Genomic DNA, 57,671 nt, shown 5'->3' with positions numbered 1-57,671 from the left:
AAGCAATACCTCACAGCCGAAACAAGCAGCATTCAGGCCGACCAAAAGCTTTGCGAACGTTTCTTTGCTGAGTTGGTTCTCAACAACGAACTTTTCGAAAGCGAGCTGGAAGAACAAAGTATTTACTGGAACGACGATTTGGATTTTGTCATCAGTATGGTCATCAAAACCATAAAGAAGGTAAAACAAGATCCCTCTCCGACTCTTCGTCTGCTTTCTCTTTATAAAGATGATGAAGACAAGGATTACACCGTTAAGCTGTTCCGGAAAACGATTCTGAAGCACGAAGAGAATCACAAAATCATCGAGTCGTACACCAAAAACTGGGATGTGGAACGTGTGGCGCTGATGGATATTCTTATCCTGGAACTTGCCATTACTGAGCTGACTGATTTCCCGTCCATCCCGATTAAGGTGACGCTGAACGAATATATTGAGCTGTCGAAATATTACAGTACGAAACGTAGCTCAACCTTTATTAATGGTGTACTCGACCGGATAAGCAAAGATTTCCAGGAAGATGGCCGCATTGTAAAAGCCGGCCGCGGACTGTTGGATGGAAAATAAAAATAGATGAGCCGTTTTACTATCTTCATTTACATTTCCGTATTGCTGTCCCTGGCGGGATGTCACAACCAACCAGGTCAGAAGAATAGTATTCCGAAAGATACAACAACGGTACAACAAAAGGGACCGGCCAAATTTGAGTTTCACGACGAAATCCATAATTTTGGTACCCTGAAGGCAGGAGAGGTCGTCTCTTTTTCCTTCCGTTTTGAAAACGCAGGTGGCAAGCCGCTTACCATCTCAAAAATAGATAACGAATGTGGATGTTTGGAAATTTTATATCCGAAAAAACCGGTTCAACCGGGAGAAAAATCCACAATTGAAGTTATCTTTAACTCCGATGGTGAATGGGGAAACCAATTCAAAACCATTGAGATTGAAACCCACAGCGGGTTGAAAAAGAAAATTGCCGTTACGGCGCATGTATTGAACGAACAATTTGAAAAACTGATAAATACAAAATGATGAACAACTTACTCTTTGTTATTGCACAACAGCAAACCAACCCATTGATGACCTTTCTTCCCCTGGTATTGATTATGGTCGTTTTCTATTTTTTCATGATCAGACCCCAAATGAAACGTCAGAAAGAACTACGAAATTTCCGCTCTTCGTTACAAAAAGGCGATAAAGTAGTGACTACCGGTGGATTGTATGGACGGATTGTTGAAATTAAAGACAACATTATCTTCCTCGAAATTGCCCCTAACGTGAAGGTAAAAGTAGACAAGAGTGTTGTGCTAAAAGACATCAGCGACGCACCGCAGCAAAAATGATAAAAGGCTGGTTCTTCCAGCCTTTTTTAAATTTTAGTTGGCCGTGATTAGAGAAATACGAACAAGGATATATAAAATCAAAAGATTTTTCCGTGACGAACATCCGCTTCGCCGCGACGGCAAACTGTTTATATTTCTCATCTGCTTTGCGATTTCGTCCTTTTTCTGGACCCTGAATAACCTCAGTAAGAATTACACGGCCCGTATCTCCTTTCCGGTAAAATATATCGATCTTCCTACCGACCAGAAGTTATCTCAACCACTTCCGCAGCGACTGGAATGTACGGTGAATGCTTACGGCTTCACCTTGTTGCGTCACAAACTCAGGTTATCTTTCTCTCCCATTTTAATCAACGTGAGTGAACTGAAGACCAAGCACAAAGTTTCAGAAAATAATCACTTTGGTTTTTCAGCTTCAACCGAAGCCAACCGGAGCATGATTGTTAATCAGATTAGTAACGAAATCCAGGTACTGAACATTTACCCGGACAGCCTCTATTTTAATTTCGACCCGATTGTTGAACGAAAGTTTCTGGTCAAACCGGAAGTAAATGTCACCCTGTTGAACCAGTACATGTTGAAACAATCTCCTTATACCACACCCGACTCGGTAGTGGTTAGAGGCCCCGAGGATGTTTTGGATACATTAAAATTTGTATCGACCCGGAGACAAGAATACAAGAATCTTTCACACAGCATTCAGCGAAATGTTTCAATCGCCGCAAATAATGAATTACAGTTTATACCCCGCCGCGTAGTACTGAATATTCCCGTAGAACAAATAACTGAAGGAACCCGCGAAATTCCGCTCGTCATCAAGCATGTTCCCGACAGCGTTGACCTGAAGGCTTTTCCCTCGTCCATTAAGGTTTCGTACAAGGTGGGATTGAGCCAATACGATCAAATCAGTGCTGATAGTTTCCAGCCTTCCATCGATTATGACAGCATCAGCACTTCGCGTCAAAAACTTCCGGTAACGATGGAAAAACATCCACAGAATATTATTTCGTACGATTACTATCCTAAGGAAGTCGAATTTATCCTGGAAAAGAAAAACAGCAACCAATGAAACAAATTGGAGTAACCGGCGGGATAGGCAGCGGGAAGTCTACTATTTGCGAGATTTTCCGTTTGTTAGGTGCGCCTGTTTATGAAGCCGATGCCGAAGCCAAAAAGCTGCAGGACGAAAATCAGGATATTAAAAAAGGCCTCATTAACCTGTTTGGCTCTTTTATCTATTTCGAAAACGGGAAACTGGATCGGAAGAAGTTAGCCGACTTTATCTTTTCCAATAAGTCGTTATTAAAGGAAGTCAACGAGCTGGTTCATCCGGTTGTACACGCACATTATGAGCATTGGCTGACGGTTAATGGTCGTGCCCCGTACATTATTTACGAAGCCGCAATCTTGTTTGAAAGTGGCTTTTACAAAAACATGGATGAAATTATCCTCGTAACGGCACCAGAAGAAACACGCATCGCACGGGTAGTTAGTCGTGACAAACTAACTTACGAGCAGGTAAAAAAAAGAATTCAGAATCAGTGGCCGGAAGAGGAAAAGAGAAAACTGGCTGACTACATTATTGAGAACAACAACTCGAACCTGGTAATACCGCAGGTTGTTGAATTGGATAAACGTTTTAAGAACAATGGGAAAATTCGCTAAATGGATTGGCGGCGGCCTGGGATGGACGGTCCTTGGCCCTATCGGAGGGTTAATCGGTTTTATTATCGGCTCGGTTATCGACAGTGCCGATGTAAATATCAATCAATACCAACATCCGTACGACCAGACACAACAACGCAAACCAACAACGCAGGGAGACTACGTGGTTAGCCTGCTGGTGCTGGTCGCAGCCGTTCTAAAAGCCGACGGCAAAGTGCTCCGTTCGGAACTGGATTACGTAAAAAGCTTCTTCAAGCAAAACTTTGGCGTTGAAACCGCTACCGAAGCGGTGAAATCGCTCAAAGGATTACTGGAACAAAACATACCGGTTGCAGAAGTCTGCCACCAAATCAAACGCCACATGGACTACTCTTCGCGGCTACAGCTGATACACTTTTTGTTTGGCATTGCAGCTGCAGACCGCGAGATTGATCCACGGGAAAAAGTACTAGTGAAAAACATTGCCTACTTCCTGGGGGTATCCGATGCTGATTACAATTCAATCGAATCTATGTTCATTCCCAGTACGGACTGGGCATACCAGGTTTTGGAGATACCTTCAACAGCCACCGAGGATGAAATCAAGAAAGCCTACCGCAAAATGGCCGTAAAGTATCACCCCGATAAAGTTAGCTACCTCGGAGAAGATGTTCAGAAAGCCGCTAAAGAAAAATTTCAAAAGGTTAACGAAGCCTACGAGGCTATCCGGCAGGAAAGAAAAATGGTTTAGGATTAGGGATTAGTTAGGCTACCGGTTCAGTACCTTATGAAAATATTACCAGAACGAGAACAGCCGCTGAGTATTTCAGCGGCTGTTCTTCTATTCTCTTAACCGCTTTGTTAGCTTGATGCCAAATCTTCGAACTCAACGTCAGAGTACTCTTTTAGTACATCCTTTTCCTCAGTTTCACGAGGTTCATAAGGCTGACGTTCCTGAATGTAATCGATAATCTCTGTAAGTCCATCCGAAAATTTGCCGAAATCCTCTTTGTACAGGAAGATTTTGTGTTTTTCGAAATGGTACTTGCCATCCTGATCAAACTTTTTCTTACTTTCCGTGATGGTTAGATAATACTCGTCCTTACGAGTCATTTTTACATCAAAAAAGTACGTTCTTTTTCCAGCTCTTACAGCTTTCGAATAAATCTCTTCACGAAACTTCTTATCACCTTTGTCGTGATTATCAGTTCCATCCTTTTTATCAATACCTTCCATATTCGAAAATTTTAATTTTCTGTGTATTGTTCGAATCTTTTCAAAATTATAAAAAAGAATTAAAAAAGCTTAAAAGAGAACATATTATGTACACCAAATAATAGGTTGTAAAACAGAAAATGCAATATTTATAACGAATATGGATAGTGAAGGCTAATTATCCTTCGCCTGTTGGTAATATTTTAAAGCCTCCGGTAAGTCCTGTTTTATTTGAGCAATCCGATGCGAATCAACCGGGTGTGTACTAAGGAATTCGGGCATCCCGCTTCCTCCGTTCGCCTCCATCCGCTTCCAAAAGTCAACTGCTCCTCGGGGATCATATCCGGCCATCGCCATAAACATCAACCCCATTTTATCCGCTTCCAGCTCGTGACTCCTCGAATACGGAAGGATAGCTCCCACCTGGGCGCCGACTCCATAAGCAGTCATATATATTTTTTTAGTCTCTTCAGGCTTCTGATCGATAGCTGCCGCCAATCCCATTCCGCCGAGCTGAACCAACATCTCCTGGCTCATACGCTCGTTGCCGTGGCGTGCTATAGCATGGGCGATTTCGTGTCCCATTACAACGGCCAAACCATTTTCATTTTTGGTAATCGGTAATATTCCGGTATAAACTACCACTTTTCCACCGGGCATACACCATGCGTTGGCTACCGAATCTTTCACCAGGTTAAACTCCCAGTTAAAGTCTTTCACCCGATCTCCTAAACCATTATCTTTCAGATATTGATCAACCGCCGCGGCAATCCGCTTTCCGACCCTCTTGACCATTGCAGTTTCCTGCTGATTGTTGGACAATTGATTACTTTTCAGGAAGTCATCGTATTGTGTCAGACTCATCGACAACATTTCAGACTCAGGAACCAGGTTCAGCTGCTGTCTTCCGGTTAACGGAACCGTTGCACAGGCAGTAAACAGAAAAAGGGAGAAAATCCAGGATAACCTAACCTGAAATCGGCTAACTTTCATTGGTGTCATTTTCATACTACGGTTATATTAAGCAGTGAATATTTTCAGTTTAGAAAACGTTTTCAACTCTGTTTCGGTTCATCTATAACGGATTAAACTACCGTGAAGAGCTAAAAAAAGAGCTGCCAGACAGACAGCTCTTAAAGTCAATATTTTTATTTCAAAGTACGCTACGAATAAATCTCACCTTTCGCAGCCAACAAGGTATTTTTCAATAACGATACACGGGTCATCGGGCCAACACCTCCGGGAACAGGCGTGATGTAAGAACATTTTTCAGCTACTTCATCAAATGCTACATCGCCTTTCAGCTTAAAGCCCGATTTCGTCTTATCCGATTTTACACGCGTGGTTCCTACGTCGATAACAACCGCTCCTTCTTTCACCATGTCACCTTTAATGAACTCAGGCGAACCCAATGCTGCAATCAGAATATCAGCGCTGGCACACAACTCTTTCAGGTTCTTGGTACGGCTGTGAGCAACCGTCACCGTGGCATTTATCGCTTTCTGAGACATCAGGACACTCAACGGGCGACCGACAATGTTGCTTCGTCCAACCACGACACAATTCTTACCTGACGTTTCAATATTATAACGCTTCAACAAATCCACGATACCATCGGGCGTAGCCGAAACAAAGCAAGGCAGCCCAATAACCATGCGCCCGACATTAATCGGATGAAATCCGTCCACATCTTTCTTCGGGTCAATCGCTTCAATAATTTTCTGTTCGGAAATGTGTTTGGGCAAAGGCAACTGAACGATAAATCCGTCCACATCCTCATCATTATTCAACTCGTCCACTTTCGCCAACAATTCTTCTTCGGTCACGTCGTCTTCGAAACGAACCAGGCTCGATTTGAAACCGACCTCGGCGCAATCCTTCATCTTGAAAGCTACGTACGACTCGCTTCCGCCATCGTGACCAACCAGTACCGCTGCCAGATGAGGAGTTTTTTTGCCATTGCTTTTCAGCACTTTTACTTCTTCAGCAATCTCGGCTTTTAATTCGGCCGATGTCTTTTTTCCGTCCAGTAAAATCATTGAAGATATTATTTTGATGATTGAACTTATCTTCTTTTTCCACGTTGCGCTTTAGCAGCCATGTTACGCACATTTCCGCCCTGCGAAACCATCTTCATCATTTTCCGGGTTTCCCCGAATTGCTTAATCAAACGGTTTACTTCCTGAATGTTCGTTCCTGAACCGGTAGCGATACGCTTACGACGGGAACCATCAATCAAAGCCGGATTGTCACGCTCATCAGGTGTCATGGAATAGATAATGGCTTCGATGTGCTTGAAGGCATCGTCTTCCAAATCAATATTATTCAAAGCTTTGCGCATTCCCGGAATCATCGCAGCCAAATCCTTCAGGTTACCCATCTTTTTGATTTGCTGAATCTGCGTCAGGAAATCGTTGAAGTTGAACTGGTTCTTCGCCAGTTTCTTCTGTAATTTGCGGGCTTCCTCTTCGTCGAATTGCTCCTGAGCACGCTCCACCAACGAAACGATATCACCCATACCGAGAATCCGGTCGGACATACGACTCGGGTGGAAAACGTCAATCGCATCCATTTTTTCGCCGGTACCCACAAATTTGATAGGTTTCTCAACTACCGTACGAATGGAAAGTGCCGCACCACCACGGGTATCACCATCGAGTTTAGTCAGAATAACTCCATCGAAATCGAGTCGTTCGTTAAACTCTTTAGCCGTATTCACAGCGTCCTGACCTGTCATGGAATCAACCACGAAGAGCGTTTCCTCCGGATCGATAGCCTTTTTAATGGCCTCGATTTCCTGCATCATCTGCTCATCGATGGCCAAACGACCGGCGGTATCGATAATGACCACGTCATTGCCTTCTGCTTTTGCTTTCTTAATCGCATTTTTGGCAATCTTGACCGGGTCTTTAACACCTTCTTCTGTATATACCGGAACCTCAATTGATTCGCCGACTACCTTAAGCTGCTCGATTGCAGCCGGACGATAGATGTCGCAGGCAACCAACAACGGGTTCTTTTTCTGCTTCGATTTTAAACGATTGGCCAGTTTTCCGGAAAAGGTAGTTTTACCAGATCCCTGCAAACCTGACATCAGAATCACTGACGGTGATTTCGTTAACGAAATATCAACCGTCTCGCCTCCCATCAGTTCCGCCAACTCGTCGTGAACGATTTTGACCATCATCTGTCCCGGCTTCACCGATTCGAGCACTTTCTGCCCGATGGCTTTGTCCTTCACACGATTGGTAAAATCTTTGGCTATTTTGAAGTTTACGTCGGCGTCAAGCAGTGCACGACGAACATCCTTTAATGTTTCGGCAACATTTATCTCGGTAATCTGCCCCGAACCTTTGAGCAGTTTAAACGATTTCTCTAACCTGTCGGTAAGATTTTCAAACATTTGTATTCCCGTTTTTTTGAGTGCGTACAAAGATAATGAATTGGCAGAATTAGGAAAATATAAAATTGTTCAGCTATGCCCTTTCATATTGCCGACAATTGGTAACTCATCTATACCAATTTGTCATCAATAACGCTGCCGCCAAACCCATCTAACACACTACTCATCAGAATACTAACCAACGCACCTTAGAAATAAGCAAACAATAAGTCAGACAAACGTGTAACGAAACGACTTTTCCGGCGTCCTTTTAAGATGAAAGCTAATCTGCGAATTTCAAACCATGAAAAAACCGTTTTTTCTATTCATATTTTTTCTCATTATAGCGAGTAACGTATTCGGACAGGACGTTCAGAAGAAACGCTACAATGCCACCAGACTTCAGTCACCGCTCACCATCGATGGAAATCTGTCGGAACCAGCCTGGCGATCCGGGCCGTGGGAAGACAGCTTTACGCAAAGGGAGCCATACGAAGGGAAAGCGCCCCGCCAGAATACGACTTTCAAAATTATGTATGACGATAACTTTATTTATGTTGGCATAAAAGCTTTCGACACCGCCCCCGACAGCATCGTCAGAAGAATGAGCCGGCGGGACAATCTCGACGGAGATTATGTGGGCGTTTCATTTGACAGTTATCATGACCTCCGTACCGCTTTCACTTTCCTGGTAACCGCTTCGGGAGTTAAATGCGATGCAGCTGTCAGCAACGACGGCGACAATGAAGATGACACCTGGGACCCGATTTGGTACGTGAAAACAAGCATGACTTCGTGGGGCTGGAGCGCCGAAATGAAAATACCTTTTACTCAGCTGCGTTTTAAAAAGAACTCATCTTCAGTTTGGGGTTTGGAGGCCGCACGTTACATCTATCGTTATGCCGAAACCGATTTTTGGCAACCGATTGCCCGCAATGCGCCCGGATTTGTCTATTTGTACGGAGAACTGGGGGGATTAAGCAACATTAAACCGAAGAAACAGCTCGACCTGACTCCCTACGTGGTGGCCGGAGTAGAATCGTACCCAAAAGAAGAGGGCAATCCATTTTCGACCGGCCACAAAAACCGGTTGAATGCCGGCCTTGACGGAAAGATTGGTGTAACCAATAACCTAACTCTTGACTTCACCATTAATCCCGATTTCGGCCAGGTAGAAGCGGATCCATCAGAAGTCAATTTAACTGCCTTCGAAACTTTCTTCCGCGAAAAGCGCCCTTTCTTCATCGAAGGAAAAAGTATTACCAGTTTCCCGTTAGGATTTGGTGACGGCGATCTTTCCACCGAGAACCTGTTTTACTCGCGCCGAATAGGACGCAGACCTCAATACGAACCGGACTTGCGAGACAACGAATACATCGACAGTCCGAAAAACACCTCAATCATTGGTGCAGCCAAATTAACTGGCAAGACGGAATCGGGTTGGTCGGTCGGAATCATTGAAAGTGTTGCCGCGGAAGAAAAAGCAAAAATTGCATACGAAGGAGAACAGCGGAAACAAACGGTAGAGCCTTTAACCAACTATTTCGTTGGACGTTTGCAGAAAGACTTAAACAAAGGGAATACACTGATTGGCGGAATGGTCACCAACACTTCCCGCCAACTCGATAATGTTTTGAAAGACTACCTCCATCGTTCGGCGACAACCGGAGGACTTGATTTCACCCAATATTTCAACGACAAAAATTACCTGCTCTCTGTACACGGAGCTTTTAGTAAAGTAGAGGGAACTAAAGAGGCACTACTGGAAACCCAAACCTCTTCCAGACATTATTATCAGCGACCCGACGCAACACATATTCATTTAGATAGCACAAGAACAAGCCTTTCGGGATATGGAGGAAATATCCAATTCGGAAAGATTGGCGGAGATCTGAAATTCCTGCTGGCTGCTATGGCTAAATCTCCGGGACTTGAACTGAACGATGTGGGTTACCTACGCTCCACCGACCAGATTTTCCAGGTTTTCTGGATGGGTTACCGTTTTAACGAGCCCAAAGGAATCATGCGGAAAGCCAATTTGAACCTGAACCAATGGAACGTATGGGATTTCAGCGGACAATACCTCAATTCCGGAGGGAATGTAAATAGTTACATTGAGTTTAAAAACTATTGGTCATTCCATTCCGGAATCAATTTCGACAGCGACGAGGTAGACAATTACATTCTGCGGGGAGGTCCGGGTATGATTGTCCCGGGAGGATTGAATATTTGGTACGGAATCGAGACCGACGAACGCAAGAAACTGAAACTATCCTACTTTGGAAGTAACAACTGGAACAAATACAACAGTCGCACCTCATGCTCGTATTCACCTGAAATTGAATACAGACCAAACAATACGCTCAATTTCAGTTTGGAGCCATCGCTGTACAAACAGAAAAGAGAGTTGCAGTATGTGGATGAATATTCAGTAAACGGGAATAATCGCTACCTGATGGCACATCTCGACCAAAAAGTATTGAGTTTTTCGATGCGTGTTAACATTAACCTGACGCCCGATCTAACCATTCAGTACTGGGGACAACCGTTTTTCGCTTCCGGAAAATACAACGCGTTTAAGATGATTACCGATCCCAAAGCCGATCGATTCTCCGACAGGTTCCAGCTCTATTCTCCAAATCAGCTGACTTACAACAATTCAGAGGAGATGTACTACATCGACGAAAATCAGGATGGAACTAATGATTATTCCTTCGAGCAACCGGACTTTAATTTCAACGAGTTTCTATCTAATCTGGTTGTTCGCTGGGAATATACGCCTGGTTCAACGGTTTATCTTGTTTGGTCTCAATCAAGAGATTATTCCGACAGCTTAGGTGATTTTAATTTGGACAGGAGTTTCGATAACTTATTCAACGGCAACCAACCGTACAATATTTTCTTAGTCAAATTCTCGTACCGTATCGGGTTACACTAAAGAAAAATCCCAACCTAAATTTTAGTGCGGGGATTTTTCTTCATGTATATAATTAATAACCTAAAAAAGCTTATCCACGGTCTCGATCACATCTTCAGCTTTAAATGGCTTACTTAAATAACCGTCCATCCCGATACTCAAACACAAATCAATGTCTTCCTGAAGTGCGTTTGCTGTCATAGCAACAATTTTTATCGGTTTTCCATTTTGCTCCGTCTCCTCTTTCCGTATCATCTTCGTTACCTCATAACCATTCAGTTGTGGCATCTGTATATCCATCATAATCAAGTCATACTCGTTATCGCGGTACATTCTCCAGGCTTCTTTTCCGTCTTTGGCCAGATCAATGGAGTCAGACACACACTTTAGTGTCAACATGGCAACCTTCTGGTTGATCACATTATCTTCCGCGACCAAAACTTTCAGATTTCTTTTCTTTCCGTTAATTCCTTGATTCGTCGGACGAGCAGCGTCAACGTATGATTCAGGCAACTGCTTACCAGTTACTTTAGCCATTATATTAAGCAACTGATCGAGTTTTATTGGCTTATTCAAATAATACTCAAAACCAGCACTTTGAACCTGCCCTCTCGGTAAAATATCGGAAACAGATGACAGTAATATTAGTTTAGTTGAAGCAATATCCGGGTCCTTTTTCACACGGCTGGCAAAGTCAAGTCCGTCCATCTCGCTCATCTGGAAATCAACCAAGGCGATATCGTAAGGCTTTCCCTTTGAAGCAGCACTCTTCAATTTCTTCAATGCATCCATACCACTGGAAGCTTCATCCGAAGAACAATCCCAGGTCTCTAAGTATTTTGAGAAGATTAACCGGTTGGTCCGATTATCATCGACAATCAACACCTTTACATTTTCCAACTCAATCACTTCTTTCGGCTGGTCGATGGCTACTTCTGCCGATGCTTTTTTAAACTTCGCGGTAAACCAAAAGACGGAACCCTGATTGACTTCGCTTTCCAAACCGATTTCTCCGCCCATCTGTTCGCTCAATCGTTTCGAAATAGCCAATCCCAGGCCGGTACCTCCGTACTTTCGGGTCGTTGAAGAATCGACTTGTGTAAACGAATCAAACAACTTTTCCTGGGCCTCTTTTGGAATTCCAATTCCGGTATCTTTTACCTTAAACAGTACTTCAACCTCCGAATTAACCTTCTGCAATTCCGCTGAAATAAACACCTCGCCGCTTTTGGTAAATTTGATAGCATTATTTGCCAGATTAATAAGCACCTGCCGTAACCGCACCGGATCACCAAGCACCATGTCAGGAATCGACGCATCGATATAAGTCACCAGGTCGATCCCTTTATTATTCGACTTTATAATCAACACGTCAGCCACATCCTCAACAATCTTGCGAATATTGATGGGCGTCGATTCCAACTCCATTCGCCCGGACTCAATTTTCGAGAAATCGAGAATGTCGTTAATAATAGCCACCAGGTTATTTCCCGATTTGGTAATTACGTCGAGATATTCCGTTTGCTCTTCATTGAGTTTTGTCTTTCTCAGAATATCTGCCATTCCGATTACTCCGTTCATCGGCGTGCGAATCTCATGCGACATGTTGGCCAAAAACAGGCTCTTGGCCCGGTTCGCCTCCTCCGCTTTATTTTTGGCTATTTCCAGATGCTTTTTAGCCTCAACTTCAATCGTGTTGTCTCTCGAAATACCAACCAGACCGATTATGTTCCCCTCAACATCGCGAACCGGCATCTTTGTGGCCGACATCCAACGAATGGTTCCATCTGCCAGTGTCAGTTTTTCCGGCTTATTGATGATTGGCTTTCCGGTTTGTAGCAGCTCTTTTTCATCAAGAATAATCTCTTGTATTTCTTTCTCTCTGAAAAAATCAGATTTGGTTTTCCCGATCGCCTCATCTGCATTTTCTATTCCAAGCAATTGGCCCATTGCCTTATTGATCCGGGTAAACCGCGATTCTGCATCTTTAAAATAGATACCGTCGGGTACACTATCCATCAGAATTCTTAACAACTGACGCTCATGCTCTAACCGATCTTCCATTTGTTTCCTTTCGGAATAATCTCGCGAAACGCCAACCAAACCAATAACTCGTCCATTCTTCTCTCTAATCGGGATTTTGGTTGTTGTCATATACCGAAGTTCACCGTATGCATCCACAAATTCCTGCAGTTTGTCCACAATTGCTTCTCCGGTTCTCATCAAATTCATATCATCCTGAAAAGATTGCTCAGCAAATTCGCGATCATGAAACTCGAAATCAGTTTTTCCTATGGCATCTTCCGGCTTTTCCAATCTCATCAGTCTCGCATGCGCCTCGTTTATACGGGTATACCTGGCTTTTCTGTCCTTGTAATAAATAATGTCGGGACTGTTTTTCAGGAATGTGTCAACCAGCTCCTGTTGCTGACGCAGTTTCTCCTCATACACCTGTTCCCTGGTTACATCCCGGGATATTCCAACGAGGCCAATAATTCTATCCGCCTGATTGCGAATCGGTATTTTAGTGGCCGTAACATACTTCAAGCCTTTTGCTGTAACAATTTTTTCCACCTGATTGACAAGCGGAATGCCTTTAGAGAACAACTCCTGCTCATCGTTTAAGGCCTGCCGGGCATGCCGTTTGTCAAAATAGTCGGCATCCGTTTTGCCAATGGCTTCTTCAGGTGTCTCTATTCCGAACAGGTTGGCTTGTGCTTGATTAATACGGGTGAATTCCGACTTTGTATTTTTAAAGTATATCGTATCAGGAATATTATCCATCAGCATCTGGAGAAAGTCCTTCTCCTTTTTCAATTCCGCCTCTGCCAGTTTCTGATCGGTGATTTTCTCATACATTCCCAGAATGCCGATGATGTCGCCTTTTTCATTGCGCATGGGAATCTTACTTTTCCGCAACCATTCCGTTTTCCCATCCCGGTTAAGGATGGCTTCCACGTAGTTTATCATGGACTGACCGGTTGAAAGTACCTCCCGATCCCTGGCAATATTGTTCACCGCTTCATCCGACGAGAACAAATCAAAATCGGTCAGGCCAATCACCTGCTCAAGGTTATTCAATCCGCGGTCACCAGCGAAAATCTGGTTGCACCCCATATACTTCAAACGGGCATCTTTCCAGAAAATGGCTGTTGGAATATGTTGTATAACCCAATCGAGATGCTCGCTGGTTTGGATTTCCCGCTTGCATTCGCTTACCATTTCCTTGAGCAAAATCCGCATGCTGTTTGGATTAAGCTCGTCAGAGATGATGGATACAAATTCAGGAAGTTCAGAAAGATCGTTGTTCCCGGAATTGTCGATTAGGACAACCTTGAACTTTCCGGAATACAGGATATCACGCATAGCTGACTCTTCCACCATATCCTTAAAATCATCGAGACCTGTGATGAAAAGATTCGGGTTGATACGCTGAATATCCTTAGCAAAAGAGGATTTATCATTCAAAAATACGGCACTGAACCCGGAACATTCCGAAACAGCATCCAGTATCTTCGAGACAATGGTAGTATCTATGTAAAAAACAGCAATCCTCTCCATAACAGCAACATGCTAATTGCGTAAAAAATGTTTGTAGTTAGTTCAATGTCCCCTTTTGTTCATTATTGAAATGAACAATCATTAAATGTTACTACTGTAACGTAAATATGGTTACAAATATTTCACCCCCTACGCAACAAAATGCTTATTTAGTTGTCACTGTTTTTCCATATTTATATTTAGCATAAACTAAATAGAAGGTTGCTAATATGTTAACTATATAATTGAGCCAAAGTGGCCATTGAAACGAACCACGAACCATATCGCCTTGTGCGATATATACAAACGTGAATAGAACACCAAAAGCCCACATCAGAAGAAATGGCCAGTTAAAGCTTGAAACATCGTGTGTGCGCCATGTTTGGATGACTTGCGGAATAACGCCGATACTAAGAATGATGTTTCCGAACCAGCCGAGAAATTCAAATAGATTCATATGTTAAATTTTTTGTTGCCTAAAGGTAAAAATTTTTCCACGCGGCAGTCATACTAACTGCTTGAGCTAAACACGCAGACAAAAAGAAACCCCGAAAATCCGCAGATAATCGGGGTTGCTTGTATGTTATAAGGTTCTTTACATTCTCTCTGGAACTTCGATTCCCAACAAAGAGAAACCGTTCTTAATGGTCTGGCCAACCGTCCGGGCCAGCACCAACCGGAAGGAACGCACCGTCTCGTCGGGTTCATTCATGATACTGTAATCGTGATAAAACTGGTTGAACTCCTTCACCAGATCGTAAATATAGTTGGCGACAATCGCAGGGCTATGGTTATCACCAGCTTCCTTCACAACAAACTGGAAACGGTTAACCGCTTTAACCAGCTCAATTTCCTTGGCATTGCAATCCATAGAAGGTGCCACCGCCGGAATGTCAATTCCTGAGTCAACAGCTTTACGAAGCACACTTTGAATTCGCGCATACGTATATTGAATGAACGGTCCAGTATTTCCGTTGAAATCGATGGATTCCTCCGGATTGAAAAGCATATTCTTGCGCGGATCGACTTTTAGGATGAAATATTTCAAAGCACCCAACGCCACAATTCGGTAAATATTCTTTTTCTCCTCCTCCGAATAGCCGTCCAGCTTGCCCAGTTCTTCCGATACTTTACGCGCAACGTCAATCATTTCCTCAACGAGATCATCGGCGTCGACGACAGTTCCTTCGCGCGATTTCATTTTTCCATGAGGAAGTTCGACCATTCCGTAAGAAAAGTGATACAGGTCTTTACCCCACTCATATCCCAGCTTATCTAACAAAATAGCCAATACCTGGAAGTGATAATTCTGCTCGTTCCCAACCACATAAATCATGTGATTAATATCGTAGTCCTGATAACGCATTTTGGCGGTCCCAATATCCTGGGTCATATAAACCGATGTACCGTCGGAGCGCAGCAGAATTTTTTCGTCCAGTCCTTCAGCCGACAAATCTGCCCATACTGAGCCGTCTTCCCGGCGATAGAAATAACCTTCGTCCAGTCCGCGAACTACTTCATCACGGCCAATCAGGTAAGTATCAGATTCGTAATATATCTTGTCAAAATCAACCCCCAACAGTTTATAGGTCTCGTCAAATCCTTGGTAAACCCAGCCGTTCATATCTTCCCATAGCTTACGGATTTCCGGATCATTCGCTTCCCACTTACGAAGCATATCACGGGCAGCCTGAATAGATGGCGCTTTATCCTTCGCCTCGTCCTCCGACATGCCACCGGCAATCAGTTCCGCAATTTCTTTTTTATACAACTGGTCAAATTTCACATAGTACTCTCCTACCAGGTGATCGCCTTTTTTCCCCGATGAAGCTGGTGTTTCTCCATTTCCCAGCGTCTTCCAGGCATACATCGATTTGCAGATATGAATACCACGGTCGTTAACAATGTTGGTTTTCACCACCTTGTTTCCATTGGCCTTCATAATTTCGCTAATCGAGAAACCAAGGAGATTGTTACGTATGTGTCCCAGATGCAATGGCTTATTGGTATTTGGCGAGGAATACTCAATCATCACCAGCTCCGACTCTTCGGAAACCGGAGAAAATCCATACTGCTCATTTCCGGCCGCCTCGTTCAGCTGATTAATCCAGTAGCTACCGTCAATAACCAGGTTCAGAAAGCCTTTCACAACATTGAAACCAGCAATTTCACTCACTTCCGCAGCCAACAAATTTCCCAACTCCTCGCCTGTCTGTTCAGGAGATTTCTTTGAAAACCGAAGAAAAGGGAAAACCACAACAGTTTTATCACCCTCAAAATCCTTACGGGTATTCTGAATTTGTATCTGGTCGGGATCTACTTTCTGACTGTAAAGTTTCTCAATCGCCTCAACGACTTTATCTCTGATGATGATTTCAATATCCATATCCGGGTAATTTGTCAATTCCGTTTTTCGAACCGCAAAGATAGAAAACCACCATGAAATTTCCTCCCGGGAAATGCGACTGATTGCCGCCAGCCATCATAATATGACACAAAGTTAAAGTTAGACCGAGTCGTCGTCAGAAAAGCGGGTTAACAGAAAAGCAATTTTCGGGTTGTTTCTAAAAGACATTCGCTTTTACTTTACCCTCATGGATACGTATGAAATCATTGCCCGGGCACTTAGCTACATCCGCGACCATGCCAACCGGCAGCCGACGCTAGACGACATTGCTGCCAGTGCCAACATAAGTCCTTATCATTTTCAACGGTTATTCACCGAATGGGCCGGAATCAGTCCTAAAAAATTTCTGCAGTATCTCACACTCAACTACGCTAAACGCTGCCTGAAGGAAAACCGTTCACTGTTTGATACGGCTCACCAAACAGGCCTTTCAGGAACTGGTCGCTTGCATGACCTTTTTATAAAACTAGAAGGCATGACACCCGGAGAATACAAGAACGGAGGTGAAAAACTCACCATTTATTTTAGTGTTCAATCTTCTCCTTACGGGAAATTTGTCGTGGCTTCAACCGACCGAGGCGTCTGCAACCTCTTTTTTATTGATGACGAAAATCCAATTACATTACTAAAACAGGAATGGCCGGCAGCCCGACTTATTGAAGAAGAACAGCCGATTCACAGGCAGGTAAGCGCTTTTCTATTTCAGGAAGAATCGAACGGCCCCATTGCTTTGCGGCTAAAAGGAACACCATTCCAATTAAAAGTGTGGCAGGCTTTGCTGCAAATACCTGAAGGAACACTGACCAGCTATGGAGTTATTGCCGACCATCTCGATGCTCCATCGGCCCAAAGAGCTGTTGGAACCGCCATTGGGAAAAATCCTGTTGGCTACCTCATCCCCTGCCACCGGGTCATCAAAGGCATGGGTGGAACAGGGGGCTACCGCTGGAACCCGGTTCGCAAACAAGCCATGATTGGTCGGGAAGCAGCACAAACTGGCCAGGATTCAGAAACGCAACAAACACTATTTTGACCAGAGAAGCACATTTTATTTTTATTTAGATTAAAATAGGATAAAAATTACCTTCTCTGTTTAAATTACAATATTTACAACCAACAGCCATAATCAGACCATTGCACCCACTCATTCCGCATTTTTTCCCATTTTTAGTTTATTTTTCATAATTTCAAGCTCATGTAGAATGATACTATGTGACCTCAATACTTGATTCTTATTTTTATTCAATATAAATTAAGGCATTTTCTGAAATCCAAACACTATTAAAATAAGATCGCATGGTACCAAAAATTCATTCCTTAGGAGGTTACATTCACGAATGTCAAAAAGGAATAGCCAACCCCGAAGCATTCTGGAATCAGGTCGCTGAATCGTTTTTCTGGAGAAAACGTTGGAATAAAACAGTTGAATGGGATTTCAAGAAGCCCGAAATCAAATGGTTCATCAATGGAAAGCTCAACATCACAGAAAACATCTTCGAAAAGAACCTGTATACCCACGCCAATTTACCCGCTATCATCTGGGAACCCAATGACCCGAAAGAAGAAAACCGTGTACTGACCTACAAAGAATTGCTGGCGGAAGTCAACATGTTTGCCAATGCCTTAAAGCGACTCGGTGTACGCAAGGGGGACCGGGTAGCGCTTTACATGCCCATGGTTCCGGAACTGGCAGTTGGAATGCTGGCTTGTGCCCGCATTGGTGCAATCCACTCAGTTGTTTTCGCCGGTTTCTCGGCACAATCACTGGCTGACCGGATTAATGACGCCGGAGCTACCGTATTATTGACAGCTGATGGCGGATACCGTGGTTCCAAAGTGACCCCGTTGAAAGACATTGCAGACGACGCACTGAAGCATTGCCCAACGATAAAAAACACAGTTGTCTTCAAACGAACCGGTTCATCGGTTAACATGAAAGAGGGACGCGATATCTGGTGGCACGATGTTATTCATGGCGAACCGGCACACTGTGAGCCGGAAGAAATGGATGCAGAAGATGAACTTTTCATCTTATATACGTCCGGTTCAACCGGAAAACCCAAAGGAATTGTCCACACGACCGGTGGATATATGGTTTATTCGGCCTATACTTTTAAAAATGTTTTCCAGTACGATCCGGGCGATGTTTATTTCTGTACGGCAGATATTGGCTGGATTACCGGGCACTCGTACATCGTTTACGGACCGCTGCTGAATGGTGCACAAACACTCATGTTCGAAGGAGTTCCTTCCTGGCCCGATGCCGGCCGTTTCTGGGACATTGTAGCCAAATACAAGGTGAACCAGTTTTACACTGCGCCTACTGCTATTCGTGCATTGCTTGCTAAAGGACCAGAGTTCATCGAGGGTAAACGACTCGAGTCATTGAAGGTTTTGGGAACGGTAGGTGAACCCATTAACGAAGAGGCCTGGCACTGGTACCATGACCACATTGGGAAAAACCGCTGCCCCATTGTTGATACCTGGTGGCAAACCGAAACCGGTGGTATCATGATTAGCCCGATTGCAGGCGTAACGCCAACGAAGCCTTCGTTCGCCACAATGCCGATGCCGGGAGTTCAGCCTGTTGTTGTTGACAACCAGGGAAATGAGCTGGTTGGTAACAGTGTGGAAGGAAACCTTTGTATCAAATACCCGTGGCCGGGAATGCTTCGTACCATCTGGGGCGACCACAAGCGAATGAAGGAAACCTATTTCTCCCGTTTCGAGAATATGTATTTTACCGGCGATGGTGTCAAACGAGATGAAGATGGATATTACCGTATTCTCGGTCGTGTCGATGATGTGATCAACGTATCCGGTCACCGCCTTGGAACCGCTGAAATTGAAAATGCCATCAACGAGCACCCGCTGGTAAACGAATCGGCCGTAGTTGGTTATCCACATGCTATTAAAGGGCAGGGAATTTACGCCTTTGTTGTTTGTGGTGAACTGTCGACCGGAGGAGAAGATGGTATCCGCAATTCGATTATGAAAGGGGTGACCAAAATTATTGGTCCCATTGCCAAACCCGACATTATCCAGTTGGTTCCGGGCTTACCCAAAACCCGTTCCGGTAAGATTATGCGGAGAATCTTACGGAAAATTGCGGAAGGCGATGCCTCTAATCTCGGCGATATCACCACGCTGCTCGATGAGGAAGTTGTCGACCAAATCATTGATGGTGCATTGGTTGATGTAAAAAGATAATTCAGGACACCTCATAAAACGAAAGCCGGAGTTGAAACAGCTCCGGCTTTTTTGCTTTTAACAATATTTTTTATTCCCGCTGCAGCGGAACAAACTGAACCGTCGCGAGGTTTTTCCTCTTGATTCGACCGTTTCGCTTAATGAGCAGCACCAGTTGCTGAAAACTTCCAGGCTGGCCAACCGGCATAATCAAGCGCCCATTTTCTGCCAACTGGTCAATCAGCGGACGAGGCACATGGTCGCCGGCTGCTGTAACCAAAATAATATCAAAAGGCGCATGCTCCGGCCAGCCACGATAGCCATCACCCTGTTTCGGGACAACATTGTCGTAGTGATGCTCGGCCAGCACTTTGGCTGCGTGCCGGGCTAAGCCGGGAATTAGTTCGATCGTATAAACTGAATCGACAATTTCGGCGAGCACCGCCGCCTGATAACCGGACCCTGTTCCAATTTCCAGAGCTTTCTTCCCTTTCGAAGGTTTTGTTTTTTCAGTCATCAAAGCCACAATGTAAGGCTGCGAGATAGTTTGTCCGTAACCGATGGAAAGCGGAGAATCTTTATACGCCTGATCGCGGTAAGCGTCGGGAACAAAATCCTGGCGAGGAACTTTGCGCATCGCGCGGATAGTTGGTCCGTCATTGATACCACGCGCAATGATTTGCTTCTTCACCATTTCCATTCGTTTGGCCTCAAAATCTTCCTGGGCACAGGCCATCAATGGAAAAATAAATATCAGTAGTAGTATGGTTATTAGCTTCATTCTATTTCATTTTGCGTTAAAATACGGAATTTCACTCTGGGAATCAAACATTGATTTCCACTCAGAAACATCGGTTTCAGGTTAGACTTCCGGTCTGTAAATTCCTTTGAAACTAAGGTTTTTAGTTCATTTCATCAGTATAATCCAACAAGAAATAATTACAGCACCCACGGCTGAAAAAACTAGTTCCTGAGATAAAAATACGCCTTCTTTCCCAAATCCTTTTTCTCAAAAATTCCAATTTAGCCATTAAGAGTTATCATTCTTCACTAACTTAACACGCCTAAAATCTAAAACCAGCGAAAGTGAAAACAATTGGACTTTTTGGCGGAACCGGTTGGGTTTCCACATTAGAATATTACCGTTACCTGAATCAGGGAATGAACGAACGACTTGGCGGCTTGAGTTCTGCACGCATTTTTATGCACTCAGTCAATTTTGCCGAATTAAACGAGCTCAGGGATAAAGGACCGCAGGAAGTTTATAATTACATCAAGAACAACTTATTGAAGCTGATTGACGCTGGCGCTGACTTCGTGATGCTGGGAGCTAATACGCTGCACATGCACGCAGAAAAACTGAAAGCTGAACTTCCGGTTCCCCTGCTCCACATTGCCGATGCAACGGGCGAAGCCATCCAAGCGAAAGGTTTTCGGAAAGTTGGATTGTTGGGCACCATGCGGACAATGGAGAAAAATTTCTACAAGAAGCGCCTGGCTGAACATGGAATCGAAGTACTGATTCCTGAAAAAGAAGAACGCGAATTCATCGACCATGTTATCTGGCACGAACTGGAAAAAGAAATATTCAGCGATACCTCGAAAAACCGCCTTCTTGAAATCATGAACGCGCTGGCTGAAAAAGGTGCCGAAGGAATGATTCTCGGTTGTACCGAAATCCCGTTGCTGATCCACCAGGAAGATACCAGTCTGGAGCTTTTCGACACACTAAAAATACATGCTAAAGCAGCTGTGGAATTTGCGTTGAAAGACTAATTAAACGACAAAACATTAGCTTATAGTGCCTACTTACCCCAGGCAACATTCCGTTTAAAAACGTTTAACAAACAGGTAATTATCGATAATTTTTCATTGTCTTAAAATTGCCTTTTCTTTGCGGCAAAAAGCGGAATGCACATTGACATTGAACCGAAATACACGGAGCAAATCAAACCTGCAGCTGTACCGCAGCAAACGGCCTTCTGGGCCAAAGTGAAAGAAAACCTGGGCTACGAAACCCGCGCCTTCGATATCAAAATCCCACAGTCGGAACTCAGCGTTGATAATTCTCCTTCGAACCAGCTAAAGCACGTAACCGACGACTTGCTGGTAGTTATGCAACAAGTAGGTGCAGACCACCAGGTTGCTTACATTCCTTATGGTCCGCTCGTGAACCCGGATGAAGATATTCGCGGATTGTACCTTGAAGAGCTATCCGAAAGCATCCGCCGGTTTTTGCCATCGAACACCATTCTTATCCGCTACGATTTGATTTGGGAATCGCCATGGGCCGACGACGAAAACCGGTTCAACGACCGGGATGACTGGCTGGGACCGCCGGAACCACACTACCAGGAAATGCGCGTTAACTTCAACACCCACAACTGGAACCTGCGCAAAGCTCCGTCGGATTTGCTTCCCTCCCATACCATTTTTCTGGACCTGAACCACAATCAGGATACTTTGCTTCAGCGAATGAAGCCCAAAACCCGCTACAACATTCGCCTATCGAAACGCAAAGGTGTGGAAGTAAAAGAGGTCAGCTTCGACAATCTCCCGGTCTGGTACGATTTGTACCGGCAAACTGCTATCCGCAACGGCATTGTTCTCGATGATATCAGCTATTTCCGTACCGTGCTCGAAACGCAGGCAGCGAATACCAATTCGCCCGCAGATGTGCATATGCTCTTGGCCGAATCAGACGGTGTTCCGTTGGCAGGTATGTTTCTGGTCATCACCGGAAAAAGAGCCACCTATCTGTACGGCGCTTCATCTTCTCACCACCGGAACATGATGGCTACTTATGCATTACAATGGGAGGCCATTAAAATTGCACGGCAGAAAGGCTGCACAGAATATGACATGTTTGGTGTAGCTCCTACTCCGGAGCCATCACATCCCATGCATGGTCTATATCGATTTAAGACGGGATTCGGCGGCGATTTGTACCACCGGATGGGTTGTTGGGATTATCCACTAAATGAAGAACAATACAAGTTATTCATGATGGCTGAACGCAATGCCCAGGGATACCATATCCGTTAATCTTCAACAAAATACAACGAACAACCGTAAGTTTTAACATATTTATTGAAAAATATGGGCTTTGCATTTGTTATACCTGAAAACAAACCAACAATTTTTTCCTAATTTTAGCCCGAAAACGTAAAAAATAACTCGCCTTTCAAAAGGCAAAACTGACAATAATAAAACGAATAACGAACAAAAGTAAGAAGTCGAAAAAATGAGAAAATGGCGCGTTGAAGATTCTGCCGAACTATACAACATCACAGGCTGGGGAATAAATTATTTTTCAATTAACGAGAAGGGACATGTTGTAGTAACACCGAAAAAAGACGGTGTTCAGGTAGACTTAAAGGAGTTGGTCGATGAACTTCAATTGCGTGATGTTTCGGCTCCGATGCTGATACGTTTTCCCGATATCCTCGATAGCCGGATCGAGAAGATGGAAAGCTGCTTTAAAATCGCAGCCGAAGAGTACGAATACAAAGCGCAGAATTTTACGGTCTATCCCATCAAGGTCAACCAGATGCGCCCCGTTGTTCAGGAAATTGTCAGTCACGGCAAAAAATTCAACATAGGTCTGGAAGCCGGTTCCAAACCGGAATTACATGCTGTCATTGGCGTGAACACCGATAACGACTCACTTATTATTTGCAACGGTTACAAAGACGAGGATTATATTGAGCTGGCTTTGCTGGCGCAAAAAATGGGCCGTCGCATTTTCCTGGTGGTAGAAAAGCTGAACGAGCTGAAACTGATTGCGCGCATTGCCAACCGTCTGAAGATTCGACCGAATATCGGTATCCGCATCAAACTGGCCAGCTCAGGTAGCGGCAAGTGGGAAGATTCGGGCGGCGACGTCAGTAAATTCGGACTAACATCCAGCGAATTGCTGGTAGCCATGGATTTCCTGGAAAAGCACAAAATGCAGGATTGCCTGAAGCTGGTTCACTTCCATATTGGCAGCCAGGTAAATAAAATTCGCCGCATTAAAATTGCCTTACGGGAAGCGGCGCAATTCTACGTACATCTTCATCTCAATGGCTTTCCGGTTGAATTCGTAGACATTGGCGGCGGGCTGGGCGTCGATTACGACGGAACCCGCTCGGCAAACAGTGAAAGCAGTGTCAACTACAGCATACAGGAGTATGTGAATGATGCCACTTCATCGATGGTCGACGCAGCCAACGAACACGATATTCCACATCCCAATATTATCACCGAATCGGGACGTTCACTAGCGGCCCACCATTCGGTACTTATCTTCGAAGTGCTCGAATCGGCAACATTGCCAAGTTGGGATGAAGAGGAAGATTTGCCCGAAGATGCGCACGATCTGGTGAAAGAGCTATACGAATCATGGGATATGCTAAACCAGCCGCGAATGCTGGAAACCTGGCACGATGCACAGCAAATACGGGAAGAAGCGCTCGACCGTTTTAGTCTAGGATTAGTCGATTTGAAAACCCGTGCGCAGATTGAACGGCTGTTCTGGTCCGTTGCCCGCGAGGTGCATCAAATGGCCAGCAAACTGAAGCATGTTCCGGAAGAATTGTTAAACCTACCGAAATTATTGTCCGACAAATATTTCTGTAATTTCTCGCTGTTCCAGTCGTTACCTGATTCCTGGGCTATCGACCAGATTTTCCCAATCATTCCGATCCAACGCCTTGACGAAAAACCGGACCGTTCGGCAACACTACAGGATATCACTTGTGATTCGGACGGAAAGATTAACAATTTCATTTCGACCCGAAACTTTTCTTATTATCTACCCGTTCATTCTCTCAAAGCAAAAGAGTCGTACTACATTGGAGTTTTCCTCGTAGGTGCTTACCAGGAAATTCTCGGCGATCTGCACAACCTGTTCGGCGATACCAACGCGGTTCACGTGTCGGTTGATGACAAGGAATACAGTATCGACCAGATCATCGATGGGGAAACGGTAGCCGAGGTTCTCGACTACGTGCAGTACAACCCGAAGAAGCTCGTTCGAACGGTAGAAACCTGGGTAACTTCATCGGTGAAAACCGGAAAGATATCAGCGGAAGAAGGAAAAGAATTTCTGTCCAACTATCGCTCCGGACTGTATGGTTACACTTACCTGGAGTGATAATTTCCGGCGAAAGCCGAAATAGAAGCTCTGTGGAAAAACGATAAAAGTGAAGATATACATCAAAAATATGGTTTGCGATCGTTGTAAGCTGGCCATTAAAAACCAGCTCAACGATCTGAAACTGGAGCCCATTTCAGTAGAATTAGGCGAAGTGGATTTTGGTGAAACAGAGCTCACCGCCGACCAAATGAAGCAGATAAAAACCAACATCGAACCCCTCGGTTTCGAACTGCTCGACGACAAGAACAGCACATTAGTAGAGAAAATAAAAACGCTCATCATCGAGTTGGTTCACCGGAACGACGAGCCTATTCAAATTAGGCTGTCCGATTATATCCGCAACCATCTCAATTACGATTACCACTACCTTAGCAACCTCTTTTCATCCATAGAGGGAACAACGATTGAGCATTACTACATTGAGCAAAAAATCGAAAAGGTAAAAGAGCTGCTGGTATATGACGAACTCACACTAAGTGAGATAGCCTACCAAATGGGATACAGTAGCGTAGCCCATCTGAGTGGACAATTCAAAAAAATCACCGGTTTAACCCCAAGCCATTTTAAAAAACTGAAAGACGCCAGACAGCGTACCCCGCTCGACAAACTGTAAATTGTATAACTCTTTTCAAAAATCCTGTAACATCCAAAAGGCCCGCGTGCACTAGCTTTGTAGCATAAATAAAACTTTATGCTATGTCAGCTTCAAATTACATAACGCAAACCTTTCCCGTTACCGGGATGAGCTGTGCGTCCTGTTCACTGAGCGTCGAAACCATCCTGAATGCAACAGATGGTGTGATAGATGCCAAAGTGAATTTTGCGAATGCCAGCGTCTTGGTAAAATGGGACGAACAGGTGATACAACCTTCCGCGATGAAGGCAGCCATTCAGGCAGTAGGTTACGACCTCATCGTGGAGGACAAGGAAACCGCCGGAGAAACGGTAGAAGAAATACAACGAAAAGAATACGACCAGCTGAAAAAACATACATTGGGAGCGGTTCTGTTTTCCATCCCGATTGTAGCTATCGCGATGTTTTTGACTGATTTGCCGTACGCCAAATGGATTGAACTGGCACTGACACTTCCGGTTGTACTCATCTTCGGGAAACGATTCTACATAAACGCCTGGAAACAGATGAAACACCGGGTGGCCAATATGGACACGCTGGTCGCTGTAAGTACGGGCATCGCATTCCTGTTCAGTCTGTTCAATACGTTATATCCCGAATTCTGGACCAGCAAAGGTTTCGAGGCACATGTTTACTACGAAGCAGCCGCAGCCATTATTGCCTTTATTCTACTTGGCAAACTATTGGAAGACCGGGCCAAATCAAATACATCATCAGCCATTAAGAAGCTAATAGGCCTGCAGCCTAAAACGGTTGTAAGGATTGCTGAGGACGGAACAGAAACCACCGTACCGATTAAAGATGTAGCCATTGGTGATATTTTGTTGGTTAAACCCGGCGAGAAAATCCCGGTAGACGGAAAAGTAACCTTTGGCAATTCCTTTGTCGACGAAAGTATGATCAGCGGAGAACCTATTCCGGTAGAAAAAACAGAAAATAAAGAGGTATTTGCCGGAACCATCAACCAAAAAGGAAGTTTCCGATTCAAAGCCGAGAAAGTAGGCGGAGAGACACTGCTGGCACACATTATTAAAATGGTGCAGGAAGCCCAGGGAAGTAAAGCCCCGGTTCAAAAACTGGTCGATAAAATTGCCGGTATTTTCGTTCCGGTCGTTATGGGAATATCAGTCCTAACATTCATCGTCTGGATGATTTTTGGCGGCGACCAGGCGTTTACCCACGCATTGCTGGCAGCCATCACGGTACTGGTTATTGCTTGTCCCTGTGCGTTGGGACTGGCCACACCAACCGCTATTATGGTAGGAATTGGCAAAGGCGCCGAAAATAACATTCTCATAAAAGATGCAGAAAGCCTCGAAACAGCGCATAAAGTAAATGCTGTGATTCTTGATAAGACGGGGACCATCACGGAAGGAAAACCGGTGGTTGCCGATATCATCTGGACTGAGAATGCAAATCAAGAGCAACTGACTCCGCTGCTGTTTGGAATGGAGAAACAATCGGAGCACCCACTGGCCAGTTCCGTTGAAGAATATTTCAAGAGTAAAGAAGTTAAAGGAACGCAGCCGGATCAGTTTGAAAGTATTACGGGACAAGGTGTAAAGGCCGCTTTCTCGGAAGAACACTACTTTGTTGGAAACCATCGGTTGCTGGAAGAAAATGAGATAAAAATTCCGAAAGATATTCAGGCGAAAGCCGGAAAAATGCAACAGGATGCGCAAACAGTCATTTTCTTCGCCAACGCGGAAAAAGTACTGGCTGTTATTGCTATCGCCGACCAGATTAAAGAGACATCGAAAGCAGCCATCGCGCATTTGCAGAACGAAGGTATCGATGTTTACATGCTGACGGGAGACAATGAGCAAACCGCTGAATCCGTATCAAAGCAAGTTGGTCTGAAACATTTCAAGGCAGGCATTCTGCCCGGCGACAAGGCCGATTTTGTGAAAGAACTGCAGCAACAAGGCAAAACAGTCGCTATGGTAGGCGACGGAATCAACGACTCGCAGGCTTTGGCTCAGGCTGATATTAGCATTGCCATGGGAAAAGGCTCTGACATTGCTATTGACGTGGCCAAGATGACCTTGACCACCTCCGATTTAAACAGCATTCCCAAAGCATTGAAACTGTCGAAACAAACCGTGGCAACTGTCAAACAGAACCTGTTCTGGGCATTTATTTACAATGTCATTGGAATACCAATTGCTGCCGGCGTATTGTATGCTTTCAACGGATTCCTGCTGAACCCGATGATTGCCGCAGCGGCCATGGCGTTCAGTTCGGTTTCGGTAGTGTCGAACAGTCTTCGATTAAAATGGAAATCACTTTAATTATTTAATCAATAACATAAAACTCAAGTAATCATGAATTTCACCGTAAAATACAAGACAAACATTAACTGCAACGGTTGTATCGCAGCAGTAACTCCTTCCCTAAATGGCTCAGATGCTATCGAGAAATGGGAAGTGGACATTAGTAACCCGGAAAAAATTCTGACAGTGGAACTGAAAGAAAACAATCCGGAAGTAGTAAAAGAGTTGGTACAAAAAGCCGGATACAACATCGAAGAGGTTTAAAAACCGAACATATCTGGCAAAATAATCAAGGCAGAAGATTCGTCATCAGCGGGTTTTCTGCCTTTTCTTTTGCATTAATTATCAGCACATAAACCCTTCATATGATTCTTAAAATTCACTTAAGATTCCGCTTCCCCCGACAGGCAAAATGAAATAAGTTTTAATTTAGACTAATCTCAATTAATAATAAGGGAAGTATGAGAATCAGAAGAATTCTTTTTATCGTCACACTTTTGCTGTCCGCAGGGCACTTGTCGGCACAGACCGATACCACAAATGTGCAGAGCGACACGACCAAGGTTCAAAACGATCTGCTCAATTCGATCATGACACCTCAGCAGGAACACGTTCAGCTTTTGCCGAAAAAGTATCCGTTTACCCAGAAACTTCTCTGGGGACAAAAGGGGCTGATGAGGAACTTCAAAGCATTTCAGCTCTCTCCGGAAGAGCGTGAGAAAGAACTGAAGATCCGACGGACTATGTTAAAGTGGCACCAGGCATTGGGCTTTATTTCCCTGGCGGGAATGGCTGCCCAGGGAGTCGTCGGGTATAAATTGTACAACGGCGACTACAAGATAAAGGGATTGCATGAGGGATTGGCCGCAGGAGTCGATATTGCCTATTTCTCGACGGCTGCACTGGCACTTTTTGCACCTCCTAAAATGCTGGACGAACGAAAAGGATACAGTAGTATCAAAGTTCACAAAATTCTGGCCATCGTGCACTTTACCAGTATGGTTGCCACAAACATTCTCGCCACACAACTTGAAAGCCATCCCAACCTAAAACCTTACCATCGGGCTGCTGCCCTAACCGCTTTTGGTTCCTTAGCTGCTGCTATGATTGTCATTAAATTTTAACCCATGAAGAAAATTATTTTATCAATGATGGTGGTTGCCATTACAGCAACCGTAGGTTTTGCACAGTCAACCTCAAAGATGATGTCCGAAACCCAAAAATCGTATGTACGGTATGCCATGTCGCACCCGTTGCACGACTGGGAAGGGACCAGCAAAAGTGTAAAGGGGGTCATTGTTGTAGACAACAAAACCAAGGAAATAAAGCAAACGGCCATTGCCATCAAGGTTTCGACTTTCGACAGTCACAATGCCAACCGCGATTCTCATATGATGGAGGCAACTGATGCTATTAAATTTCCGGATGTTACTTTCGCCAGTACTTCCTTTCAAAAAGACCAGCAAGGACAGGAAACCGTTACCGGAAAGCTAACATTTCACGGTATCTCTCATTCCATTACCGTCCCTATTGTGGAGAAAACCGACAGCAACGGAGAGATAGAAGTAACCGGAAAGTTTGACGTAAAGATGACCGATTACAAAATCGACCCACCGAGCCTTTTGGGAATGCCCGCCAAGGACGATATCAAACTGAATTTTGATCTTTTTTTTAAATAGACGCTAGTTCATACTTGATGTTTAGAAGGAATTCTGTTACGCATTAACAGAGTTCCTTTTTTTAACCAAAACATCAGATTCAATACAAATCTTCCATATATCGATCTGGTGTCAATTCAAACCCAAGTTTCTTAGTATTTTTTTCGCAGATACTTCGAATGGTACGCCGGACTTCCATCCCCATTTGTAACGAACCACAAACATATATACAGGCTCCTCTTCTTAGCCAATCGACAAACGTTTCCTGCAACTCTTCAATTCTATTCTGAACATAAACCCTGCGATTCCCATCACGTGAGAAGGCCAGATCAAGACGATTTAAAACACCCTGTTTCTTCCACTTTTTCAATTCATCCTCATATAAAAAATCCCGACTCACTCTTTTCTCTCCGAAAATCAACCAGTTATCATAATCATTCCGGAGTGATCGTTCTTGTAAAAAAGCACGAAATGGCGCGATCCCGGCACCTGCAGCAATCATAATTACAGGCACCCCCGACAGCTTGGGTAGTCGAAATTCTTCATTTCGCACCAATCGAAACCGCAACGAAGAACCAATTTCCAGACATTGAGTAAGAAGAGAAGAACAAGCTCCCCGACGGATTCTGCTATTTCGTATCGATTCAACCTGCTTTATTGTCAAATGCAATTCACCCGGTGTATTTTTAAAACTCGAAGCGATGGAATAATAACGGGTACGAAGGGGTTGCAACAGCGACACAATTTCCTCCAATCTAATTTTCGCCGGATAATCGACCAGAAGATCCAACAAATCAGATTTATTTATGTATTGAAGAAGTTTTTCCCTGGAAGACAGGAGTTTTGACAACATCTCATCATCAACAACTAGCTGGTATTCTTGAATAACCGATTCACTTAACCGGTTAATTTCGAGCTTTCGCCGAAAAAGTTCTCCGGCCAAATAGGGCTTTCCGTCCCACAGAATTACATAATCCCATTTAGATTCGAGATGGCTTAAAAGCTCCTTCACCAAATCATCGGAATTCTCAGGGATAATGCCAATCGTATCTCCCGGTTGATATTTCGTTCGACTTGAGTTAACTTCTAAAACAAGATGATAGACGCCATTTTCGCCTCCTTTATTTAAGCGGTATCTATTCTTAATAATTCCCTCATAAAATGCCGGCATATTTTCCTTCATTTCAACAACACTGGTCTTAACATCGTTTTTCAGCTGATGTAAAACGCCGGTTATCCATAAAACTGCATTTTCTCTGAAATCTATATCGCAATCGACTTGTCTGAAAATTGCTCGAGCACCTAATTCCCGGAATCGTTTATCCAGATCCTTCCCTGCCTGGCAGAAAAACTCATAGCTTGAATCTCCCAAAGCACAGACCGAATATTGCAAATGACTCAGAGCAAACGAACCAGCATGAAGCTCTTTATAAAAACGTTCAGCAACTGGTGGCGGCTCTCCTTCGCCGTATGTACTGATAACGATTAGAACCAGGGTCTCTTTTGCCAGATTCACTGCCCTATAGTTAAGTAAATTCTTAACAGAAGCATCGATACCATTCTTTTTCAATTGTTTTCCTAACTCTTTTGCAACAAAGACTGAATTTCCTGATTTTCCGCCATAAAGAACAACTACACCTGCTGCTCTTCGCTCCTCTTTCGTTCTAAGCAAACTTTTATATAACTTCTTCAACATGTCAATATCCGAATTAGAAAAGTGATTTCCGGCGGTTTCTATTCCGCTTTAACCACATAAAAAATCCCGTAACCGGAAGAGATGCCGAAATCAGACTGATAATAAACGCGATAATCTTACCCGCGATTCCACCAATAGCTCCCACATGAATATCGTAATTAGCGGTAATTAGTTTTTCACCAGCATTTTTATCGGCGTGTTTTCTTTCCTTCAGAACCTTCCCAGAATACTGATCAAACTGCAATTCATCGGTTTTATAATATTTTCCTTTTTCTTCCTGAACAAATACCTGAATTACTCCCAGACTATCAGCTGCAGGAACCATTCGAAAAACAGCAGCATCCGGATACTTTTCTCTTGTTTTAGCAAGAGCGGTATCAATGGCATGAACCTTCGCCCGACTGTCTGGCGTTGATTTCATCACACTCAAGTCCGGGGTTGCAGTCGTGCCGGCAACGAGCATATACACCAAAGCCTGAAACCATTTGAAGGACCAAATCATCCCGGTTAACGCAATAATCAAGGCTAAAATCAGGCTGTAAAACCCTAAAACGTTATGCAAGTCATAAAGTCTTTTATAAGCACTTGTCGTTTTTATCCATTTTATACGAAAAATATTCTTGGTCCGACGCCAATTTTTGGGCCACCAGAGAATAAGGCCACTGATGAGCAAAATAACGAAGATAAGAGTACTCCACCCCACAATCGGCTGTCCAACAGGTGTCCGGAGCAACAAGCTCCAATGCAGCCATTTCACAATATTGAAGAAATCGTATTTTTCATTGTAAACAGCCTTTTCTTCACCACTATAAGGATCTACATACATTGCATCGTAATGCTTCAAAATCCCAAAATAAGTGAGAGCCTCAGGATTGCTTTGATAACTGAAAAAAACCCAGCTCTTATCAGGATTGTTATAAACATTCACCCAGCTGATCTTTCTTTCCGGTCCAAAATCTTTCTGAGCTTTCTCCAACAGCTCGCTAATCGGAAGCACATTCCCTGCTTTATGTTCCGCATAAATAGCGTTATGCCTCTGCCATTCTGTTATCTCGGTGCGAAATACGTAGATTGCACCGGTAACAGAAATAACAAATACAACAAGCCCGGAAGCCAGACCTAACCACAGATGTATTTTTGACAAGATATTCCTAAACATCATTTTTCCACTTCTTAAAAACTCATATCCGACTTAGCTGAAAAAATCAAAGCTCTCCCCTGTCGAAACAGGGAAGAGTTGGTATTTACTTAAAACAATCCGAGCAATTAAAAGCGGTACCTCACACTTAAGCGGTAATTAATTCCAGGCTCGGTTTGCCAATAATAGAAATTTGCATAGCCACTTCCGGAATAGAGATACTTATCGAGCAGATTATTAACGTTCAATGCGACTGTGAAGGCATCATTCTTCCATGATACCGCTCCATCAAGTCGGAAATAATCAGGTAAAATCGACTCGTTATCAGCGCCCCAATTCCAGGATGAACGATCGATCTGATACTGGTACCCCAGCGATAGGCCCAATCCTTTCAGTCCTGAGTTTTTAAACTGATATTTCAACCAACCGTTGGTCATATGCTTCGCATGGCCTGCCAGCCGAGTACCCACCACCGAAGGATCGCTATCCTTCGTCACTTTTAGGTCGGTATTAGCGTAGTTCAGAATGACGTTCAGTCCTGTCAGAATTTCTCCTTGCAAATCAAACTCAACTCCTTTTGATTGGGCCTCTCCCAATTGAATCTGGTAATTGATATCAGAAGGATCGGTAGTCAACACGTTTTCTTTCGTTATCTTATAGAATGTCAAAGAAGACTTCCAGCGTCCGGCACCCCACTCCCGTTTTACTCCCGCTTCCCAATCATTTCCTCTGACCGGTTTGAATGCCTTACCGTTTTTATCGGTTCCGGCTTCCGGTATAAAAGCCTGATCAAACAGGCCATACACCGACGTGTTTTTATCGATCGAATAGCTAACTCCGGCGCGGGGAGTAAACACCCGGTCATCGGTGCCTGCGCCGTAAACTGACGTATGGTACGTTGTAAAACGCCCTGCAAGTGTCAAGCGCAATTTATCGCTAAAGAATCGAACTTCATCCTGACCGTACAAAGCAGAATAGCGAACCAATTGGGAGCCGGGATAACTTCCATTGTAAGCACGCTTCCGTATGCTCTGACTTCTATCGAAGACCGGAATTTGAGAAGTAGGTACATAATGAACAGGGTTGTGAATATCCAGCGGTGTATTCCCAAGTGCACCATGTTGAAACCAGTCGGCAAAATACTCTTTGTTTCCCATATCAAGGCCAACAAGAATGTGATGAGCGATTTTGCCCGTTTTCAGGTCTCCATTCAAATAGACCTGACCAAGCTTGGCTGTACTCAACGCATCCCAACTACTGAGTCCCCGGTAAATTAATCCAGCCTCTGTTACCGAATCGGGCCATAGCGAGCTACCAATTTGCTTGTAATGCAAATAGCCCAGTTGAGCAGTAAGTTTCCAGTTTTGATTCAGCTTTCGCTGAAAATTAAGAAAGAGGTTTTGCTCCCAAATATTCGTCGGATCAAGATTGGGTTCGGCCAAAGTGAAATTTCGCGGTAAGGTTCCCATGCCATCCGGCGAAAACACATAAGCTCCGCCAACGATCATCTGAGAATACTGGAGAATGTATTCAGCTGTTAGCTTTGTTCGAGCATCGAACTGATAGCTTAACGATGGAGCCACGGTAAAACGATTATTGTAGTCATAATCTCGATGCGAATTTTTCTCCATTCCCATCAAATTCAATCGGTAAAGCAGACGTCCATCTTTACTTAATTCTCCCCCTAGATCGGCTGTTGCCCGAAGCGTATTGAATGAGCCGACCATCATCGAGACTTCATTTTTTTTGTTTTTTCTCGGCTTCTTGGTCACCACATTATAGAATCCACCAGGTTCACCGGATGAGAGCATAAAACCTGCCGGTCCCTTCACGAACTCAATCCTATCGACAATTGACATATCTTCTGTCAACGGTCCCCAAGGCAAGTCAACATTCATACCGTTTCGAAATGCCGGCAATTTAAAACCTCGCATATTAATACGGGCAAAGTTTCCCCAGTGCTCAATCATTTGCGCTCCACTGGTATTTCTGGTAACACTCTCCAACATATCAATCGACTGCTGATCTTCAAGCACATCCCGGGTTATCACCTGAATATTTTGAGAAGCTTCCAGTAACGGAGTTTCAATCCGTAGCGCAGCAGAGGGCACATCGGTAACATAATCAGAATAATAATTTCCGGTTACTACCACTTCTCCTATTTCCTTGTTGCTTTTCTGCAGCCTTATTTCAGGAACACGGGTTACTTGTCCGGAGGCAACCTTCACATTCACTTCCTTCTTTTTCAATCCAATATGTGTCGCTTGCAATGTATAGGTTCCCGGAGCAATATTGCGAATGATATAATGTCCACTTAAATCAGTAACAGCTCCTTTGACAGTTCCTTTCAATCCAATATTCACAATTGCCCCATTATTCTCATCAGGAACAACAATACTTCCGGTAATGGTACCGGTCTGAGCACCTGCAATATGAAACACAGTTACAAAGAGCAATATAGATAGCAATTTTTTCATCGTATTATATTTGATTTTTTAGATTAGATTATACGACACAAAGCTATCCCATCAAACTAGCTGCAACAATCCCAAGATATGATGATTTTGACAGGCGAAACTATACCTACTTATGATGAACTTATAGAAATGATATTACCCAAAAAATTAAACCGCACACAAATCCCTTTTAAACAGACACATGCCAAACACATAAAACATTACTATCCAGAAAAAACATATGATTATTAAATTAAAAATTGAAAATAAACACACACTGACTCTTTATCCATTGTGCATGATTTCATTTACAAAACACAAACAATACAGGATAGTATCATACCAAGCGAAATAAATATTGAAAATACCTGAAACCCAAACCACAAAAAAGAGACTTGCCCGAACAAGCAAATCCCTTTCCTTACAAATTGCAAGTACAAATCTTATTTCACATCCACCCAATCAAAACCTATTGTCCCTTTCATTACTTTTAACCGTATCTGGTTTTCTCCTTTTTGGAAGAATAATCCCCCCAAATCAATCTCATTCCAGTCGGCTTGCTTCACATCGACCTCCTTCTTCACACCGTTCAATGTGATGGCAAATGATGCAGGCAATTGCTCTGCTTCCACACGGACGCTGACCAGATGATTACCTTCTGTGGCACTTTTTACAGTATAAGCTGTCCACTCCCCTTCTGTCAGGCTAATATACTGTTGTGAAACGCGTTGCTTCTTGTCAAAATTCATCACCTCAACCGGAACCGGTTCATTGGTGCGGTAATATTTCGATTTTTGGGTGGTGTCCTTCACGAAATAGGAAACATTATATCCATCCGGGCCGTAATTTTCAGCCTCTATCTTAACAGGAATCCTGCGGAAAAGTGAATTCACCACATCGGGGAAATAGACGCAGTTCGCCAGTTTGATATTTTGTAGCAGTTCGTCAAGCGCTTTTTGTGCAACTTCTTTCGATGGTTTCTCTTCTCCTTTTGAAAAAGCAGAAATCAGGTCCCAGTTTTCGGGCTTATTGATGGAATAAGGCGTATTTTCAGTATCCATCTTTTTCCAGGGCCAGAAGGACCAGCCAATGTTGTTCGCTTCAAAATACTGTGTGGTGGCCCAGTAAATCGCTTTACCCTGTTCGCCGGTCTCTCCTACCCAAACAGGAGCATTCAGCTCTTTACGTTTATCGAGAAATTGCTGAATACTATTCAAATGGTCAGGACGACTCCAACAGTAATAATGAAACTGGAAAAACATGTTGCTATCAAACTTTTCGGTGAACTCCGACCAGTTATTGGCCCAGTTATATCCTTCGACAACAATCATATGTTTCGGATCGACTTCCCGGATAGCTTTCGTCACCCGCTTGTACAAAGGCACCAACTGGTCTTTATACTTATCGGCTGCGCCGGTATTTTCCGGCAATGGCTCATTCAGTAAATCGTAAGCGGCAACCGTTGGATTATTCTTGTATCGTTCAGCTATCTTCACCCACAGTTTAACCAGCCAATCCTGATTCTTTTTATCCATGAAAAGCTCCGGCTCATTATTGGCACTGTCATCGATGTTTGCCCCGGTTTGTCCACCCGGTGCACCATGCATATCGATAATGACATACAATCCGTATTTTCCGCACCAGCTTACCAGCGAGTCCAGCAACTGAAAACCTTCGTCTACGAATTCCGGGTTATCGCCTCCGGTAAGAAAAAGCCTGGAATTAAGTGCCGGCCGAACCGAATTAAATCCTAACGCTGCAATTCGTTTGATATCCGCTTCCGCGATGTAATTTTGATGGAAGCTTTTCCAGAATTTGGCTGCCTGATCCGGTCCTATCATGTCGCTAACCAGCTGCTCAATTTTCCGGGGCCGGTCACCATTCTTGCCAAATTTCCACATATAGCCTTCCGGAAGCATCCAGTTTCCAAGGCCGACTCCGCGAAGAAATACTTTGTTACCGGCATCGTCCACAAAGTTGTGTTCATCGGTGTGAAGCCAGGCAAGTGATTTTTTTGCCGGAGTCGTTTCTTTTTTCTCCGCACATGAATTAAATAGCAATGTTGTAACAAACAACACTACTGTACTTAAGACGAGTAATTTTTTCATGCCATTAATGTTGGTTCATTGTTTTATCGGTAAAAAATTCAAAAGTCGCATCAGATTTCAACCAAAGATAAGAGAACAATCGATGAAAACATCGCTTCCGCATCTACCGCGGAAGAAAACTTGGCTATCAGTTTCATCAAGAAATGAAAAGAGAAAGCGTCAGTAGAGCATCCGTTAATAAAATTCATCAGCTCTCTTGTTTACTACTATCTGCAAGTAAACTCTGTTAAAATTTCAACGCCTATTTGTTACATAGGTTTCGAGCAAACACAATCGCTACCACACTCCTTATCAACCGACGATTGATATATCAATACATACAATCCCCAAAAATATTTCCACAAACCTTATCGTACTTTACGTGTTTTTTACGTATTTTGATATCTCACAAAACCTTTCTATCATTGTTTCTACTTATTCTTTTCTAATGCAGGACAACTCTAAGACATATTGCGATCGACTTATTAAGGGCGACAAAAAGGTGATTGATCGTTTATATGAAATGTACCATGCTCGCATTTTCCACTTTGCTTTGAGTTTTCTGAAAAACGAAGAAGATTCATACGACATTGTTCAGGAAGTTTTTGTAAAGCTTTGGGAGAAGCGTTCGTCATTCAGAAAAGACACCAACATCGATGCTCTCATGTTTACGATGGCTAAAAACACCATTCTCTCGGTTTTCCGAAAAAGAGCAAGCGAACAGAAATACATCGAATTTCTGGGCCATCACATGCAAATCAACACGGATGCCACATCCGAGCAAGTTGATTATTCGTTTCTAAAAGCGCAATACGAGTCCGTTATCCCCCAATTGCCCCCCAAACGAAAAGAGATTTTCATGTTAAGTCGCGAGAAAGGGCTTACAAACAAGGAGATTGCTAAACTCAAAGGGATTTCGGAGAAAACCGTCGAAGATCACATTACTAAATCGCTGGCCTTTCTGAAAAAGCACATTTCACAATTTGGTATTTGGGCGGCACTTTTTTATGCTCTTTTTATTGAATAGACAAAAACAGATAAACATCTCATTATATACCTATTACAACTAAATCCGGCAAACTATTCTCCCCAAAATCCACATCCTACTAAAAAAAACCGCCACAAGGAGCAGGGGAAAAATATCACGTTTGCGTTGTACTTGTAACAAAGATGAAAAAACTGCTCGAAAAATACATTGAAGGCGACTGCTCTGAACGGGAATTGAAAGAGGCAGTAGAGATATTGAAAGAGCCTTTTGTCAAGCCTGAAGTCAGGGAAGTGTTCTACTCTCGTTGGACAGAGTGTGAAGACAGCGAAGACGTTGACTCAAAAAAATCAGATGAAATCCTGCATCGGGTTCACCACCGGATCAACCTGATGGAAGAGCAACCATCCAAGCTAAAAAAAATCTACCTAGGCTTTTCAAAAGTAGCTGCCGTACTCATTATTCCTTTACTGATTGTAGCAGGCACATTCATTATACGTACCACCAATACGAAAAAATACCTCGCCCAAACAACCGTCAGCGTACCATTGGGAGCTACCAGCCAACTGCAACTTCCCGATGGAACCCATGTCTGGCTCAATTCTGGTAGTACACTCACCTATCCGCTTTCGTTTCGCAAACACCACACACGCCTCGTTGAACTGCACGGTGAAGGCTATTTCAAAGTAGCCAAGGACAAAACCTCACCATTTATTGTCGACATGGCCGATATGGATGTGAAAGTAACCGGAACGGTTTTTAACGCCCGGGCCTATGACGACGAAGCCTATGCAACAGTTGCCCTGGTAGAAGGTTCCGTCGAATTGGGAAGCGAAGCAAACAAAGGGAAAGAATTCACGAAATACGAAAGCCTCAGACCTTATGAAGTGGCTTTCCTCGATAAAAGGGACAACCAGCTGAAGATCGAAACCAAATCAGATTTGGACAAATATACAGCCTGGAGGGAAGGGCGAACGGTGTTCGACAACGACCCGATTGAAATTGTGGCGGACAAGTTTGAGAAACTGTTCAACGTAAAAGTAAAAATCGAAAGTAACGACTTGCTCCAATACCGCTTCACCGCCACATTTGTAAATGAAACACTTGAACGGGCACTAAAAATATTAAGCATCTCCTCACCGATTCGTTACAAAATAATTGAGGCAAAAAAAGACAGCAATGGGGCGTTTGGAAAACGAACCATCATCCTAAGTAAAGCAAACAACGCAATAAACTAAACTATAAATAAATCTGTAACCATTAAAAAATCTGATTCCTCATGAAAAAAAAATCAACCTAAATCCGGAAAAACTTGTCAAATGAACTAAGTCTGCGGTACATACTATTGAGATGCACCATCTTGATGCCGACAGATGCTCTCATTTACAAAAACAACCTGATATCTATGTAAAAAAAAGGAGAGTGATGGGACACCCTCCTTTCGATAACTATCTGCGACTAACAGGTAGTAAGTATTAACTATTAAATCGTTTAAATCTATGAAAAAAATCTTGAATTTCAGGAGGAGACTGCATATACCTCTTCCCGAACAAACGAAACGTATTATGAAACTTACGCTCATGCTGATATTTGGGACGATATTCAGTATTTACGCTAACAACTCCTATTCGCAAAGTACCCGAATATCCTTAAACCAGGAAAATGCAACCATTCGCGAAGTACTCAAGCAGATAGAAAAAAAATCGGAATTCTATTTTGCATACAACAACAAACTAATTGACGTAAAACGTAGGGTAAACGTCGACGCTGAGAATGAAAAGATCAACCAAATTCTTAACGCTATTTTTGCCGGCACCGACGTAACCTACACCGTTCTGGACCGCCAGATTGTGCTTTCATCGAAGAAAGCGATGGGCGAAACTGCACCTCAGCAGAAAGGAAAAACCGTTGCAGGTAAAGTGACAGATTCCAATGGAGATCCTCTGCCCGGGGTGACAGTGATCATTAAAGGAACCACCCAGGGTGCTATTACCGATGCAAATGGTAATTACTCCGTCGACAATGTACCAGTTGACGGCTATCTCGATTTCTCATTCGTGGGAATGAAGAAACAGGAATTATCCGTTGCCGGAAAAACAACCCTCAATGTGGAAATGCAAAGCTCGGCTATCGGCCTCGACGAAGTGATAGCTGTAGGATATGGTGTTCAGAAGAAAAAACTAACCACAGGAGCCAACCTGAATCTAACCGCTGACGAACTTAAGCAGCAGAACACCAGTGAACCACTCGTAGCCATTCAAAGTCAATCTCCGGGTGTTAATATCACACAGAGTTCTGGTATGCCGGGGGAAGGTTTTAAAGTGAATATTAGGGGATTGGGTACGATTGGAAACTCCTCTCCATTGTATGTTATTGACGGTGTTGCCGGAGGTGACATCAATAATCTTAATCCATCAGACATTGAATCAATCGATGTATTAAAGGATGCTGCTTCTGCTGCCATTTATGGTGCCCGTGCTGCCAATGGTGTTATACTGGTTACTACCAAGCAAGGAAAAAAAGGCAAAATAAAAGTTACCTACGATGGCTATTACGGTGTGCAGGACGTCCCAAACCTGGCCAAACCGCTTAATGCCAAGCAATTCATGACCATTTACAATGAAGAAAGAACCACCTCGGGTAAAACCGCAATCGACTTTGCCAGTGTAATCCCGGATTTATATCAGAAAATTCAGAGTGGACAATGGAACGGGACAAACTGGCTGGATGAGATTTACAACAAATATGCCCCTATTCAAAACCACGCATTTAACCTCGCCGGTGGTACTGACCAGTCAGTTTTTTCTCTCGGTTTTTCCTATTCTTCTCAGGAAGGAGTACTGGGTAAACCGGTTCAGCCTCAAAATGATAAATATACTGTCCGACTCAATAGTGACCATGTAATTTACAAAAACAACGGACTTGATATCATCAAATTTGGACAAACACTGAATTATAGTTTCCGCAAACGCTCTGGTATTGCCGTTGGAGGAATGTATTACAACGATATTCGTAACATGCTCGATGGCAATCCACTGGTTCCGGTTTACAATGACAAAGGTGAGTACTATGCCAATCCAGATTTACAGGCTTCTGGTCTGGCAGCTCTTTCTTCCAGACTATACAACCCCGTGGCTCAGATGGTACTGAACAGGGGAATGAACGAAACCAAAAACTACAACATAAACAGTAACGCCTATATTGAAATTCAACCAATAAAGGATCTGTTATTCAAAAGTAGCTTTGGATACCGAATGAATGCGAACAGTTATCGCAGCTATCAGCCTGCTTATGACCTTGCCGGTGATGTTTCGCTGAGTCCGGGGCGTATAACCCAGTCGTCAGGAAATGGTAGCAGCTGGACTTTTGAAAATACGTTAAATTATAAGTTTAAATTAAATCGTAATTCGTTTGATGTACTCGTTGGGCAATCTCTCGAAAAATGGGGACTTGGCTCGAACATGCAAACAACGAATGCAAACCCCACTTATGTAGGATTTGATTATGCCTATATTGACAACACCGATGGATTAACATCAGGTGTTACAAGCTTATCCGGCAGCCCGGATGACAGAGGTTCACTGGCTTCATTCTTTGGAAGGATTCAATACGATTACAACGAAACCTATCTGTTAACTTTAGTAATGAGGGCTGATGGCTCATCCAACTTCCCGGAAGGTAATCGTTGGGGATATTTCCCGTCTGTTTCTGCCGGCTGGGTGCTCACTGATGAGGGATTCCTAGAAGACAACAACATTGTCAATTTCCTGAAACTGAGAGCCAGTTGGGGACAAAACGGTAATTCGAATATCGATCCCTACCAGTATCTGAGTATCATCGCTTTTGATTCCGAGAACAACTACTCTTTCGGAAACGACAGAAATAAACAACAATTAGGAGGATATCCATCCATTCTGCCCAACAAAGATATTACCTGGGAAACTTCAGAGCAGTTGGATATCGGTGTTGACGCTTATTTCCTCGATTCCCGGCTTCAGGTTGCATTCGACTACTACAACAAGAAAACCGTCGACTGGCTGGTACAAGCTCCCATCCCTGAAATATACGGCGCCGGTGCACCATATATTAATGGTGGTGACGTAGAGAACAAGGGTTATGAGTTGTCTCTTCGCTGGAATGATAATCTAGGCGATTTCCACTACGGAGCTTACTTTAATGCCTCAAAAAATGACAACAAGGTTACCCGTCTTGCCAATGCTGAAGGAATTATCCGTGGTCCTGCCGGTATTATCTCCCAGGGTACTGACCCAATGTACCGCGCTGAAGTGGGTTACCCAATCGGATATTTCTATGGATATAAAATACATGGAATCTTCCAGAATCAGCAGGAAATCGACAATTGGACACATGGTTTCCTACAGGAAAACCCACAACCGGGTGACGTAATATTTGCCGATACAAACGGTGACAACAAAGTTACTCCCGACGATAAAACCATGATTGGTAATCCTCACCCCGATGTAAGTATCGGATTCGGATTCAATTTATCGTACAAAGGTTTTGATTTCTCCCTCAGCGGTAAAGGCGCTTTTGGACAGCAAATCATGAAATCATATCGTTCATTTGCCGATAATGAGTTCCAGAATTATACGACTGACATTCTGAGCAAACGCTGGACGGGTGAAGGCACTTCCAATTCATTCCCGCGTCTGACCGCAGGTAACAGTACCAACCGGATCAATATTTCTTCGATTTATGTTGAAAATGGGGACTATGTAAAAATACAAAATGTTACACTCGGCTATGATTTTAAACGGATAATGCCGGCTATGCCCTTCGGTCAGGCTCGCTTCTACGTGGGGGCCCGCAATTTATTCACAATAACCAATTATTCGGGAATGGATCCGGAAGTAGGTTATGGCGACGACCAAGGCTGGGTTTCAGGAATTGACCTCGGTTTCTATCCTACTCCGCGAACTTTCCTGGCCGGTGTTAATTTGTCATTTTAAAAAAACCTTAATCTGAGAATTATTATGAAAAAAATAATATATTTTATCGTTGCTGTGGTGATGTTCACGGGGTGTAATAACTTCCTGGACCAAAAGCCTCTTACCTTAAAAACCTCAGCAAATTTTCCACAAACGGCAGATGATGCCAAACAAATGATGGCTGGTATTTACACCACCATGAATAATGCTCAAAGATTTGCAGACCAAAGCTATTTCCTCGTTTGCCAGATAGCCAGCGACGATGCATTAGGTGGCGGAGGTATGAATGATGTTAAAGCTCAGGCCTATGAAAATTTCCAGTATTCTGACCCTGAAATGCTGAACCATGCATGGACAGAGGGATATACCGGAATTTACCGCGCCAATTATGCAATCGAGAATCTTGGCAACCTTGGTACCGACGTCATCAGCGAAAGCCTGAACAATCAGTATAAAGGTGAAGCTCTGTTTTTGAGAGCCTGGTTTTACTATCAACTGGCTACGCTCTTTGGGGACGTACCGCTTACAACAAATACAGAGCCTGAAAACCTGCCTGCTGCCACAAGCGAACAACTTTACGGGCAAATGGCTTCGGACCTGAAGACCGCCATCGAAATAATGCCTAACGTTCCTTATGACCAGATAGAAGACGGCAGAGTTACGAGATGGGCTGCTGAGGCACTAATGGCCCGGGTTTATTTATTCTATACCGGCTTTTATCAGAAAGATGCGCTGCCTCTTGCTGATGGAGGAAGTGTTACCAAGCAGAATGTGATTGACTGGTTGGGTGATTGTATTAACAACAGTGGGCACCATCTGGTAGCTGACTTCCATGAATTATGGCCCTATACAAATTCTGCCACCATCGGAGACTATAAATATATTCAGGACTACATGGACTCAACAGGAAAAAGCCTGACCTATGCCAGCGACAATGGTGCCAGGAATCCGGAGACCATGTTTGCCGAGAAATTTTCCAACTTTTCCGATTGGGGAGTCAAAAGAGGATACTCCAACCAGTACGAGTTATATTTTGCTTTAAGAGGTCTGCAACCTCTGCAAAATACCTTCCCTTTCGCCGGTGGTTGGGGACAGGGAAATTCTGTTCCGAAATCACTGGTTGACGAGTGGGAAGCTGATGAACCCAATGACCCCAGATTGTGGGCCTCCGTTATGAATATTGAAAAAGAAGTGGTTCCGTTAGGTTACAAAAGAGGTCAATGGGATTTTGTAATGGAAAGTAACTACTGGGGGAAGAAGTACAACGGCATTGCTGCCAAAGCTTCTGACGGAAGTATCAAAAACGACTACAGCGTCGTAATGTATGGCAATAACGACAATAACCAGCTCTCTCATACCGATGACTTGATCTTCATCCGCTATGCCGACGTTCTTCTAATGATGTCGGAGCTAACGGAAGATGCTCAGTACATGAATGAGGTCAGGGCACGTGCCGATCTGCCACCAGTTTCTTACTCACTTCAGAACATTCAGAAAGAACGCCGTCACGAGTTTGCATTTGAAGGACTAAGATGGAATGATATGAGAAGATGGGGACCCGCTTATGCAAAAGCTGCGCTCGAGAGCCAGGTTGGCGTTCCAATCTATAACTTTGGTGAACCGGCTACCCAAAAAGCGCTTAGCCCCAAAGGCTATAGCCAACGCTATGACGAAACAAAAGGCTTCTTCCCGATACCGCAATCGCAGGTAGATATTTCGGAAGGCAAATTACAGCAAGTTGAAGGTTATCAGAATGGCGAAGGACTGTACTCCGGCTGGAGTAATTAGCAAATAGAAATAGGTTAGTAAAACATTTAGGAGCTTAAATTGAGGTTGTCTCTTCGGGGGCAACCTCTTTTTTATTAAGTCTTGCATACTTATCTCAAGAGCGGCTTACTTCTGATATTGATGCTCCTTTTTATATTCGTGCCATTATCTCCACAATAACAACGGAATGATATCGAGTATACCATAACCTGTTCTCAACCACCGGGCTGACCGATTTCTTATCTTCAAGCGGAAAGGTTACACTTTCCCGGCCAATTAATCCCGGGCGTTTTTCCCGGTAAGGAAGAAAACATACATAAGAGATGAATTCTACTCGCCGGTGGAAAACTCGTTTGCACCGGCGATTTTTTTATTTGTAAATTCATCAATCCAAAAAAATAAATTGTACAAAATGATAAAGCAACAGCACATGAAACGCATTCTTTTTCTCCTCTTCGTAATTATTCCTGCATTCACGTTCGCTCAACCCACATTAAAGCTCCCGAATATTTTGAGTGACCATGCGGTACTGCAGGCTTCATCCAATGTAAAACTGTGGGGTTGGGGACATAGCACCGTTCCGGTGAAGATTGTTTGCAGCTGGAATCCGTCCGATACCATTACCACCATGCCGAAGAAAGACTGGACCTGGGAAACAACCGTGAAAACACCCAAGGCTGGCGGCCCGTACACGATTTCCTTCACCAGTGGCAAAAAGCAAATTACCATCCACGATATTCTGACCGGCGAAGTTTGGCTCTGTTCAGGCCAGTCGAACATGGAGTTCAACTACAGTTGGGGCTCTATCGACTCCGTGGATGTAAAGAAGACAGCCAACCGCGAAATTCGCTTTTTCCAGCCTTCTCACTCCTATGCCGATTACCCGCAAGGAAATACAGATGGCGAATGGAAAGTATGCGATGCCGCGTCGATGCCCAACTTCAGCCTCGTCGGGTATTTCTTCGGGCGAAAGCTGAATGCCCAATTGCACAAGCCTGTCGGGCTGATTGGTTCGTACTGGGGCGGCTCCTGCGTGCAGGCGTGGACCCCGGAAGAGGCGTATAAAGGCAACAGCCAGCTCCTGCGCGAAGCAGAAGACCTTCCGGCAGTCAGTTGGTCGCCCGTAGCGCCGACCGTTATTTACAATGCCATGATTCACCCGATTCTCAACTACAAAATTGCCGGAACCATCTGGTACCAGGGCGAGCAGAATACCGACAGGCCGCAGTACTACGGCGACCTGTTCAAAGCGATGATTACCAGCTGGCGGAAAGAATTCCGCAACGATTTCCCGTTCTATTTCGTACAGATTGCTCCGTGGAGCGGTTACGGCGGTTTGAGCGGAGCCATTGTCCGCGAGCAGCAAGCCTCGGCACTGAGCTTGCCCAAAACCGGTATGGTAACGGTTGGCGATTTGGTGGACGATGTGACCAACATTCATCCCAAATCCAAAAAACCGGTTGGCGACCGACTGGCGAACCTGGCCTTGAAAGAAGTGTACGGGTTTGATAAACTGCAACCGTATCAGCCGCAGTTCGCCTCGATGAACATCAAAGGAAACAAGGCTTTCATTACGGTTAAATCGATTGGAAAACTGACCGTGAAGGGGAGAACCATCGAGAGCTTTCAGGTTGCCGGAAGCGACCAGCACTTCTATCCGGCCCAGGCCAAACTGAAGAAAGACGGAACGATTGAAGTGTTTTCGAAGCAAGTAAAACACCCCGTAGCGGTACGTTACTGCTACACCAATGGCGGCATGCCCAATCTGTTCGACACCAACGGCCTTCCGCTGGAACCTTTCCGCACCGATAATTGGAAAGTAAAATAACATCTTTTCAGACCTTCAGGGTTTTTAAAACCCTGAAGGTCTCTTTTCATTAAAACCGGCTAACTTCCACTTCCAGTTGTTTCACCAGTTCGTTCAAACCGCTGTTCCCGGTTACTTCGGCCTGCATCGGCAGAAAGGTGAGCAGTTTGCGCAGGGCTTCCTCCAGCCCGGGACGGACCGATGTGGCAGCATCCACCTCATCGGCATTCGATTTTTGTGCGTTATAAGCCCGCAGCGTGGTTTCGAAATCGGTGTTGGCATCCTTCAGCAACGACAGCCATTCATCGGCGTGCATGGCAGCTAAATCGTCGGTAAACCCCGATTCGAGCGTCTCGGTTAAATTATGGATAATAGCCGACTCCGCTTCATAGCTCTGCTTAACGACCTGCTTCCCGTACTTATCAATCTCGTTCAAAATGGGTGTTGCCTTTGCCCCCAGTAACGGGTGCCGCAGGTAGTTCTTCACATGAATACGCAGGGCCGACCACATCCGGTCGCGGAAACTGTCTTTTTCCGCAATCTCGGCAGCACTTAGCACCGACTTTTCCATTGCGGCTTTGTATTCGGCATAAGCTTCCTCAAAGCGGCCAAAGTAAAAGTCGATACCCATTTCTTCGGTTTTCACCGATAAAATCAATTCATAAATCCGTTTACACAAGGTAAACAGGACATTGTTCTTCAAACCGGATAATGCAATTTCAATCATAATTCTAATTGTTTTTATTGAAGTTTGGTTATATACTAATCGGGATGTTATTCCCGACCACTGTTTTCAGTGCAACCTCCCCTCCGGAACGTTGCCGGAAAAAATCGGCAGTTCATCCGACCCTCAGGAACGTTGCCGGAAAAAACCGGCAGCTCACCCGACCCTCAGGAACGTTGCCGACAAAAACCGGCAGCTCACCCGACCCTCAGGAACGTTGCCGACAAAAACCGGCAACTCATCCGACCCTCAGGAACGTTGCCGACAAAAATCGGCAACTCATCCTACCCTCAGGAATGTCGCCGACAGAAATCGGCAGCTTATCCGACCCTCCGGCGAGTCAAAAACACAAGATGCCGGTATATCCGGTTGATTTTGGCTATCGTTTTATCTATAGCTTTTTCAAAGCCGGGTTATGCGCCGATCGTTCTCTCTTGTTACCACGAAAAACTACATGCTAAGTTGTCTGTCCCATGCCGGCGGGTTTGCCGGCTCTTCAAAATTTCAACAATCAACTTAAGTATTATATCGTTAAGAATCAATTAAAATAGAGGACATGCAGGGCCCATATGGTATCCGGCTACCGCGAAAAATACCGCAATGCTACGTATCGCCGGTCAATATTCGACTCTTTCGGGCTACCGGATAGGTATTATATCACGGTTTGTTAACCGGAATGATACCGTACCCGGATAGCGATTTCCCGGTAGGAGAATTCACCGGAAGGTGTACCACTTTTCGTGAAATGAATGAGACGAAGATGTAATTTATACACTTTCTCCCCCCACAATGGCCCGAAAATTCTACCTTTATGACTCCGGAATTTTTTATCATGCCCCTGAAAGCCGATCACGCTTTGTGACATAGTCAACACTAAAAAAGATAAACGGAACCGATAATACAATTCAAACAGATGAAAATCAATCGACAAAAAAAACTGATTTACTGGCCGCTACTCTCTCTGTTCCTGTTAGCAGGTTGCAACTCAAACACGGTCCTCAAAAAAGAAGTTCACGTGAAGAATACGCTGGATTTCAACCGCATTTCGGAAACGGTATCCATTCCCATGACGAAACTAAAAGATTTAACGGCTAAGTATTCGCCGAAAGATCTTTTGGTGCTGGATCCGTCGAGCGGAAATTACCTGGTTCGGCAGCTGATTGACGAAAACCAGGATGGTCAACCCGACGAACTGCTTTTCCAGGTGAGCATCAAAGCCAACGAAGAAAAAACGTACCAGATTATTGGCAGAGAAAACGGTGCCGAAGAACAACCACACAGCAAATACACGACCTTCTCCAGGTTCGTTCCCGAACGAATTGATGACTACGCCTGGGAGAACGATAAAGTAGCTTTCCGGACATTTGGCCCAAAAGCACAGCAACTTACCGAAGAACACAAGCCCGGCGGCACACTGACCAGTGGCATCGACCTTTGGTTCAAGCGAGTTAAATACCCGATTATTGATGAATGGTACGCAGGCGCCGTCGATAGTGTCGATTACTATAACGTTGATCGTGGAGAAGGATGCGATGCCTACCATGTTGGCTCGAGTCGCGGCGATGGGGGTATTGGCGTTTGGCAAGATGATAGCCTGCATGTTTCGAAAAATTTTGTCAGCTACAAGACCATTGCCCGGGGACCAATTCGTACCGTTTTTGAGTTGACCTATGCACCGTGGAGTGAATACAGGATTCACGAAACAAAACGAATTTCACTCGATTTGGGCTCGAACTTCTCCAAATTTGTTGTATCGCTGAAACCCGAAAAACCAGTTCCCAATATCACCATCGGTATCTCGATGCACGAGCGCAAAGGAGATGTCAAACTGGAGCCGAAAGAAGGCTGGTTCCGTCAGTGGGAAAAAGGAGCCGACTCCTTTGTCGGCGAAGGTGTCGTGGTTAATCCGGCTCGCGTGGACAGCGCCTTTACCCACATCTCACCAACCCCGGACCAAAGTCAGATTATGGTCGTTACGCAGCCTAACGATTCGGTACTTACTTACTATGCCGGGTTTGCATGGGTGAAAAGCGGACAGGTAAAGTCGGTTGAAGGCTGGGACGCTATGCTACAAAAACAGGCTGAACGCATTCTGCATCCACTGGAAGTGACAATTCAGTAAACAAATAAGCAACAAAAAATTAGCGATGTACCGTTGGTAGCCGAAGAAGCACCGATGGTACATTTTCTTTTTAAGAAGGGAACCCGTTTCCGTCCACACTTTCGGGAATCATTTCGACAAAAAGACAACTGATTTCCCTTTCCCGGAAATATTTCTCGGTTGCAATGCGATTTTTGGTAAAACCAAGCAGATAACCACCGCCTCCCGAGCCACACAGCTTTAACGTAAAATCATCAGTTTCCAGGCCATACCGGAAATGCTTCCGGAACTCCACCGGAATCATGGGACGAAAATAGTCGAGCTGAAAACGGGAAATGCGTTGCAGAACCGCCTGAACCGGATCGGTTTGAGCATGCAATAGAGCGTCTACCAGTTCATCAATACCGCTTACTAATTCTTCCTCGAAAACTTCCCGAAAACCGGGCCGCTGATGCTGTTCCATAAACCAGTTAACCAAATCGCCGGTTCCGCCCTGCTGTCCGCTGTCAATTAGGAAAACAGCATATTCATCGAAAAATTTTTCCGGCCAACCGGCTTCTACGCTGATTTTATCGCGGCTTTCGATCCAAACAGGCTTTTGTACGTACGACACCAACGGATCCAGTCCAGAGCTGGTTCCGTGATAAAACGACTCGATGACCGCCATTTGCTTCCGTATCTCCGGCAACGTCTCTTCTTCCGTATCCTGACCATACCGATGATACAAAGCAGCTGTTAAAGCGCCGGAACTGCCCACTCCGTATTGATTGGGAATATTTGATTGAAAATAAAGTCCGGTAGCCAAATCATCCCGGAAGGAAGTCAAATTTAAGAAGACCGGTGCTGCTGCATTTTTCTCCAGGAAACCAAGCAATTCCGCCAAATGTTGGTTGGAAATATGAGCCGCCTCTTTCTCGGCCGGACTCATTTTCCCGACAGGAAAGGCTAACTGACCACCGTATAGATTAAACGGAAGCGCCAGTCCTTTCGAGCCCGTAATAATGCTGTACTCGCCGAATAGTAATATTTTTGCCGGGAAACGCTTCATTTAATTTCCTCTTTATAGGGGCCTTCGCCAATTTCATCATCAATCCATTGCCTGTTTTCACAGAACGGAAGCAACTCCTCCTGAATAAATTGTTGCACCATCTCTTTGTCTTCGTCGCGATAAAGCAAATGCACATTGGGGCCCGCATCCAACGTAAAACAAACCATCAAGCCTGTTTTTTCGCGAAAAGCGCGAACCGCATTGATAATCTGAAGCGATTCGGGTTGCAACAACAAACCGTCCTGCGAGGAGGTCATCAGTAAACCATGCAACGACAATGCTTCACTCTCCACCACTTCAACAAAGGTCTTCTCATCTCCGTTCTGGAGCGCCAGCATCATACAGTTCAGGTGTTTCCGGGCCTGACGGTAACGACCTTCCGCAAAAGGATGATTGCTCATCAATCCATGACCAGCAGAACTTGAAACTTTCTTCCGGTCGGAATTAACAATCAAAATGGCATCCCGCAAATTTTGCCATTGTTCGGGAATGTCCTGCTCCAAAGGCGACGCATATCGGTCGGAAGAATCGGGCAACAAACCGTCTTCCCCCCAGGTGACCCAACCGCCATACACCGAGCGACAGGCACTCCCCGACCCTAACCGGGCCAGATGCGACGCACGACGAGACAAATCCTGAGTGGGAGGTTTTCGCAGTCCCATCTTTTTTTCCATATCGACTAAACAGAGCGTAATCGCACTCATCGAGGACGCCGAAGAAGCAATTCCGGTTGAGTGCGGAAAGGTGTTCGTACTTTGAAATTCCAGCTCAAGGCTTGTTAAATAGGGCATCTCCGGGAGTAATCGCCGTAAATAATTAGCCACTTTCCTTTCGAAAGCCTCATTCCGCTCTCCATCGAACCAATAAGCAACTTTCAAATCCTCGGAATCCGGCACGGGTTCATCAAGCCTCCGGTAACGAAGCTTTGTTTTAGTGACCGAATTCTTCAACGTCAAACTCAACGACGGGTTATTGGGCAATTGCTCGCCATGCTTTCCCCAATATTTAATCAAGGCAATATTTGAAGGACTAACCCACGTAGTCTCTTTCCAGTCACTCTTTTTATCAGCCATATGAAATCATTTCGTTAAACGGAAGAACGGTTTCATATCCCCGCTCTCCAAACCATTTTCTCACTTCCTCTTCCGGCCACTTAGTCGCTGCCAGAATGAAATCGCCTCCCCATGCTCCCAACGACTTGATACACCCCTCAAAATCGGAAAAGAGTCTTTCCTTCACAGGAATTTGCCCTGTCATTCCGCCGACCAGCTTTTCATGCTCATCCATCAAGGCACAAAAGCTATCCAAATCATCAGCCGCAGCAGTTTCGCCTGCAATCGACGAAATCCTCTCCAGTATCATTTCATCAACAGTTAACCCGGCAAACGCGTTTACTGCCTGCTTCGAATTTTTCTTTTCATTCAGGTACACCAACCACAAATTAGCTCCAAACGAAGGCCTGAATTTCGCGGAAATTACTTCCGGCAAATTATTCACCCTTCGATACAAAATCGGCCCTTTCGAACGGGCACACGCGACATCGTAGCCGGAACTGTGAAAGACTAGTCCATTTAACCGAAACGGGTCGCATTTGGCCCAATCGGCAATATTGGAAACCAATGAACTACTGGAACCCAATCCCCACTCGGGAAGAAATTCAAGGGTCGACCTGGCTTGCAAAGCTTCTTCCCTTTCCAGGAAACCAGCATGCAGTTTTCGGGCGGTCAGGAAAAGTTCCTTCAAAACACCGGCTTTCTGGCTATCTGTAGCTGAAATAACATCCAATGCGGGTAAACTAAAACGCGCTTCGAACCACTTCCCGGAAGGCGAAATACTTTCCCATGATAAAACGCCGGGTTCATTTCCTTCTAACACTTCCAGGTATTGCCCCAATCTGGATGGAAGAGCCAATGCCTCCGCACCACGAAGCACAGCATACTCACCCGTCAGCAACAATTTGCCGCGGGAATAAAATACTCTTGTGTTGGTTGTTTCAGCCATTGGTATTCCTGATGTGGTTCAGGTATTTTTCTACTTCTGCGTAAGCGATATTTTTAACACTGAAATATTGGGTGCATTTGCTTTTTTCTTCTGCCGTTGCTCCCAACTGATTCAGAATGTTGGTTAGGTGCATTTTCATGTGCCCTTGCTGAATGCCGACCGTTGTGAGCGATGCAACAGCCGCAAAATTATTAGCCAAACCAGCTGCCGCTGCAATCATCATCAATGTTTTTGCATCGGGATTCTCCAACAGTTCCAGCGCCAGCTTGGAAACCGGATGTGCTTTGGTCAGGCCGCCCACGGTTCCAAGTGCCAAAGGAAGCCGCAGTGTGTAACGAAACCGGTCACCGTCGATTTCGGCAAACGTCAGGCTGCGGTATTTTCCATTAGAAGCCGCAAATGCATGACCACAAGCCTCAACCGCCCGCCAGTCATTTCCGGTAGCTAACACAACAGCATCGACGCCATTGTAAATGCCTTTGTTATGCGTTACTGCCCGCGATACATCCAATTGTGCAATTTGGCTGGCCTTTTCAAATTTCCGGGCAAACTCTTCCGGCTTCAATTTTCCGCTAAACGGAGCCAGTTCGTCGATATTACATTCCACCCAACATTCCACCAGACTATCGGGCGTGTAGTTCGATAAAATCGACATGATGACACTCGCCTCGCCGTTTGTTTCCGAGTTATTCAACTCATCGACCAAAACTCCCGCCATGGTTTCCAGACACGAATTGATGAAATTTGCGCCCATCGCGTCGGCTGTTTCAAAGGAAACATCTACCTGGTAATAGTCTGCCAGTTCACTGGTTTTGTCGACCAATTCGACTGCGATGATTCCACCGCCCCGCTTCCGCATGCGAGCCGTTAAATCATGTGTAGCAGCCAGCATTTTCTCTTTCAGAAACGGGAAAGCAGCCTTCAAATCTTTCGATTCTCCGGACCAGGAAAAATGCACTTGCCCTTTTTTGACCATTCCGGATACGCGGGCCTGAAAACCACCTCGCGAAGCCCAGAACTTGGCAGCCCTGGACGCAGCAGCAATCACCGAACTCTCTTCAATCACCATCGGAACGATGTATGATTGACCGTTCACCACTACGTTGGGAACGACGCCCATGGGCATAAAGAAGTTCGTCAGGAAATTTTCGCTAAACTCTTCGAAAAGTGCTTGAGTTGACGGATTTTGATGCAAGAAATTATCAAGCACCGACCGGGAAGCCTCATCAAGTCCCAGCCGGTCCCATATTAAATCGATTCGTTGCGACCGGTTCAGTTTGGAAAAGCCACTGATAATCCGTTCGTTTTTCGTCATTCAGAATGATTTTCGTTAATCCGAAGAAATGCTTTGGCAATACGCAAACCTTTCAACTGGGCTTCCACATAATTTCTCAGCACCTCATATTCCCCCTGGCTGTATTTCAGAAAAGCAGAAGCCTGCGCATAGATAGCCGGCAATTTCGATTTTTCCGTTAGGTAGTAACCATCGAGGAAATTTTGTATACCGCCTGAAATGATCAGTTGCCGACACTTGATTTCTTCACCTCCATCTACCATTTGATTCACCGCATCGAGCATCTGCTCCGCGGACATGCCGACACGCACAAACGGCTCATACTGCTCTTTGTTCAGGTCGCTGTTGCGTTCCAGTTCGATGCGGGCAAAGTTGGTTCCGCCAAAAGCACCAAAATCAACCGCAGCCAGCGGAAGCTTCAAAAGCCGGAGTAGACTTTCCGGGCCAAATCCCTGCCCCACTTCCTTCACGATAACCGGGAACTGAACCTGCTCTAACAAGCGTTCCACCGTTTCAATCGGGGGATGCTGAATGAGGTTTCCTTCCGGCTGAAGCCACTCCTGCATCGGGTTGATATGGACAATCAATCCATCGGCACGAAGGCGTTCGACGAGCCGCTCGATTTTGTCTGTCTGCCCCTTATCCAGCAACTCTTCCACCTGAGCAATCCCCAGGTTGGTATAAAGTGGTTGTTCATCACCAATATCGATACGGACATCAAAATCGGAGAAATAGGTATCGTCATCCAACAGTTTGCGGCATGAGCCCAATCCCATTCCAAGGCCAAATTCGCCACAGGCACGCGCCAGGTTATGGTTGATGGTATTGGCCAGTTTGGTACCGCCGGTCATACTCGAAACCCAAACCGGAGCTTTTAGCTTCTTCCCGGCAAACGAAATTTCGTCCGGTTCGTCCACCGGATGTCCTGACAACATCGGTTCGTAGAAGAACCGCTCATCGGCAGCTATTCCGTTCATCTGCGATTGAAAAGCCAGCTTAATGTGATCCAGTTTGCGATCGGTGCCCATGTTTATCTGATTTCTTTGGAAAACAGTTTACGATTTTAAGACATAACGACCAATGACCATCCTCAGAATTTCGGAAGTTCCTTCACCAATCTGAAGCAAACGCTGGTCACGATAGAAACGTTCAATATGATTTTCGCGAAGCAGACCGTATGCTCCATGAACCTGAACGGACTCGTCGGCTACAAATTTGGCTACTTCCGAGCAGTACAGTTTCGACATGGCTGCTTCTTTACCGAAAGGTTTTCCGGCATCTTTCAGCTGGCAAGCACGGTACAGCGTATTCCGGGCCAACTCGATGCGCATAGCCATCTCGGCCAACTTGAAAGAAACCGCCTGAAATTCAGCAATCGGTTTACCAAACTGCTCACGCTTTTTGGCATGTTTCACCGCCATTTCGAAAGCACCCTGCGCCAGACCGAGTCCCATGGCAGCAATCGACAAACGTCCGCCATCGAGTGTGGCAAGCATAATCTTGATTCCTTCGCCACGTTTACCCAGCATATTTTCTTCCGGCACACGGCAATCGGTAAATTTCATTTTGCCGTTGTCCACCGAGCGCCACATCAGCTTTCCTTTCACTGGCCAGGTTTCGTATCCGGGCGTTTCGCGAGGGACTAAAATAGCAGTCAGCTCTTTTTTCCCGTCCTTTTCACCGGTGATGGCCTGCAAGGTAATACCGGAAGCAATTTCCGATGCGCTATTCGTGATAAACATCTTGGAGCCGTTGACAACCCACTCGCCGTCGACCAGTTCGGCACGCGATGCCACACCTTTAGCATCCGAACCGGCAGTAACTTCCGTTAATCCAAACGCCCAAAGTTTCTCCCCCGTACACAAACCCGGGATATATTTCTGCTTTTGTTCCTCTGTTCCGTACGAATAGATGGGTGCAATTCCCAGTGAATTGTGGGCAGCAATGGTCGCTGCCGGCGAGCTGTCCACACGGGCCAACTCTTCCACTGCAATAATGTACGACAACGTATCGAGCCCCTGTCCTCCGTATTCTTTGGGAATGGCAATTCCAAAGAGTCCGGCTTCGCCCATTTTGCGGGCTAAATCAACAGGAAAATGCTCGTTTTCGTCATGCTCAATTGCAACAGGATGAACCTCCTTCTCTGCAAAATCTCTGATTCGCTTACGATAGTCTGCGTAGTGTTTGGGCAATAATTCGTCCATAGTTAAATATCCTCCAGAATAATTAAAGGCATTTCGTCAGTTACCTGGCTGCCAACCTCTACAGCAATGGATTTAATTTTTGCTGCTCGGGGCGATGTAACGTGGTTCTCCGATTTCATCGATTCGATCACCAGCAATATCTCCCCTTTTTTGATGATTTGATTATGTTTGACTTGAATATCGATAATCTTTCCGTGTAGCGGCGAGCGAACTACCGCTTCATTTTCTGCCGTTCCCGGCTCTTCTCCGGCAGCTTCACCATGATAATCATCCAGCAAATCGGGACTGGTCAGATGAAAATGAAAGCCATCTGAGTCCAGCCATTTTCCGGCTACCGGATGATTTGACCAGAAAATTTCGTGGTTCTTTCCCTCCAGCGAAACAGTTAAGCGCTGCGTATCCGTTTCTTTCACCGAAACCGAAAATGTTTTGTCCCCAGCCTGCAGCTGAAAATGGTTTCCATTCCGGGAATGAAAAGTAACCGAAAAAAGTTGGTCGTCAATAGCTATTTCGACCTGATTTTTTATGCGATGGAATCCTACCTGTTCCCAGGTATCAGCCGCATTGTTTTGCTTTCGCAGAAAACCAAGATACAGATAGGCTGCCAACAAAACTTCCCGTGATACATTCTCGCGATTCTGCTGTAAGCCATCCAGATGTTCCTGCAGCTGTTCGCCAATAAAGGCGGTATGTATATCGTTGTTGACAACCGAAGTTTCTTTCAACAAATGTTTCAGATACAAAAGATTGGTCTTCGGGCCATGAACCGACAGTTCTTTCAGGGCATATTCCATCTTCGCCAATGCATCACTTCGGCTTTCGCCATAAGTGATAATCTTGGCAATCAGCGGATCGAACTGGCTGCCGGCTTCGTTATCCCCATCCAAATCAGTCTCCAGCCGGACACCATTTCCGGGCAACCGGTAAAAATTAACCGGTGCAGACGACGGCGCAAACGCTTTCTCCGGATCTTCGCGATAGATACGCACCTCGATGGCATGTCCTTTCAGCGAAACGTCGCTTTGCCGGAAAGACAGCGATTCACCGGAAGCAATTCGCAATTGTTCCCGGACAATATCAATCCCTGTCACTTCTTCGGTTACCGGATGTTCCACCTGGATACGTGGGTTCATTTCCATAAACCAGAAACGACCGTCGGGTTCGACCAAAAACTCGACAGTTCCGGCACCCGAATAGTTGGTTTCCTTCCCCAGCGATAAAGCCGCATTCAGGAGTTGCTCCTGCACAGCTCCTGGAAGATTGGCAGCCGGCGCTTCTTCCACAATCTTTTGGTGATTGCGCTGCAATGTGCAATCACGCTCGAACAGGTGAACCAGGTTGCCGTGACGATCACCTAGAATCTGCACTTCGATGTGACGGGCCTTTTCTACATAGGGCTCAACGTATACCTCGCCGTTACCGAAGTAATTGGCAGCAGCACGCGATGCCTGCGTAAGTTTCCCATTTAGCTCATCAGCCGAACCAACAATCTGCATACCCTTTCCGCCACCTCCGTGGGAAGCTTTAACCAGCAATGGATACTCCAATGCTTTGGCTTCACCATTTAACTGTCCGGCTTCCAGGGTTTGACCGAGCAAAACCGGAATTCCCAGTTGGTGAGCAAACTGCTTCGCTTCCATCTTATTTCCCATCAACCTCAACACTTCGGCATCGGGACCGATAAAAATAATACCCGCTTCGGCGCAAGCTTCCGCAAAACGGTAATCTTCAGAAAGGAAACCATATCCCGGATGAATAGCCTGTGCCCCGGATTGAAGCGCCGCCTGAATCATCTTTTCGATATTCAGGTAGGTATCATTAAGCGAACCTTCTCCGAGCGACACCGACTCATCGGCCTGGCGAACATGCAACGCGCCGGCCTCCTCCTCGGAGTAAACAGCGACCGTGGATATGTGCATGGAACGCGCTGCCCGGATAATCCGAAGCGCAATTTCGCCGCGATTGGCGATTAATATTTTCTCCAGTCTCTCCATCATCAAGGCCAGTCGGGAGTTCGTTTTTCTAAAAATGCGGTAATGCCTTCCTGTGCTTCGGGAGTTACTCTCACTTCC

44 protein-coding genes (2 of these 44 running past the window's edge) are annotated in these 57,671 nt (G+C 44.8%); 23 read left to right on the top strand and 21 right to left on the bottom strand.

Annotated features, from left to right (window positions below; translation table 11 throughout):
• The 6 genes in view from nusB to GJU87_RS05610 are tightly spaced (at most 43 nt apart) and all read left to right on the top strand, a layout consistent with a single transcriptional unit that may run on beyond the window.
• Positions 1 to 567: the 3' portion of a transcription antitermination factor NusB gene (nusB, locus tag GJU87_RS05635; RefSeq protein ID WP_153638623.1), read on the top strand. It extends 384 nt beyond the left edge of the window; 567 of the gene's 951 nt are visible here — the last part of the coding sequence; its start codon lies beyond the left edge, outside the window; the stop codon is at positions 565 to 567.
• Between the two features lie 6 nt (positions 568 to 573).
• Complete coding sequence (locus tag GJU87_RS05630; RefSeq protein ID WP_153638622.1) at positions 574 to 1,032, top strand: DUF1573 domain-containing protein; 459 nt, start codon at positions 574 to 576, stop codon at positions 1,030 to 1,032.
• Positions 1,029 to 1,343 (top strand): preprotein translocase subunit YajC, encoded by a 315-nt coding sequence (yajC, locus tag GJU87_RS05625; protein ID WP_170108998.1) that lies wholly within the window; start codon positions 1,029 to 1,031, stop codon positions 1,341 to 1,343. The genes GJU87_RS05630 and yajC overlap by 4 nt, the downstream gene beginning before the upstream one ends.
• A gap of 43 nt (positions 1,344 to 1,386) precedes the next feature.
• On the top strand, positions 1,387 to 2,412 hold the full coding sequence (locus tag GJU87_RS05620; RefSeq protein ID WP_153638621.1) for a YbbR-like domain-containing protein: 1,026 nt from the start codon (positions 1,387 to 1,389) through the stop codon (positions 2,410 to 2,412).
• Positions 2,409 to 3,008 carry a dephospho-CoA kinase gene (gene coaE / locus GJU87_RS05615; protein ID WP_153638620.1) on the top strand — a complete coding sequence of 200 codons (600 nt, stop codon included), beginning with the start codon at positions 2,409 to 2,411 and terminating at the stop codon, positions 3,006 to 3,008. Before GJU87_RS05620 ends, coaE begins: the two co-directional genes overlap by 4 nt.
• Positions 2,992 to 3,738 (top strand): TerB family tellurite resistance protein, encoded by a 747-nt coding sequence (locus GJU87_RS05610; RefSeq protein ID WP_153638619.1) that lies wholly within the window; start codon positions 2,992 to 2,994, stop codon positions 3,736 to 3,738. The genes coaE and GJU87_RS05610 overlap by 17 nt, the downstream gene beginning before the upstream one ends.
• 110 nt (positions 3,739 to 3,848) lie before the next feature.
• On the opposite strand, the gene GJU87_RS05605 is transcribed toward GJU87_RS05610, so the two are convergent.
• From GJU87_RS05605 to ffh, 4 genes are all read right to left on the bottom strand, one after another.
• Positions 3,849 to 4,223, bottom strand: a complete 375-nt coding sequence (locus GJU87_RS05605; RefSeq protein WP_153638618.1) for a DUF3276 family protein — start codon at positions 4,221 to 4,223, stop codon at positions 3,849 to 3,851.
• Positions 4,224 to 4,376: 153 nt separating this feature from the next.
• Positions 4,377 to 5,195, bottom strand: a complete 819-nt coding sequence (locus GJU87_RS05600; RefSeq protein WP_153638617.1) for a M48 family metallopeptidase — start codon at positions 5,193 to 5,195, stop codon at positions 4,377 to 4,379.
• A gap of 170 nt (positions 5,196 to 5,365) precedes the next feature.
• Entirely contained in the window at positions 5,366 to 6,241 is an 876-nt protein-coding gene (gene folD, locus GJU87_RS05595; protein WP_153638616.1) for a bifunctional methylenetetrahydrofolate dehydrogenase/methenyltetrahydrofolate cyclohydrolase FolD, read from the bottom strand.
• Positions 6,242 to 6,267: 26 nt separating this feature from the next.
• A complete protein-coding gene (gene ffh / locus GJU87_RS05590) occupies positions 6,268 to 7,605 on the bottom strand; it encodes a signal recognition particle protein (RefSeq protein WP_153638615.1) in 1,338 nt (445 codons plus the stop codon).
• A gap of 283 nt (positions 7,606 to 7,888) precedes the next feature.
• Here ffh and GJU87_RS05585 point away from each other — a divergent pair, with 283 nt between their 5' ends.
• Positions 7,889 to 10,522, top strand: coding sequence for a DUF5916 domain-containing protein (locus GJU87_RS05585; RefSeq protein WP_153638614.1), 2,634 nt, complete (start codon positions 7,889 to 7,891; stop codon positions 10,520 to 10,522).
• A gap of 60 nt (positions 10,523 to 10,582) precedes the next feature.
• Here the strand turns inward: GJU87_RS05585 and GJU87_RS05580 are convergent, their stop codons facing one another.
• From GJU87_RS05580 to argS, 3 genes are all read right to left on the bottom strand, one after another.
• Positions 10,583 to 14,062 (bottom strand): PAS domain-containing hybrid sensor histidine kinase/response regulator, encoded by a 3,480-nt coding sequence (locus tag GJU87_RS05580; protein ID WP_153638613.1) that lies wholly within the window; start codon positions 14,060 to 14,062, stop codon positions 10,583 to 10,585.
• Between the two features lie 145 nt (positions 14,063 to 14,207).
• Positions 14,208 to 14,498, bottom strand: a complete 291-nt coding sequence (locus tag GJU87_RS05575; protein WP_153638612.1) for a PQ-loop domain-containing transporter — start codon at positions 14,496 to 14,498, stop codon at positions 14,208 to 14,210.
• A gap of 138 nt (positions 14,499 to 14,636) precedes the next feature.
• A complete protein-coding gene (gene argS / locus GJU87_RS05570) occupies positions 14,637 to 16,427 on the bottom strand; it encodes an arginine--tRNA ligase (protein ID WP_153638611.1) in 1,791 nt (596 codons plus the stop codon).
• A gap of 208 nt (positions 16,428 to 16,635) precedes the next feature.
• Here argS and GJU87_RS05565 point away from each other — a divergent pair, with 208 nt between their 5' ends.
• Positions 16,636 to 17,481 carry a bifunctional transcriptional activator/DNA repair enzyme AdaA gene (locus tag GJU87_RS05565; protein ID WP_153638610.1) on the top strand — a complete coding sequence of 282 codons (846 nt, stop codon included), beginning with the start codon at positions 16,636 to 16,638 and terminating at the stop codon, positions 17,479 to 17,481.
• Positions 17,482 to 17,744: 263 nt separating this feature from the next.
• Positions 17,745 to 19,658, top strand: a complete 1,914-nt coding sequence (acs, locus tag GJU87_RS05560) for an acetate--CoA ligase (protein WP_153638609.1) — start codon at positions 17,745 to 17,747, stop codon at positions 19,656 to 19,658.
• Between the two features lie 70 nt (positions 19,659 to 19,728).
• Here acs and GJU87_RS05555 read toward each other — a convergent pair whose 3' ends face one another.
• Positions 19,729 to 20,418 (bottom strand): protein-L-isoaspartate(D-aspartate) O-methyltransferase, encoded by a 690-nt coding sequence (locus tag GJU87_RS05555; protein ID WP_153638608.1) that lies wholly within the window; start codon positions 20,416 to 20,418, stop codon positions 19,729 to 19,731.
• Between the two features lie 305 nt (positions 20,419 to 20,723).
• Between GJU87_RS05555 and GJU87_RS05550 the strand changes: the two genes are divergently transcribed.
• The 8 genes from GJU87_RS05550 (at position 20,724) to GJU87_RS05515 (ending at position 29,363) form a co-directional block, all read left to right on the top strand.
• On the top strand, positions 20,724 to 21,413 hold the full coding sequence (locus GJU87_RS05550) for an aspartate/glutamate racemase family protein (protein ID WP_153638607.1): 690 nt from the start codon (positions 20,724 to 20,726) through the stop codon (positions 21,411 to 21,413).
• A gap of 135 nt (positions 21,414 to 21,548) precedes the next feature.
• Positions 21,549 to 22,682 (top strand): peptidoglycan bridge formation glycyltransferase FemA/FemB family protein, encoded by a 1,134-nt coding sequence (locus GJU87_RS05545; RefSeq protein WP_153638606.1) that lies wholly within the window; start codon positions 21,549 to 21,551, stop codon positions 22,680 to 22,682.
• Positions 22,683 to 22,881: 199 nt separating this feature from the next.
• Positions 22,882 to 24,774, top strand: coding sequence for a biosynthetic arginine decarboxylase (gene speA, locus GJU87_RS05540; RefSeq protein ID WP_153638605.1), 1,893 nt, complete (start codon positions 22,882 to 22,884; stop codon positions 24,772 to 24,774).
• Between the two features lie 49 nt (positions 24,775 to 24,823).
• Positions 24,824 to 25,390, top strand: coding sequence for an AraC family transcriptional regulator (locus tag GJU87_RS05535; RefSeq protein WP_153638604.1), 567 nt, complete (start codon positions 24,824 to 24,826; stop codon positions 25,388 to 25,390).
• A gap of 83 nt (positions 25,391 to 25,473) precedes the next feature.
• A complete protein-coding gene (locus GJU87_RS05530) occupies positions 25,474 to 27,702 on the top strand; it encodes a cation-translocating P-type ATPase (protein ID WP_153638603.1) in 2,229 nt (742 codons plus the stop codon).
• 33 nt (positions 27,703 to 27,735) lie between these two features.
• A complete protein-coding gene (locus GJU87_RS05525) occupies positions 27,736 to 27,948 on the top strand; it encodes a heavy-metal-associated domain-containing protein (RefSeq protein WP_153638602.1) in 213 nt (70 codons plus the stop codon).
• Positions 27,949 to 28,145: 197 nt separating this feature from the next.
• On the top strand, positions 28,146 to 28,808 hold the full coding sequence (locus tag GJU87_RS05520) for a hypothetical protein (protein ID WP_153638601.1): 663 nt from the start codon (positions 28,146 to 28,148) through the stop codon (positions 28,806 to 28,808).
• Between the two features lie 3 nt (positions 28,809 to 28,811).
• Positions 28,812 to 29,363: a YceI family protein gene (locus GJU87_RS05515; RefSeq protein ID WP_153638600.1), complete on the top strand. Its 552-nt coding sequence runs from the start codon at positions 28,812 to 28,814 to the stop codon at positions 29,361 to 29,363.
• Positions 29,364 to 29,442: 79 nt separating this feature from the next.
• Here GJU87_RS05515 and GJU87_RS05510 read toward each other — a convergent pair whose 3' ends face one another.
• From GJU87_RS05510 to GJU87_RS05495, 4 genes are all read right to left on the bottom strand, one after another.
• Positions 29,443 to 31,038, bottom strand: coding sequence for a sulfite reductase flavoprotein subunit alpha (locus GJU87_RS05510; RefSeq protein ID WP_153638599.1), 1,596 nt, complete (start codon positions 31,036 to 31,038; stop codon positions 29,443 to 29,445).
• Between the two features lie 13 nt (positions 31,039 to 31,051).
• Positions 31,052 to 32,200 (bottom strand): PepSY domain-containing protein, encoded by a 1,149-nt coding sequence (locus GJU87_RS05505; protein WP_228491868.1) that lies wholly within the window; start codon positions 32,198 to 32,200, stop codon positions 31,052 to 31,054.
• Positions 32,201 to 32,304: 104 nt separating this feature from the next.
• The gene (locus tag GJU87_RS05500) at positions 32,305 to 34,653 is read right to left on the bottom strand and encodes a TonB-dependent receptor (RefSeq protein ID WP_153638598.1); all 2,349 of its coding nucleotides are present in this window, start codon (positions 34,651 to 34,653) and stop codon (positions 32,305 to 32,307) included.
• A 422-nt stretch (positions 34,654 to 35,075) separates the two neighbouring features.
• The gene (locus tag GJU87_RS05495; protein WP_153638597.1) at positions 35,076 to 36,740 is read right to left on the bottom strand and encodes a cellulase family glycosylhydrolase; all 1,665 of its coding nucleotides are present in this window, start codon (positions 36,738 to 36,740) and stop codon (positions 35,076 to 35,078) included.
• 427 nt (positions 36,741 to 37,167) lie between these two features.
• Here GJU87_RS05495 and GJU87_RS05490 point away from each other — a divergent pair, with 427 nt between their 5' ends.
• The 5 genes from GJU87_RS05490 to GJU87_RS05470 all read left to right on the top strand — a co-directional run bounded on the left by GJU87_RS05490 (position 37,168) and on the right by GJU87_RS05470 (position 46,248).
• Positions 37,168 to 37,746: an RNA polymerase sigma-70 factor gene (locus GJU87_RS05490; RefSeq protein ID WP_153638596.1), complete on the top strand. Its 579-nt coding sequence runs from the start codon at positions 37,168 to 37,170 to the stop codon at positions 37,744 to 37,746.
• A 143-nt stretch (positions 37,747 to 37,889) separates the two neighbouring features.
• A complete protein-coding gene (locus GJU87_RS05485; protein ID WP_153638595.1) occupies positions 37,890 to 38,942 on the top strand; it encodes a FecR family protein in 1,053 nt (350 codons plus the stop codon).
• Between the two features lie 327 nt (positions 38,943 to 39,269).
• Positions 39,270 to 42,674 (top strand): TonB-dependent receptor, encoded by a 3,405-nt coding sequence (locus GJU87_RS05480; RefSeq protein WP_228491867.1) that lies wholly within the window; start codon positions 39,270 to 39,272, stop codon positions 42,672 to 42,674.
• A gap of 24 nt (positions 42,675 to 42,698) precedes the next feature.
• Positions 42,699 to 44,441, top strand: a complete 1,743-nt coding sequence (locus tag GJU87_RS05475; RefSeq protein ID WP_153638593.1) for a RagB/SusD family nutrient uptake outer membrane protein — start codon at positions 42,699 to 42,701, stop codon at positions 44,439 to 44,441.
• Positions 44,442 to 44,850: 409 nt separating this feature from the next.
• On the top strand, positions 44,851 to 46,248 hold the full coding sequence (locus GJU87_RS05470) for a sialate O-acetylesterase (protein ID WP_153638592.1): 1,398 nt from the start codon (positions 44,851 to 44,853) through the stop codon (positions 46,246 to 46,248).
• A 49-nt stretch (positions 46,249 to 46,297) separates the two neighbouring features.
• On the opposite strand, the gene GJU87_RS05465 is transcribed toward GJU87_RS05470, so the two are convergent.
• Positions 46,298 to 46,954, bottom strand: a complete 657-nt coding sequence (locus GJU87_RS05465) for a DUF6261 family protein (RefSeq protein WP_153638591.1) — start codon at positions 46,952 to 46,954, stop codon at positions 46,298 to 46,300.
• Positions 46,955 to 47,864: 910 nt separating this feature from the next.
• Between GJU87_RS05465 and GJU87_RS05460 the strand changes: the two genes are divergently transcribed.
• The gene (locus GJU87_RS05460) at positions 47,865 to 49,073 is read left to right on the top strand and encodes a DUF4861 family protein (protein ID WP_153638590.1); all 1,209 of its coding nucleotides are present in this window, start codon (positions 47,865 to 47,867) and stop codon (positions 49,071 to 49,073) included.
• Positions 49,074 to 49,143: 70 nt separating this feature from the next.
• Here GJU87_RS05460 and GJU87_RS05455 read toward each other — a convergent pair whose 3' ends face one another.
• The 8 genes in view from GJU87_RS05455 to GJU87_RS05420 are tightly spaced (at most 27 nt apart) and all read right to left on the bottom strand, a layout consistent with a single transcriptional unit that may run on beyond the window.
• Positions 49,144 to 50,100: a mevalonate kinase gene (locus tag GJU87_RS05455; protein ID WP_153638589.1), complete on the bottom strand. Its 957-nt coding sequence runs from the start codon at positions 50,098 to 50,100 to the stop codon at positions 49,144 to 49,146.
• Positions 50,097 to 51,173, bottom strand: coding sequence for a diphosphomevalonate decarboxylase (gene mvaD, locus GJU87_RS05450; protein WP_153638588.1), 1,077 nt, complete (start codon positions 51,171 to 51,173; stop codon positions 50,097 to 50,099). Before mvaD ends, GJU87_RS05455 begins: the two co-directional genes overlap by 4 nt.
• Positions 51,166 to 52,101, bottom strand: a complete 936-nt coding sequence (locus tag GJU87_RS05445) for a GYDIA family GHMP kinase (RefSeq protein ID WP_153638587.1) — start codon at positions 52,099 to 52,101, stop codon at positions 51,166 to 51,168. Before GJU87_RS05445 ends, mvaD begins: the two co-directional genes overlap by 8 nt.
• Entirely contained in the window at positions 52,094 to 53,416 is a 1,323-nt protein-coding gene (locus tag GJU87_RS05440; protein WP_153638586.1) for a hydroxymethylglutaryl-CoA reductase, read from the bottom strand. The genes GJU87_RS05445 and GJU87_RS05440 overlap by 8 nt, the downstream gene beginning before the upstream one ends.
• On the bottom strand, positions 53,413 to 54,423 hold the full coding sequence (locus GJU87_RS05435) for a type 2 isopentenyl-diphosphate Delta-isomerase (protein ID WP_153638585.1): 1,011 nt from the start codon (positions 54,421 to 54,423) through the stop codon (positions 53,413 to 53,415). Before GJU87_RS05435 ends, GJU87_RS05440 begins: the two co-directional genes overlap by 4 nt.
• 27 nt (positions 54,424 to 54,450) lie before the next feature.
• Positions 54,451 to 55,599 carry an acyl-CoA dehydrogenase family protein gene (locus tag GJU87_RS05430; protein WP_153638584.1) on the bottom strand — a complete coding sequence of 383 codons (1,149 nt, stop codon included), beginning with the start codon at positions 55,597 to 55,599 and terminating at the stop codon, positions 54,451 to 54,453.
• A 2-nt stretch (positions 55,600 to 55,601) separates the two neighbouring features.
• Complete coding sequence (locus tag GJU87_RS05425) at positions 55,602 to 57,596, bottom strand: biotin carboxylase N-terminal domain-containing protein (protein WP_153638583.1); 1,995 nt, start codon at positions 57,594 to 57,596, stop codon at positions 55,602 to 55,604.
• Positions 57,596 to 57,671: the final stretch of an enoyl-CoA hydratase-related protein gene (locus GJU87_RS05420; RefSeq protein ID WP_153638582.1), read on the bottom strand. The gene runs 713 nt beyond the window's last position; only the last 76 of its 789 coding nucleotides appear in the window; the start codon falls outside the window, past its right edge; it ends in the stop codon at positions 57,596 to 57,598. Before GJU87_RS05420 ends, GJU87_RS05425 begins: the two co-directional genes overlap by 1 nt.

This window comes from Prolixibacter sp. NT017, from assembly GCF_009617875.1.
Classification (GTDB): domain Bacteria; phylum Bacteroidota; class Bacteroidia; order Bacteroidales; family Prolixibacteraceae; genus Prolixibacter.
The sequence above is the reverse complement of the archived record's forward strand: the minus strand, read 5'-3'. Positions and strand labels throughout refer to the sequence as shown.

Coding starts and splice junctions, on each gene's coding strand:
- GJU87_RS05630 (WP_153638622.1), top strand. CDS start 574: ATGAGCCGTTTTACTATCTTCATTTACATTTCCGTATTGCTGTCCCTG.
- yajC (WP_170108998.1), top strand. CDS start 1,029: ATGATGAACAACTTACTCTTTGTTATTGCACAACAGCAAACCAACCCA.
- coaE (WP_153638620.1), top strand. CDS start 2,409: ATGAAACAAATTGGAGTAACCGGCGGGATAGGCAGCGGGAAGTCTACT.
- GJU87_RS05610 (WP_153638619.1), top strand. CDS start 2,992: ATGGGAAAATTCGCTAAATGGATTGGCGGCGGCCTGGGATGGACGGTC.
- GJU87_RS05605 (WP_153638618.1), bottom strand. CDS start 4,223: ATGGAAGGTATTGATAAAAAGGATGGAACTGATAATCACGACAAAGGT.
- GJU87_RS05600 (WP_153638617.1), bottom strand. CDS start 5,195: ATGAAAGTTAGCCGATTTCAGGTTAGGTTATCCTGGATTTTCTCCCTT.
- folD (WP_153638616.1), bottom strand. CDS start 6,241: ATGATTTTACTGGACGGAAAAAAGACATCGGCCGAATTAAAAGCCGAG.
- ffh (WP_153638615.1), bottom strand. CDS start 7,605: ATGTTTGAAAATCTTACCGACAGGTTAGAGAAATCGTTTAAACTGCTC.
- GJU87_RS05585 (WP_153638614.1), top strand. CDS start 7,889: ATGAAAAAACCGTTTTTTCTATTCATATTTTTTCTCATTATAGCGAGT.
- GJU87_RS05580 (WP_153638613.1), bottom strand. CDS start 14,062: ATGGAGAGGATTGCTGTTTTTTACATAGATACTACCATTGTCTCGAAG.
- GJU87_RS05575 (WP_153638612.1), bottom strand. CDS start 14,498: ATGAATCTATTTGAATTTCTCGGCTGGTTCGGAAACATCATTCTTAGT.
- argS (WP_153638611.1), bottom strand. CDS start 16,427: ATGGATATTGAAATCATCATCAGAGATAAAGTCGTTGAGGCGATTGAG.
- GJU87_RS05565 (WP_153638610.1), top strand. CDS start 16,636: ATGGATACGTATGAAATCATTGCCCGGGCACTTAGCTACATCCGCGAC.
- acs (WP_153638609.1), top strand. CDS start 17,745: ATGGTACCAAAAATTCATTCCTTAGGAGGTTACATTCACGAATGTCAA.
- GJU87_RS05555 (WP_153638608.1), bottom strand. CDS start 20,418: ATGAAGCTAATAACCATACTACTACTGATATTTATTTTTCCATTGATG.
- GJU87_RS05545 (WP_153638606.1), top strand. CDS start 21,549: ATGCACATTGACATTGAACCGAAATACACGGAGCAAATCAAACCTGCA.
- speA (WP_153638605.1), top strand. CDS start 22,882: ATGAGAAAATGGCGCGTTGAAGATTCTGCCGAACTATACAACATCACA.
- GJU87_RS05530 (WP_153638603.1), top strand. CDS start 25,474: ATGTCAGCTTCAAATTACATAACGCAAACCTTTCCCGTTACCGGGATG.
- GJU87_RS05525 (WP_153638602.1), top strand. CDS start 27,736: ATGAATTTCACCGTAAAATACAAGACAAACATTAACTGCAACGGTTGT.
- GJU87_RS05520 (WP_153638601.1), top strand. CDS start 28,146: ATGAGAATCAGAAGAATTCTTTTTATCGTCACACTTTTGCTGTCCGCA.
- GJU87_RS05515 (WP_153638600.1), top strand. CDS start 28,812: ATGAAGAAAATTATTTTATCAATGATGGTGGTTGCCATTACAGCAACC.
- GJU87_RS05510 (WP_153638599.1), bottom strand. CDS start 31,038: ATGTTGAAGAAGTTATATAAAAGTTTGCTTAGAACGAAAGAGGAGCGA.
- GJU87_RS05505 (WP_228491868.1), bottom strand. CDS start 32,200: ATGATGTTTAGGAATATCTTGTCAAAAATACATCTGTGGTTAGGTCTG.
- GJU87_RS05500 (WP_153638598.1), bottom strand. CDS start 34,653: ATGAAAAAATTGCTATCTATATTGCTCTTTGTAACTGTGTTTCATATT.
- GJU87_RS05495 (WP_153638597.1), bottom strand. CDS start 36,740: ATGAAAAAATTACTCGTCTTAAGTACAGTAGTGTTGTTTGTTACAACA.
- GJU87_RS05490 (WP_153638596.1), top strand. CDS start 37,168: ATGCAGGACAACTCTAAGACATATTGCGATCGACTTATTAAGGGCGAC.
- GJU87_RS05485 (WP_153638595.1), top strand. CDS start 37,890: ATGAAAAAACTGCTCGAAAAATACATTGAAGGCGACTGCTCTGAACGG.
- GJU87_RS05480 (WP_228491867.1), top strand. CDS start 39,270: ATGAAACTTACGCTCATGCTGATATTTGGGACGATATTCAGTATTTAC.
- GJU87_RS05475 (WP_153638593.1), top strand. CDS start 42,699: ATGAAAAAAATAATATATTTTATCGTTGCTGTGGTGATGTTCACGGGG.
- GJU87_RS05470 (WP_153638592.1), top strand. CDS start 44,851: ATGAAACGCATTCTTTTTCTCCTCTTCGTAATTATTCCTGCATTCACG.
- GJU87_RS05465 (WP_153638591.1), bottom strand. CDS start 46,954: ATGATTGAAATTGCATTATCCGGTTTGAAGAACAATGTCCTGTTTACC.
- GJU87_RS05460 (WP_153638590.1), top strand. CDS start 47,865: ATGAAAATCAATCGACAAAAAAAACTGATTTACTGGCCGCTACTCTCT.
- GJU87_RS05455 (WP_153638589.1), bottom strand. CDS start 50,100: ATGAAGCGTTTCCCGGCAAAAATATTACTATTCGGCGAGTACAGCATT.
- mvaD (WP_153638588.1), bottom strand. CDS start 51,173: ATGGCTGATAAAAAGAGTGACTGGAAAGAGACTACGTGGGTTAGTCCT.
- GJU87_RS05445 (WP_153638587.1), bottom strand. CDS start 52,101: ATGGCTGAAACAACCAACACAAGAGTATTTTATTCCCGCGGCAAATTG.
- GJU87_RS05440 (WP_153638586.1), bottom strand. CDS start 53,416: ATGACGAAAAACGAACGGATTATCAGTGGCTTTTCCAAACTGAACCGG.
- GJU87_RS05435 (WP_153638585.1), bottom strand. CDS start 54,423: ATGGGCACCGATCGCAAACTGGATCACATTAAGCTGGCTTTTCAATCG.
- GJU87_RS05430 (WP_153638584.1), bottom strand. CDS start 55,599: ATGGACGAATTATTGCCCAAACACTACGCAGACTATCGTAAGCGAATC.
- GJU87_RS05425 (WP_153638583.1), bottom strand. CDS start 57,596: ATGATGGAGAGACTGGAGAAAATATTAATCGCCAATCGCGGCGAAATT.